The sequence below is a fragment of the Janthinobacterium pasteuri genome (genome assembly GCF_051380775.1).
Taxonomy (GTDB): Bacteria; Pseudomonadota; Gammaproteobacteria; order Burkholderiales; family Burkholderiaceae_D; genus Janthinobacterium.
In genome coordinates this window covers 336,446-394,116 of the sequence record NZ_JBNYXS010000002.1, presented here as the reverse complement: position 1 = coordinate 394,116, position 57,671 = coordinate 336,446, and the positions used below count along the sequence as shown (strand labels likewise).

The 57,671-nt window shown below is 63.8% G+C and carries 43 protein-coding genes, 1 tRNA gene and 1 pseudogene (2 of these 45 running past the window's edge); 25 read left to right on the top strand and 20 right to left on the bottom strand.

Annotated features, from left to right (window positions below):
* A protein-coding gene (locus ACQ4WN_RS04205; RefSeq protein WP_436550392.1) for a hypothetical protein crosses the window boundary here: on the bottom strand, positions 1-7,109 show its 5' portion. Its footprint begins 4,540 nt before the window's first position; 7,109 of the gene's 11,649 nt are visible here — the first part of the coding sequence; its start codon is at positions 7,107-7,109; the stop codon falls past the left edge of the window.
* 596 nt (positions 7,110-7,705) lie between these two features.
* On the opposite strand from ACQ4WN_RS04205, the gene ACQ4WN_RS04200 reads away from it, so the two are divergent.
* On the top strand, positions 7,706-8,443 hold the full coding sequence (locus ACQ4WN_RS04200; RefSeq protein ID WP_436550391.1) for a YceI family protein: 738 nt from the start codon (positions 7,706-7,708) through the stop codon (positions 8,441-8,443).
* Here the strand turns inward: ACQ4WN_RS04200 and ACQ4WN_RS04195 are convergent.
* The gene (locus ACQ4WN_RS04195; protein WP_436550390.1) at positions 8,406-9,035 is read right to left on the bottom strand and encodes a LysE family translocator; all 630 of its coding nucleotides are present in this window, start codon (positions 9,033-9,035) and stop codon (positions 8,406-8,408) included. The genes ACQ4WN_RS04200 and ACQ4WN_RS04195 overlap by 38 nt on opposite strands.
* Positions 9,036-9,189: 154 nt before the next feature.
* On the opposite strand from ACQ4WN_RS04195, the gene ACQ4WN_RS04190 reads away from it, so the two are divergent.
* Positions 9,190-12,093: a hybrid sensor histidine kinase/response regulator gene (locus ACQ4WN_RS04190; RefSeq protein WP_436550389.1), complete on the top strand. Its 2,904-nt coding sequence runs from the start codon at positions 9,190-9,192 to the stop codon at positions 12,091-12,093.
* Here the strand turns inward: ACQ4WN_RS04190 and ACQ4WN_RS04185 are convergent.
* A complete protein-coding gene (locus ACQ4WN_RS04185; protein WP_436550388.1) occupies positions 12,078-12,989 on the bottom strand; it encodes an alpha/beta hydrolase in 912 nt (303 codons plus the stop codon). The two genes, ACQ4WN_RS04190 and ACQ4WN_RS04185, sit on opposite strands and share 16 nt — an antisense overlap.
* 2 nt (positions 12,990-12,991) lie before the next feature.
* Complete coding sequence (locus tag ACQ4WN_RS04180) at positions 12,992-16,129, bottom strand: NAD(P)-binding protein (protein WP_436550387.1); 3,138 nt, start codon at positions 16,127-16,129, stop codon at positions 12,992-12,994.
* A gap of 172 nt (positions 16,130-16,301) precedes the next feature.
* Here ACQ4WN_RS04180 and ACQ4WN_RS04175 point away from each other — a divergent pair, with 172 nt between their 5' ends.
* Positions 16,302-16,865, top strand: coding sequence for a phosphohydrolase (locus ACQ4WN_RS04175; protein ID WP_436550386.1), 564 nt, complete (start codon positions 16,302-16,304; stop codon positions 16,863-16,865).
* A 363-nt stretch (positions 16,866-17,228) separates the two neighbouring features.
* Complete coding sequence (locus ACQ4WN_RS04170; RefSeq protein WP_436550385.1) at positions 17,229-17,828, top strand: response regulator; 600 nt, start codon at positions 17,229-17,231, stop codon at positions 17,826-17,828.
* A gap of 417 nt (positions 17,829-18,245) precedes the next feature.
* Here the strand turns inward: ACQ4WN_RS04170 and ACQ4WN_RS04165 are convergent, their stop codons facing one another.
* Positions 18,246-18,689, bottom strand: coding sequence for a hypothetical protein (locus ACQ4WN_RS04165; protein WP_436550384.1), 444 nt, complete (start codon positions 18,687-18,689; stop codon positions 18,246-18,248).
* Between ACQ4WN_RS04165 and ACQ4WN_RS04160 the strand changes: the two genes are divergently transcribed.
* A complete protein-coding gene (locus ACQ4WN_RS04160; RefSeq protein ID WP_436550383.1) occupies positions 18,688-19,281 on the top strand; it encodes a chromate transporter in 594 nt (197 codons plus the stop codon). The genes ACQ4WN_RS04165 and ACQ4WN_RS04160 overlap by 2 nt on opposite strands.
* Positions 19,278-19,862: a chromate transporter gene (locus ACQ4WN_RS04155; RefSeq protein WP_436550382.1), complete on the top strand. Its 585-nt coding sequence runs from the start codon at positions 19,278-19,280 to the stop codon at positions 19,860-19,862. Before ACQ4WN_RS04160 ends, ACQ4WN_RS04155 begins: the two co-directional genes overlap by 4 nt.
* Positions 19,863-19,867: 5 nt before the next feature.
* On the opposite strand, the pseudogene ACQ4WN_RS04150 reads toward ACQ4WN_RS04155, so the two are convergent.
* From ACQ4WN_RS04150 to ACQ4WN_RS04140, 3 genes and pseudogenes are all read right to left on the bottom strand, one after another.
* Positions 19,868-19,996 (bottom strand): annotated as a pseudogene (locus ACQ4WN_RS04150) (ABC transporter ATP-binding protein); the annotation flags it as partial.
* A complete protein-coding gene (locus tag ACQ4WN_RS04145; protein WP_436550381.1) occupies positions 19,997-20,779 on the bottom strand; it encodes a DUF4349 domain-containing protein in 783 nt (260 codons plus the stop codon).
* Positions 20,780-20,795: 16 nt separating this feature from the next.
* Positions 20,796-21,008, bottom strand: a complete 213-nt coding sequence (locus ACQ4WN_RS04140) for a hypothetical protein (RefSeq protein WP_436550380.1) — start codon at positions 21,006-21,008, stop codon at positions 20,796-20,798.
* Between the two features lie 270 nt (positions 21,009-21,278).
* On the opposite strand from ACQ4WN_RS04140, the gene ACQ4WN_RS04135 reads away from it, so the two are divergent.
* Genes ACQ4WN_RS04135 through ACQ4WN_RS04125 form a run of 3 tightly spaced genes read left to right on the top strand, consistent with a single transcriptional unit; the run spans position 21,279 to position 26,505 of the window.
* Positions 21,279-21,857 (top strand): DUF2760 domain-containing protein, encoded by a 579-nt coding sequence (locus ACQ4WN_RS04135; RefSeq protein WP_436550379.1) that lies wholly within the window; start codon positions 21,279-21,281, stop codon positions 21,855-21,857.
* Entirely contained in the window at positions 21,854-23,725 is a 1,872-nt protein-coding gene (locus ACQ4WN_RS04130) for an Hsp70 family protein (protein ID WP_436550378.1), read from the top strand. Before ACQ4WN_RS04135 ends, ACQ4WN_RS04130 begins: the two co-directional genes overlap by 4 nt.
* A gap of 2 nt (positions 23,726-23,727) precedes the next feature.
* Positions 23,728-26,505: an Hsp70 family protein gene (locus ACQ4WN_RS04125; RefSeq protein WP_436550377.1), complete on the top strand. Its 2,778-nt coding sequence runs from the start codon at positions 23,728-23,730 to the stop codon at positions 26,503-26,505.
* A gap of 30 nt (positions 26,506-26,535) precedes the next feature.
* On the opposite strand, the gene ACQ4WN_RS04120 is transcribed toward ACQ4WN_RS04125, so the two are convergent.
* A complete protein-coding gene (locus ACQ4WN_RS04120) occupies positions 26,536-28,077 on the bottom strand; it encodes a CHASE2 domain-containing protein (protein ID WP_436550376.1) in 1,542 nt (513 codons plus the stop codon).
* A 353-nt stretch (positions 28,078-28,430) separates the two neighbouring features.
* Positions 28,431-28,997: a YceI family protein gene (locus tag ACQ4WN_RS04115; RefSeq protein ID WP_436550375.1), complete on the bottom strand. Its 567-nt coding sequence runs from the start codon at positions 28,995-28,997 to the stop codon at positions 28,431-28,433.
* 351 nt (positions 28,998-29,348) lie between these two features.
* Here ACQ4WN_RS04115 and ACQ4WN_RS04110 point away from each other — a divergent pair, with 351 nt between their 5' ends.
* The 8 genes from ACQ4WN_RS04110 to ACQ4WN_RS04075 all read left to right on the top strand — a co-directional run bounded on the left by ACQ4WN_RS04110 (position 29,349) and on the right by ACQ4WN_RS04075 (position 38,251).
* Complete coding sequence (locus tag ACQ4WN_RS04110) at positions 29,349-29,882, top strand: RNA polymerase sigma factor (RefSeq protein ID WP_436550374.1); 534 nt, start codon at positions 29,349-29,351, stop codon at positions 29,880-29,882.
* 8 nt (positions 29,883-29,890) lie between these two features.
* Positions 29,891-30,895 carry a FecR family protein gene (locus ACQ4WN_RS04105; protein WP_436550373.1) on the top strand — a complete coding sequence of 335 codons (1,005 nt, stop codon included), beginning with the start codon at positions 29,891-29,893 and terminating at the stop codon, positions 30,893-30,895.
* 109 nt (positions 30,896-31,004) lie between these two features.
* Positions 31,005-33,923, top strand: a complete 2,919-nt coding sequence (locus ACQ4WN_RS04100) for a TonB-dependent receptor (protein ID WP_436550372.1) — start codon at positions 31,005-31,007, stop codon at positions 33,921-33,923.
* 35 nt (positions 33,924-33,958) lie between these two features.
* Entirely contained in the window at positions 33,959-34,579 is a 621-nt protein-coding gene (locus ACQ4WN_RS04095) for a biliverdin-producing heme oxygenase (RefSeq protein WP_436550371.1), read from the top strand.
* Entirely contained in the window at positions 34,579-35,736 is a 1,158-nt protein-coding gene (locus ACQ4WN_RS04090) for a TonB family protein (protein ID WP_436550370.1), read from the top strand. The genes ACQ4WN_RS04095 and ACQ4WN_RS04090 overlap by 1 nt, the downstream gene beginning before the upstream one ends.
* Before the next feature lie 185 nt (positions 35,737-35,921).
* Positions 35,922-36,731, top strand: coding sequence for a methionine ABC transporter ATP-binding protein (locus ACQ4WN_RS04085; RefSeq protein WP_436550369.1), 810 nt, complete (start codon positions 35,922-35,924; stop codon positions 36,729-36,731).
* A complete protein-coding gene (locus tag ACQ4WN_RS04080) occupies positions 36,724-37,398 on the top strand; it encodes a methionine ABC transporter permease (RefSeq protein WP_436550368.1) in 675 nt (224 codons plus the stop codon). Before ACQ4WN_RS04085 ends, ACQ4WN_RS04080 begins: the two co-directional genes overlap by 8 nt.
* Positions 37,399-37,423: 25 nt before the next feature.
* Positions 37,424-38,251 carry a MetQ/NlpA family ABC transporter substrate-binding protein gene (locus tag ACQ4WN_RS04075; protein ID WP_436550367.1) on the top strand — a complete coding sequence of 276 codons (828 nt, stop codon included), beginning with the start codon at positions 37,424-37,426 and terminating at the stop codon, positions 38,249-38,251.
* A 91-nt stretch (positions 38,252-38,342) separates the two neighbouring features.
* On the opposite strand, the gene ACQ4WN_RS04070 is transcribed toward ACQ4WN_RS04075, so the two are convergent.
* Positions 38,343-38,957 carry an OmpW/AlkL family protein gene (locus ACQ4WN_RS04070; RefSeq protein ID WP_436550366.1) on the bottom strand — a complete coding sequence of 205 codons (615 nt, stop codon included), beginning with the start codon at positions 38,955-38,957 and terminating at the stop codon, positions 38,343-38,345.
* Positions 38,958-39,327: 370 nt separating this feature from the next.
* Between ACQ4WN_RS04070 and fur the strand changes: the two genes are divergently transcribed.
* From fur to ACQ4WN_RS04035, 7 genes are all read left to right on the top strand, one after another.
* The gene (fur, locus tag ACQ4WN_RS04065; RefSeq protein ID WP_099763157.1) at positions 39,328-39,768 is read left to right on the top strand and encodes a ferric iron uptake transcriptional regulator; all 441 of its coding nucleotides are present in this window, start codon (positions 39,328-39,330) and stop codon (positions 39,766-39,768) included.
* 74 nt (positions 39,769-39,842) lie between these two features.
* Positions 39,843-40,208, top strand: coding sequence for a MerR family transcriptional regulator (locus ACQ4WN_RS04060; protein WP_436550365.1), 366 nt, complete (start codon positions 39,843-39,845; stop codon positions 40,206-40,208).
* A gap of 59 nt (positions 40,209-40,267) precedes the next feature.
* On the top strand, positions 40,268-40,858 hold the full coding sequence (locus ACQ4WN_RS04055; RefSeq protein ID WP_436550364.1) for an NAD(P)H-dependent oxidoreductase: 591 nt from the start codon (positions 40,268-40,270) through the stop codon (positions 40,856-40,858).
* 180 nt (positions 40,859-41,038) lie between these two features.
* Entirely contained in the window at positions 41,039-42,250 is a 1,212-nt protein-coding gene (locus tag ACQ4WN_RS04050) for a SpoIIE family protein phosphatase (protein ID WP_436550363.1), read from the top strand.
* Positions 42,251-42,314: 64 nt separating this feature from the next.
* Complete coding sequence (locus ACQ4WN_RS04045) at positions 42,315-42,872, top strand: SiaB family protein kinase (protein ID WP_436550362.1); 558 nt, start codon at positions 42,315-42,317, stop codon at positions 42,870-42,872.
* A 22-nt stretch (positions 42,873-42,894) separates the two neighbouring features.
* The gene (locus tag ACQ4WN_RS04040) at positions 42,895-43,293 is read left to right on the top strand and encodes a DUF1987 domain-containing protein (protein ID WP_436550361.1); all 399 of its coding nucleotides are present in this window, start codon (positions 42,895-42,897) and stop codon (positions 43,291-43,293) included.
* Positions 43,294-43,296: 3 nt separating this feature from the next.
* Entirely contained in the window at positions 43,297-44,037 is a 741-nt protein-coding gene (locus tag ACQ4WN_RS04035) for a GGDEF domain-containing protein (RefSeq protein WP_436550360.1), read from the top strand.
* Position 44,038: 1 nt separating this feature from the next.
* Here the strand turns inward: ACQ4WN_RS04035 and ACQ4WN_RS04030 are convergent, their stop codons facing one another.
* The 9 genes from ACQ4WN_RS04030 to ACQ4WN_RS03990 form a co-directional block, all read right to left on the bottom strand.
* Positions 44,039-44,752, bottom strand: coding sequence for a substrate-binding periplasmic protein (locus tag ACQ4WN_RS04030; RefSeq protein WP_436550359.1), 714 nt, complete (start codon positions 44,750-44,752; stop codon positions 44,039-44,041).
* A 173-nt stretch (positions 44,753-44,925) separates the two neighbouring features.
* Positions 44,926-45,021 (bottom strand) — tRNA-Sec (locus tag ACQ4WN_RS04025).
* A gap of 19 nt (positions 45,022-45,040) precedes the next feature.
* A complete protein-coding gene (gene selB, locus ACQ4WN_RS04020; protein WP_436550358.1) occupies positions 45,041-46,996 on the bottom strand; it encodes a selenocysteine-specific translation elongation factor in 1,956 nt (651 codons plus the stop codon).
* Positions 46,993-48,402, bottom strand: a complete 1,410-nt coding sequence (selA, locus tag ACQ4WN_RS04015) for an L-seryl-tRNA(Sec) selenium transferase (protein WP_436550357.1) — start codon at positions 48,400-48,402, stop codon at positions 46,993-46,995. The genes selB and selA overlap by 4 nt, the downstream gene beginning before the upstream one ends.
* Positions 48,399-49,454: a formate dehydrogenase accessory protein FdhE gene (fdhE, locus tag ACQ4WN_RS04010; RefSeq protein ID WP_436550356.1), complete on the bottom strand. Its 1,056-nt coding sequence runs from the start codon at positions 49,452-49,454 to the stop codon at positions 48,399-48,401. The genes selA and fdhE overlap by 4 nt, the downstream gene beginning before the upstream one ends.
* 150 nt (positions 49,455-49,604) lie before the next feature.
* A complete protein-coding gene (locus tag ACQ4WN_RS04005; protein WP_436550355.1) occupies positions 49,605-50,276 on the bottom strand; it encodes a formate dehydrogenase subunit gamma in 672 nt (223 codons plus the stop codon).
* Positions 50,263-51,186 carry a formate dehydrogenase subunit beta gene (gene fdxH, locus ACQ4WN_RS04000; protein ID WP_436550354.1) on the bottom strand — a complete coding sequence of 308 codons (924 nt, stop codon included), beginning with the start codon at positions 51,184-51,186 and terminating at the stop codon, positions 50,263-50,265. The genes ACQ4WN_RS04005 and fdxH overlap by 14 nt, the downstream gene beginning before the upstream one ends.
* 13 nt (positions 51,187-51,199) lie before the next feature.
* Positions 51,200-54,271: a formate dehydrogenase-N subunit alpha gene (gene fdnG / locus ACQ4WN_RS03995; RefSeq protein WP_436550353.1), complete on the bottom strand. Its 3,072-nt coding sequence runs from the start codon at positions 54,269-54,271 to the stop codon at positions 51,200-51,202.
* Between the two features lie 271 nt (positions 54,272-54,542).
* Positions 54,543-56,702, bottom strand: coding sequence for a TonB-dependent receptor (locus ACQ4WN_RS03990; RefSeq protein ID WP_436550352.1), 2,160 nt, complete (start codon positions 56,700-56,702; stop codon positions 54,543-54,545).
* A gap of 381 nt (positions 56,703-57,083) precedes the next feature.
* On the opposite strand from ACQ4WN_RS03990, the gene ACQ4WN_RS03985 reads away from it, so the two are divergent.
* On the top strand, positions 57,084-57,671 hold the 5' portion of the coding sequence (locus ACQ4WN_RS03985; protein ID WP_436550351.1) for a methyl-accepting chemotaxis protein. The gene runs 1,119 nt beyond the window's last position; the window shows 588 of its 1,707 coding nt (coding positions 1-588); it begins with the start codon at positions 57,084-57,086; its stop codon lies beyond the right edge, outside the window.

Genomic DNA, 57,671 nt, shown 5'->3' with positions numbered 1-57,671 from the left:
CGCGAGCTGTTGCTGGCAGGCTGCGTGTAGAACAGGTTGAAGCTGGCGCTCTGGCCGGCGATCAGGGTGGCCGGCAAACCGCTCAGCACATACAGGCCCGTGGCGCTGTTGTAGACGCCGCCGATGCCAGGTGCGCCGCTGACGGGGCTGACGGAAACGCCGCTCAGGCCCGGCTCCAGCTGCAGGCTGTAGCTCATCGCTTCCGCCACGCCCGGCCCCGCGTTGGCAAACGTCACCACGCCACGGATGGCGTCGCCCGCGTTGCTGCTGGCGGGGAAGCCGTTCAGGGTGGTCGTCACGTCGACCAGCAGTTTCGATACCACCGTGGTGGTCTGGCAATCGCCGGGGACAGCGCAAACGGGGTTGTCCCCTCCTCCCGGCAGCAGCGCATTGACGAGGCTGCCCGACACGGTGGCCGTGGCGCTCAGCTTGACGCTGGCGCTGGCGCCGGCGGCCAGGCCGGCCGGCACGCTGCAGCTCACGACATTGCCCGCCGGCGCGGCGCAGGTGACGGGCGCCGTCGGCGTCACCTGCACATTCGCCAGGCCCGCAGGCAGGGTATCGGCCAGGGTGGCGATGGCCGTGCTGGGACCGCTACCGCTATTGCGCAAGGTCAAGGTCCACGTCAGGGTATCGCCCACGTTGGCCGCCGTCTTGTCGACGCTCTTGCTGGCGTTCAGCAAGGGCGCGCTGACGGTGCTGGTGGTGCTGCAATCGCCCGCCTGCAGGCAGGCCGGGTTATCCGTGCCGCTGGCGCTGACGCCATTCACGAGACTGCCGGCCACGGCAGCGCGCGCCGTCACTTGCAGCGTGGCATTGCCGCCGGCTGCCAGGCCAGCCGGCACGCTGCACGTGAGCACATTGCCGGCCAGCGGCGCGCAGGTGACGGGCGCGGCGGGCGTGACGACGATATTTGCCAGGCCGGCCGGCAAGGTATCGGTGATGGTGGCGATAGCCGTGCTGGCCCCCGTGCCGCTGTTGGCCAGGGTGACCGTCCACGTCAGGCTGTCGCCGATATTCAGCGCCAGCTTGTCGACACTCTTGCTCAGCGCCAGGCTGGGGCTGGTAATCGTGGTCTGCGTCTGGCAGCTGCTGGCCTGGAAGCAGGCTGGATTGTCGGGGCCGCTCGGCATCAGCTGGTTGACCATGGTGCCGCCCGCGCTGGCCCTGCCAGTCAACACGATCTGGCGTTGGCCATTGCTGGCCGCCAGCTGGCCGATGGCCACGCTGCAGCTCTGGCTGCTGTTGGCCACCCAACTGGCCAGCGGCGGACAGGTGACGCCGCTGTCGGGCGCCACATTCGTCACGATGATATTGGCTGGCAGCAAGTCCGTCAGGATCACGGCGCCCTGGTTGGCCAGGCTACCCGTGTTGCTGGCCGTAATCGTCCAGATAATTTCCTCGCCGACATTCGCCACGGCCTTGTTGGCCGTCTTGCTGACGCGAATGATGGAGCCGGGCATGGTGACGGTTGCCACGTTCGGCTGGTCGTTCGGTACTTCGACCGACGTCGTGGCGATGCGGCTGATCACGCTCGACAGGTTGCTGGCCGGCTGGATGTAGCTGAGCTGGAAGCTGAAACCCTGCCCCTGCGCCAGGGTGGCCGGCACGCCGCTGAAGGTCACCAGGCCGGAACCCCCGTTGTAGCTGCCCGCCACGCCGTTCACGCTCACGCCGGCCAGGCCGGGCGCCAGTTGCAGGCTATAGGTCACGCCTTCGGCCGGGCCGGGGCCGATATTGCTGAAATTGACCGTGCCGGCTATGGTGTCGCCCGCGTGCGTGCTGCCGGGAAAGCCGTTCAGGGTGGTGGTCACGTCGACCAGCAGTTTCACGGCCGTGCTGGTGGTGCTGCAATCGCCGGGCTGCGGACAGACAGGGTTGTCGGGGCCGCTTGGCACGACGGTATTGACGTAGGCGCCGGCCGCATTGGCCACGCCCTTGACGACGATATTGAGCGTACTGCCCGCCGCCATGCCGGCTGGAATCGAGCATACCAGCTGGTTGCCGCTCGGCACCGCACAGGTGGCGGGCGACGCGGGCAGTAATTGCCACAGGGTCAGGTTGGCCGGCAAGGTGTCGGTCAGGGTGACCACACCCGTGGTCGCTCCCGTGCCCGTATTGGCCACGGCAAGCGTCCACGTCAGCGCGTCGCCCACGTTGATATTGCTCTTGTCGACGCTTTTACGCACGGCCACTTGCGGGCTGAGGATGGTGGTGCTGGTCTGGCAGGAAGCGGCCTGGGCACAGGCGGGATTGTCGGGTCCGCTCGGCAGCACTTTATTGCCCAGGCTGCCGCCAGCGGTGCCCCTGGCCGTGATGGTGATGCTGCGGCTGCCATTCATGGCGGCCAGCTGGCCGGCTGCGACGGTACACGCTTGCGCGCTATTGGCCAGCCAGCTGGCCAGCGGCGGACAGCTGACGCCGGCGCCCGGCGTGACGGACAGCACCGCCACGTTGGCGGGCAGGATATCGGTCAGGGTTACCAGGCCAAGGTTGGCCAGGCTGCCCGTATTCGTGGCCGTGATGGTCCAGGTAATCGTCTCGCCCACGTTGGCCGTCGTCTTGTCGGCCAGTTTCGTCACGCGGATGATGGGGCCGGGAACGGTTGCCATGGCCGTGTTCGGCAAATGGTTCGCCACCTCCACCGAAGTGGTGGCGATGCTCGACGTCACCATCGACAGATTATCGGCTGGCTGCGTGTAGCTGACGTTGAAACTGGTGCTCTGGCCATTCGCCAGGCCTGCGGGCAAGCCGCTGAGGGTCACGACGCCCGTGGCGGCATTGTAGCTGCCCACGGCGCCCGTCAGGGCGACGTTGCTCAGGCCCGGCGTCAGCTGCAGGGTGTACGTCACGCCTTCGGCCGGGCCCGGTCCCACGTTGGCGTAGGTGACGGTGCCGGAAATCATGTCGCCCGCCAGGGTATTCGGCGGGAAATTGTTCAGCGTGGTGGTGACGTCGACCAGCAGCTTGACCACCGTGGTGGTGGTGCCGCAATCGCCGGGCAGCACGCAGGCGGGGTTGTCGGGTCCCGATGGCAGCACGCTGTTGACGGCAGACCCGGCCAGGGTGGCCGTGGCGCTGACGATGACTTTGGCCGAGGCGCCTGGGGCCAGGCCGGCCGGCACGCTGCACGTCAGGTTCTGACCCGCCACGGGCGCGCAAGTGGCAGGGGCCTGCGGGCTGACGACGATGTTCGCCAGGCCGGCCGGCAAGGTGTCGGCCAGCGTGACGATGCCCGTGCTCGCACCCGTGCCGCTATTGCTCACCGTCAAAGTCCACGTGAGCGTGTCGCCCACGTTGATGCTGGCCTTGTCGACGCTCTTCTTTACCGCCAGGTTCGGGCTGGTGACGGTGGTGCTAGTCTGGCAAATGGCTGGCGTGGCGCAAGCGGGATTGTCGATGCCGCTCGGCACGAGGCTGTTGGCCACCGTGCCGGACGCATTCGCCACAGCTTTGATGAGCACCGTTGCCTGCATGCCACTGCCCAGCCCTGGCGGCACGGTGCACGTCAGCGTCGTGCCAACAGGCACGCCGCAACTGGCGGGCGCTGCGGGCAGGATCTGCAGTGCGCCCACGTTGGCGGGCAAGCTGTCGGTCAGGGTGATCGGACCATTCGTGGGGCCGCTGCCGCTGTTGATGGCTTTCAGGGTCCACGTGATGGTGTCGCCGAGATTGACGGTGGTCCTGTCGACGCCTTTCGTCACGGCCACGCTGGGACTGGTCACCGTGCTGGTGGTGGCGCAATCGGCAGGCGTGGCGCAGACCGGGTTGTCGGCGCCGGATGGCACGACGCTGTTGGCATACGTGCCCGCTGCGGCGGGCTGGGCCGTGACGCTGAAGCCGGCGATGCCGCCGTTCGCGGCCAGGCCGGCCGGCACCGTGCAAGTGAGGATATTACCTACCGGCACGGCGCAGGTGGCGCTGCCGACCAGCGCCACGTTCAGGCCTGCCAGGTTGGCAGGCAAGGTATCGGTCAGCGTGATGGGTGCGGTGCTCACGCCATCGCCGCTGTTCGTCGCCGTGACGCTCCAGGTCAGGCTGGCGCCGATATTGATGCTGGCATGGTCGACGGTTTTCGTCACCGCCACTTTCGGGCTGGTAATCGAGGTGACCGTGCGGCAGTTTTCCGCCGTGGCGCAGGAAGGATTATCGGGTCCGCTTGGCATGATGCGGTTTGCCAGGCTGCCGCCCACCGTGGCGTGCGCCGTGATGGTGATGCTGCGGCTGCCGGTGAGGGCCGCCAGCTGGCCGGCGGCGATGGTGCAGGTCTGGGTGCTTGACGCCGTCCAGCTTGCCAGCGGCGGGCACGTCACGCCCGGCGCCGCCACCACGCTCGTCACCACCAGGCTGGGCGGCAGCAAATCGGCCAGACTGACGATGCCCTGGTTGGCGATATTGCCTGTATTGCTGGCCGTGATCGTCCAGGTAATGCTCTCGCCCACGTTGGCCGTCAGCTTGTCGGCCACCTTGGTGACGCGCACGTTCGGCCCAGGCACCATCACGGTGGCCGTATTCGGCAAGTCATTCGCCACTTCGACCGAGGTGGTACCGACCACGCTGGTGACAAACGAACTGTTCGAGGCCGGCTGCGTGTAGCTGAGATTGAAGGTGATGCCCTGCCCTGCCGCCAGATTCGGCGGCAGGCCGGACAGGGTAACGAAGCCCGTGCCCGCGTTGTACACGCCCGTCACGCCGCCCACCGACACACCCGCCAAGCCTGTCGGCAATTGCAGCGTGTATGTCAGGTTCTCAGCCGTGCCCGGTCCCATGTTGCGGTAAGTGACCGTGCCGCTGATGGCGTCGCCCGCATTCGTCGAACCGGGAAAGCCGTTCAGGGTGGTGGTCACGTCCACCAGCGCCTTGCTGACGATGGTGGTGGTCTGGCAGGCAGCCAGCGTGGCGCAGCTGGCGCCATTGCCGCCGGACGGCGCCACGCTGTTGACGAAGCTGCCGGCCGCCGTCGGCACGCCAGTGATGCTGACCTGGGCACTGGCGCCCGGCGCCAGGCCGGCGGGCAGCGTGCAGGTGAGCGTATTGCCGGCCAGCGGCGCGCAGGTGGCGGGCGCCGTGGGGGTGACGACGATGCTGGCCAGGTTGGCCGGCAGGGTATCGGCGAGGGTCAGGGCCGCCGTGGTGGCGCCCGTGCCGGTATTGTTCGCCGTCAAGGTCCACTGCACGCTGTCGCCAACGAAGGCGCTGCTCTTGTCGACGCTTTTTTGCACGCGCACGAGCGGACTGACGATGGCCAGCGAGTCGCTGTCCACGTTATTCGCGGGGATGGGGTCCATCGTGGTCGAGCCGGCCGTGGTGGTGATCGTCAGGCTGCCGCTGGCGGGCAGGTTGAAAGTGGAGGTGCAATTAATGCGCGAGCCGGGAATGAAAGGCGACACGGCCGCGCTGCAGCTGGCCGTGGCGCCGGCTGGCAAGCCGCTCATCACGCAGGTGGGCGCGGCCGCATTGTCCGGGCCGTTGTTCGTGCACACGCCCGTCACCGTCACCGGGGCACCAGCATTGTAGGGGCCGGCCGGCAGCGTGGTGACAGCCTGCATGTCGGCCTGCAGGCGACGGTTGCTGATGGTACACGTGACAGGTGCCTCGGGCATCGTGAAGTTGCCCGAGGTGGCCGCGCCTGTGCCGATGACGGCGGCCGTATCCGTGCGCACGCAACTGTAGCTGCTCTGGTACTGCGCCAGGATGGTGGCCGTGCCCGCGTTTTCCGCGAACGTCGCGAGATTGCCCGCGCGCACCAAGGCGCTGGCCGTGGCGCCGTTGCCGCCCTGCACGCCAGCCGTGCCATTGGCATTCATGATGAACAGGCCGCTGTCGCTGGCGGGCGCCAGTACCTTGAGCACCGTCAGGGTATTCGTCCTGACCGTGGCCGTGGTGCTGCTGCTGTTGTTGCTGAGATCGCTATCCGTTTCATTGGGCGAGACGATCACATTGGCCGTATTGACGATGCTCGCGGCATCGCCCGGCGTGGCCGTGATCGTCACCGTCAGGTAGGGACCCGTGGTGGGGTCGCTGACGGCCGCGTTCACGGGCAGGTTGCCCATGGTAATGCTGACGCTGTTGCTGCCCGAGCCCGAGGTTTTCGTGCCGCAGGAAGCGCTGCCGCTGGCGGCGCAGGTCCAGCTGACATTGCTCAAGCTGGCCGGCAGCACATCGCTGAAGGTGGCACCCATGCTGAGGGCCGGGCCGCGGTTCCAGACTTTCACGGTATAGCTCAAGGGCTTGCCGATGGAAAACTGTGCCGGGCCCGCCTTGCTGACGGCCAGGTCGGTCTTGGCGTTGGTGCAACTGGCATAGGAACTGGCCAGGCTGGGGTCGCGCAATTGCGCCGCGGGAATGATTTCCGTCACATTATCGGGACGCGTCCAGCGCATGTGCAAATGGTTGATGCCGCCCACGTTATTCCACAGGACGCGGGCCAGATAACATCCACCGGGCGTGGCGCTATTGAAATTGCCGGCCAGGTTCTGGAAATCCGTTTCACTATTCGAATACTCAGCCACGCTGCCCACGGCCACGTTATACACGGCGCTGCGGTAATTGATCGAATACTGGGTGGAAAAATCCACTTTCACGTCATCATCATGCGCGACGCTGAATTTGTAATTGCCGGCCATCGGAAATACCACCAGCGTGTACATTGCGCGGCCCATCAGCCAGGCCCGGCAGGCAGGCGACGTTTGCTGCGTCTCGATGTAGCATAACTGCGCGGGATTGGCGGCCGTGCCAGTGGCCCAGTCCATCTGTGGCGAGGAGCCCGTGCGCGCCGCATTGACGGCAGGATTGGCGGCCAGCGCCATCAGGCTGGCGAGGCGGCCAGCACTGCCCGCGTTAAAACCATTGTTGTAATTGGGCGCCGGTGAATTCGCAGGCACCCGCTCAATGCCGCGGTAATCCTCCCACAGCACTTGTGCAGTGACAGGTGCAACGGCTCCCAGCAGCAAGGAAGCGAGCGCCAGCGGCGCAACATGACACTTGGAAAGATGGGGTAGGCGGATGCGGCCGACAAGGGCGGCCAGCATGCCCATGTAACGTCCGGCGGAAGAAAAAGCTGCATGGCGGCCAGATTGGCCTGCCGTTTCCTGGTGTGTTTTGATCATGTTGTTCGCTAAGAAATGTTCTGCTGCACGAAGCATTAACATATAAAAATGACATCTATTTGACACAATTATATGAACAAGTAACAGTTCAAGCGTACGACAACGGCCGGTTTTTTGTTTTCAACATGGAAATTAAATTATCTTGTTGATATTTAACAACACATTTCTCAAATTAATCATTCGTGCCGGAAATATTCAATTTTCTACCGCATAATAATTAGCTGCACCGCCCCATTAAGTTAATATTTAAATAACACACATAAACTATCAAATGCGTAGTTTGCTTTACGAAAGAAATTACCAATATTGATTATCGGAAATTATTTGAATATGTTTTTACCGGCCATAGACAGCATGCCCGGCATGCAATCGCGCACCGCAAACTATTCATTTTCGATCGTATTCCATTCAAATCCATTTCACTTCATGCACGCAGGCAGCCCCGCACGACCGGGCATCGCGCGGCACGCATAGGCCTTGCCAAAAGGGCGCGCACGCGAACCGGCTTTCGCGCCTGCGCCCGGATCGCTTACTATCGTTCCATTGCGCCCTGCGCCGCCGTTGCCCCCTTGTCATCACTTTGCCAGGAGTCCTCATTGTTGCCACATGCCCACCGCTGCACGCTGCTCGCCTGCGCCTGCGCCCTGCTCGCGGCCTGTTCCCCGTTCGCCCCGCCGCCCACCGCCTCGCCGCCGGCAGCGCCAGTCACGGCGCCAGCCATGCAGGTGCCGCAGTGGCAACAGCCGGGCGTGCGTGTCTTGCATATCAGTGCGCAGGAATCGCTGCTGACCATCACCGTGCGGCGCGGCGGCGCGCTGGCCCGGCTGGGACATGACCACGTGATCGCCAGCCGCACCCTGCAGGGCGTGGTGGCGCCTGCGACGGGACGCGCGCAATTCGAGTTCCGGCTCGACGAGATGAGTGTGGATGAAGAGGGCTTGCGCCAGGCGGCAGGGCTGACGACGACACCGTCGGCAGATGCCATCGCCGGCACGCGCCACAACATGCTGCTGCGCGTGCTCGACGCCGAGCGTTATCCTTGGGTGCGTATCGCGGCCCGCCGCACGGGCGAGAAGGAAGTGCTGGAGGCGGACATCACCCTGCATGGCGTGACGCGCACGGTGCAACTGCCCGTGCGCATCACGCAAACGGCCGATGGGAGCGGCCTGCAGGCCAGCGGCAGCCTGTTGCTGAAACAGAGCGACTTCGGCATCGTGCCGTTCGCCGTCCTGGGCGGCGCCATGGCCGTGCAGGACCAGATGGAACTGGCGTTCCGCATTACCGCCCGGCAGGAATTCAGCGCGCCAGGATCAGGCGCAAGCCCAGGCCGATGAAGATGGTACCAGCCACGCGGTCCAGCCACAGGCCGGCGCGCGGGCGGCGGTTGAGCCACAGGCCGACGGCGCCGGAAAAATAGCCGAGCAGGCCGAACAGCACGCAAGCCTGCGCCGTGAAGACCAGGCCCAGCTGCGCCGTCTGCCAGCTGGCATTGCCCTGGCCTGCGACGATGAACTGCGGTAAGAACGAGAGGAAAAACAGCACGACTTTCGGATTGATACTGTTGGCAAACAAACCCTTGCCGAACAGGCGCAGCAGCGATTCGTCAGGCAAGGCCGCCGCGCCATCGACTCTGGCGCCGCCACGGCTGCGCAAGGCGCCGATGCCCAGCCATACAAGGTACAGGCCACCGGCCACTTTCAGGGCGGCAAATGCAGTGGGCGAGGCAGCCAGCAGAGCCGACACGCCGATGGTCGCCAGCACCGTATGCGTGAGGCAGCCGAGGGCGCAGCCCAGGCCGAACGCCATGCCCTGGCGGCGCCCGCGCGACATGCCCACGCCCAGCACCATCAGGTTGTCGGGGCCGGGACTGGCGGTGATCAAAACGGCGGCGGCCAGGAAAGCCAGGAACTGGTCGGGACTGAGCATGAAGGTCTCGCGGGCAAAGGCGCCATGATACCGGAGAAGGCGCCATATCGGCAGGACATGAAATTGTCCGTATGTCACCGAGAGTCGATTAAAATGGGCATTCCACAGCAAACGGCGTTTCCGCCAGTCCGCACGACCATCACCACACTCATCGATGCCAGCCCACCCGCCCCCATCCCGCCACCGCGCTCCCAGCTCCCGCGTCAGCGTCTGGCTATGCGGCTGGCCGCTCCTGCTCGGCCTGCTGTTCGGTCTGCTGGGGCTGGCGGGCGCGGCGCAGGCCGCACCTTTATCGCTGGGCAAGCAAGGCATCCAGCACCTGGGCAGCGGCGGGCAACTGTTTTTCGCCGGACATGACGCCGCGCCTGCCGATGCCGCCAGCCTGCCCGCCTGGCTGGCGCAGCAGCGCCCGGCCGGACAAGTCGACCTCTTCGGCGGCGCCTACTGGCTGCATGCGCAGGTGCGCAACGACAGCAGCGTGGCGGCCTGGGTCATCGACCCGAACGACACCCTGATCGACCTGGTCGACCTGTACGTGTATGGCTCCGCGCCGCACGCGGCGCCGCAAATCTTGCTGACCGGCTACCAGCGCCCGCACGAGTATCTGCTGCACTACGGCAGGAACGTGCAGCTGGCGCCGGGCGCCACGTATGACATCCTGATCCGCTTTTCCAGTCCCTATTACGCGCGCGCGCCGCTGTTCGGCATGAAGACACAGCAGGACTACCGCAAGCTGGTGGGCAAGGAAAATTTTCTGATAGTGGCCTCCATCGGCGCCCTGCTGGCGCTGGGCCTGTTTAATTTCTTCATCTTTTCCATCACCCGTGACAAAGCCTCGGCGTATTACGCACTGTACGTGCTGACCTATGGCCTGGCCTGGGCCATCACCTTCCATGTCTTGGCCGACCTCTTCGACTGGCATCAGCTGCAGCTGCATTACGTGCCCTTTTTCCTGCTGCCCGTCTTCAGCACCCTGTTCTACATGCACTTTTTACAGCTACGCGACTACTCGCCTTTGCTGTACCGCATCAGCAAGGTCAACCTGGTGCTGCCCCTGCTGCTCTTGCCCAGCTGCTTTTTCGCCCTGTCATATGCGCACACCCTGGCCACCATCGTCATCAGCGTCTGGATGCTGCTGGCGCTGATCTGCGGCATCGTCGTCTGGCGTCGCCGCTACCAGCCGGCACGCTTCTTCGTGCTGGGCTTCGTCGCCCTGATGCTGCCCGGCTTCCTGATCCTGCCGGCCAACCTGGGCATGATGCCGGCCATGGTGGCGAACGCCCAGCTGGTGACACTGCTCGGTGGCACGCTCGACGGCTTGCTGCTGGCCTTTGCCCTGGCCGACCAGATCCGCCTGCTGCGCAACAACCTGGAACAGCGCGTGCAGGAGCGCACCCTGGCGCTCACCCTCAGCAACGACGCCCTGCTGAAGGCCAAGGAACACGCGGAAGTGGTCAGCCGCCACCGCATCGATTTTCTGTCCGCCATGAGCCACGACATCCGCACGCCGCTGGCCGGCGTGATCGGCATGCTGAAGTTCGCCCTGCGCGACCAGTCCGTCAAAGGCCGCACGCAGGAATACCTGCGCATCGGCCTGCACAATGGCGTCTCGCTCTTGACCATTCTCAATGACATCCTCGATTTCTCAAAGATCGACGCGGGCAAGCTGACCCTGGAAACCGTGGATTTCGACCTGCTGGCGCTGATCGGCGACGCGGCCGGCATCGTGCAGGGCCAGGCCGACGCCAAGAGCCTGCTGCTGCGCCGTGAACTGGCGCTGGACCTGCCGCGCTACGTGCGTGCCGATCCCACGCGATTGCGGCAAATCCTCATCAACCTGCTGGGCAACGCGCTGAAATTCACGGCGAATGGCGAAGTGCTGCTGGAAGTGCGGCGCGCCCGCACGCCGCCGCGCCCGGACGGCAGCAGCGAGATCACATTCATCATCAGCGATACCGGTCCCGGCATCGACGCGGACACCTTGCCGCGCCTGTTCCAGAAATTCGAGCAGGCCGACCACTCCACCACGCGCCGCTACGGCGGCACAGGCCTGGGCCTGGCCATCTGCAAGGAGCTGGTCGAACTGATGCAAGGCACGATAGGCGTGGAAAGCCAGGTCGGCATCGGCTCGCGCTTCCATTTCACCTTGCCGCTGCAAGACGGCAGCGCGCCGGCGGCCGACGCGCGCCGGCCGGCGCGCCACGCGCGCCACGCCTGCCGCCTGCGCATCCTGTGCGCTGAAGACGTGCGCACCAACCAGATCATCATCGGCACCCTGCTGGAAGGCATGGGACATGATGTGACCATCGTGGAAAACGGCGAGCAGGCGCTGCACGCGCTGGGCACCGGCGCCTACGACTGCGTGCTGATGGATGGCCGCATGCCGCTGATGGATGGCGAACAGGCCACGCGCCTGATCCGCGACGGCGGCAACGCGCAGTTTCCCATTCCCGATGCGCACATCCCCATCCTCGCGCTGACGGCCAACGCCAGCGAACATGACCGGCAACGCTACCTGGCTGCCGGCATGGACGACTTCCTCAGCAAGCCCGTCGACGAAGCGCTGCTATTTGAAAAAATCGACACCGTCATCGACCTGCTGCTGGCGCGCGGCCACGCACTGCCGCCGGCCATGCCCACTGCAGACGACACGCTGGCGCGCCAGTTCGGCCTGGACGACGCGAGCACCGCGGCGCAGGCGGAAACGCCGGCATCGGCCGATCCCATGACTGCACCCGTGCACATCCTGCCGCTGGCAGGCCTGTCGCCGCAGCACTTGCAACGCATCGCGCAGGCGTTCCTGATGGAAGCGCCACGGCGCCTGGACCTGGCATGCAACGCCGTGCGTGATGGCAACGCCAGCGCCGCCGCTGCCGCCTTCCACGCCTTGAAAGGCAGCGCCGGCTACCTGAGCCGCCCCACCCTGCACGGCCTGTGCCACAAGATGGAAGCCCTTGCCTCGAATGGCCAGCTCGATAGTGTGGGACAGTTCCTGCCACAACTGCAGGAAGCGCTGGATGTGGCACGGAGGGACCTGGAAGCTCAGCGCGCCGGCTGAGGCATCCAGCCATGCGATTGCAGCCACGCCAGCAACAGCTGCGGCCAGGCGGCCGGTTCGCTGCCCGGCTTGCCCATGCCCCAGCCATGACCGCCGTGCTGGAACTGGTGCAACTCGACGGGCACGCCCGCGCGGCGCAGGGCCGCTGCCATCAGCACGCTGTTCTCGGGCGGCGCAATCGGGTCGTCCAGCGCCTGCGCGATGAACGTGGGCGGCGTGCGCGCATCGACGAGCAATTCCACCGACAAAGCGTCGCGCGCCGCCTGCGTGGGGTGACTTCCCAGCAACTGCTTCTTCGCATGCGTCGTGTCGAATGGCCGCTGCATGGTCAGCACAGGGTACAGCAGCACGGCAAAGTCGGGCCGCGCGGATGCCCGATCCATCGCATCGACGGGCGCATACAGGGCAGCATCGGGCTGGACGGCCGTCATGCCGGCCAGGTGCGCGCCGGCGGAAAAACCGAGGATGCCAATGCGCGCCGTGTCGATCTGCCACTCGGTGGCGCGCGCGCGGATCATGCGCATGGCACGCTGGCCATCCTGGAAGGGCGCGGTCACGCCGCCGCCTTCCTGCGCCAGGCGGTACACGAGTTCAAACGCCGTGATGCCCTGCGCCTGCAGCCAGGCGGCGGCCGGGCTGCTTTCCTTGCCCGCCTCGATGTGCGCGTAGCCGCCGCCGCTGACCAGCAGGATGGCCGTGCCGTTCGGACGCGCAGGGCGGTGCACGAGCAGATAAGGCTGATCGACCTGCGTGATGGAGCCTTTGGCGCTGTCGCGCTGCGGGCCCGGCGCCGTCCCACCGGGCGGCGCGCCGGGCCACAGCAGGATGGCGCCGGACGGCGCGGCGCCCGCGTGCAGGTGGACAAGGACAAGACTCAGCAACATCAGGCGTTGCATGGCTAGAAGTCCTTTTCGCCCTGGATCACGGCCGGATAACCGGTCATGGCGCGCGACGTTTGCATGCCCGCCATCACGGCCGCTTCCACGCAGCCCGCGTTCAGGCCCGTCCTGATCCAGTCGCCCGTCAGGAACAGGTTGGAAAAGCCCGACTGGTCGGTGGCCAGCCGGTACTGCGTGCTGCCCACTACCGACATCACGTAGCGCTCGGACGGGTCGACGTTGGCGCGCCAGTACTGGCTGTCGAAGCGCGCCGGCCCCGTGCCAGCCTTGGCGTCGACCAGCCATTGCCACGGAAACGCGCCCGGCGCGCCCGCCTCGGGCCACAGCGCGCCGATCTCGCGCTCCAGCTGGTGCAGCGCGCCCTGTTTCGCCTTGGCCGCGCAGCGGGCGGGAAAGCCCGTGTCGGTGACGGGCGGGTAGCTATCGACGGGGAAGGCGCTGCAAAAATACGAGACGTTTTTCGGCTCCAGTCCCGCCGGCCAGTCTTCGTGCGCCAATAATTGATCCATCGGCGCCCAGGTGTCGTACGGCTCCGTGAAGGCCGACAGCACGGGCTGTTGCCCTTTCGGCTGCGTGGTCCAGCCGATCTGCGCCAGGTTTTTGTTGAGCCATACCTGGTAAGCCTGCGTGGCCACGGTTTTTACCTTCTCGGCCGCCAGTTGCAGGGCCGGGCTTTGCGCCAGCAATTGCGGACATAAAGCCTGCAGCGAGCCGATGGAAATGCCGAACACCACCTTGTCGAAATCGACGCCCTTCTGCAATACCGTGACGGGCAGCGCGCGGCCGAACGCCTGCTGATACTTCTGCGGCCAGTCGCTCCAGTACGACTCCAGATTGATTTCCTGCTCTTGCAGCAGCGCCGCCTGGGCCGGCTCGATCTGCGCGTAATCGGGCGCGCTGGGCCAGCATGCCAGGCCTTTGACATCCACCAGCGGCGCGTAGCCGGCGTCCGGGTCCTTCAATTGCACCTGCTGCGTGATGCGGATGCTGTCGATGTCGCCCGCGCCCGGCACCAGCTCTTCCACGCGCTGGAAGAATTTGAATTCCACGCCGCGCTTGCGCAGCACTTCGTACAGGGGCGTAAAGATGGTGTCGCCCATGCCGGCCTGCATCTTGAACATGATGCCGCCCTTGTAGGCCAGGCCGATGCGCGCCATGGCCCGCAGCAAGGTACCCGCCTCGATGTTCGGCTTGGCGAAATCACCGCACTCGTAGGCAAACACCAGGTCGTAAAAGCCCCGCACGGGCGCCGAATTGACGCTGAACTGCTCGTCGCCGCCATGTTTTTTCAGCCAGGCGCGGAAATCGATGTCGTTGATGACGTCAAAGCCATTCTTGAATACGCCATCCTCGAACATGCCTTTCATCACCGTAATGCCCAGGTCCAGGCAGGTGAACAGGCGGCGCAATTCATCGTCGCCATCGATCAGGGCGCGGTAGCGCAGGCGCAGCCAGGCCCGGATGCCGTTCAGGGTGCTGGCCAGCAGCTGGTGGCGCGCCTGGTCGTGGCGTGTGGAGTCCGGCGCCAGGTCGGCCACCAGCGCCGCCAGCGCGCTCACGGACAGGCCCACGTCCAGCCCCAGTTCATCGGCCTGTCCCACCACTTCGTCGGCCAGGCGGCGCAACCAGCCCGGCCACACGCCCTCGCCTTGCGATGTACTGGCGCGCACGATGCGCGCGTCGGCGTCCGCCACCTGGCGGATCTGGCGTATCCACTGCTCGATCCAGCCCACCATGGCAATGGCCATCTGCCACAGGGTGATGTCTTCGCCGCCCTCGCCCGGCTCGCCCGGCAAGGTGGGGAAGACGATGGACCAGTTGCGCCACTGGCCCTTGACGTCTTCCGACAGGGCCACGTAATCGTGCTGCTTGAAAGCGTCGCGCCAGGTGGCCAGCGGGGCGCCCGGTGGACGCTCCAGGCTGGCGTAGGCTTCCTTGATCATCCTGAAGGCGTTCGCATAAAAACCGAACCAGATGTGCAGGCCGTGTTCCTCGATGCGCTGGCCCACCTGTGCATTGCGCCCGCTGGCGCCCTTGCCGCCCAGGCGCCAGCCCAGCTGGTAGACGGTGATCGCGTGCTGGTTTTGCCAGCCCGGCTGACTCGTCAGATAATATGCCGCCGTCATGGCCGCCACGCCACCGCCCAGGATGGCGATCTTTTCCGGTGCGATCTGCGAGTTGTCGACCAATTCCTCGCCTGGCATGGCCGTGAAATCGAAGTTCACATTGAACGGCAATATCGCCGCCTGCGGCCCCAGCTGCAAGCCCAGGGTCTGGTCCAGCGGAAAGCTGTCGAAGGCGTGCAAGGTGCATTCATATTCGTAGCCCAGCAGGCGCGCGCTGTGCAGGCGGTTGATCTCGGCCGGCGCAGCCACCAGGGCCTGGTACACGGCTTTCACGCCCGCGCTGTCGGGGAATTGCTTGAGGAAAATCTGGTCGATGCGGGGCTTGCGCAGCAGCGACAAAATATCGGCCCAGCCGGCTTGATCCATGTCAAAGAAATCGGGGATGGACAGAAAAATCGTGAAGGCTTGCTCGATGAGTTCCAGGAAACTGTTGACGGGTTTGTGCTGCCCCGTCTGCACGGTGGCATTGACTTCCAGCAGCGGGTGCAGCGCCAGTTTGGTTTCCGGCGAAAAATGCTGGAAACCCTTGGCAGCGACGGCACAGCGCAGCGGCTCGCTGCCGGCGGCGGGAATGTCGTATTCGCACAGGTATTTCGGATAGCCGAACAGCTCGCGCCCGTTGATCAGGGCCATCGCGTCATCGACAAAAATATGGCATGGGTACCAATAGATATGCGCGAGCTTGCCCGCCGCATCCATCTCGCCGACCATGATCCAGGTGACGATGTCGACTTCCGTGATCCAGCCCTTGGCCTGGTCGACGGGGTTGCTTGAATCCGCATGGTTGACGCGCGTAAACGTCAGCATCACATACGGCGACAGCGCTTTCAGGGTCATCTTGCGGCCCGCCACCTGGTTCAAGGTGGTATTCACGGTGGCCTGCAGCCTGGCCAGGTCGCCCCTGACGAAATAGCCGTACATTTCCGACTGCTTCAATTGCAGCGGCGAGTGCATCATCACCGAACCGCCCTGATAGATATACGAAGGTCTTGCCGAAGGTATCGCCGTCATTGCCCTGCCCCTGTGAAGTTTCAGACAAACAAGATTGCTACAGTGTATTGAGAAAGTACAATGAATGATATGAAAAAAATGAAAGGATTTGCCAAAATGCATAGGCTCAGCAGGCCGCCACACGCGCGGCGGCCGGGGCAAGCTTGTGCCATCGGGTGTACGATGAAACATCTTGACTATCCGAGCACAGGCAATGATTACCACCGACTACGTTTCCACTTATTCCGGCAACCGTTTTTATCCCTTGCGCCCGCATATCGACAAGGTAGTCATTGAAGACATTGCACACGGCCTCGCGTATCAGTGCCGCTTCAATGGACAGACGCAAGTGTTTTACTCGGTCGCCCAGCACAGCCTGATCGTCGCCGGGCTGGTTCCGCCCCATCTGCGCCTGGCCGCCCTGCTGCACGACGCTGCAGAAGCCTACCTGGGCGATATGGTGAAACCCCTGAAAGTGCTGTTGCCGGAATTTGCCGTGCTGGAAGACAAAGTCAGCGCCATCATCGCCGCCACCTATGGCCTGGATTTTTCCGATTACGCTCCCATCAAGCGGGCCGACCTGATCGCACTGGCCACGGAAAAGCGCGACCTGATGCCGCACTCGGCCGAACGCTGGGCTTACCTTGACGACATCGCCCCCTTGCCCGGTATAATCGAAGCCATGGGTCCGGCCGAAGCCAAGCAGCGCTTCCTGCATGCTTTTGGCCAGCTGGGCGGACTTGGGCTTGCGGCGTGAAGGCGTCTTCGCCGGCCTCGCAAACGGCTGCTAAGCCACGGTTTTTGCACGGCTTTTTTAGATATCCACAGCAACTGTGGATAAAGTTGTTGATAAGCCCCTCTTGACAAGCCGCAACACCAGCATTGATGCGGGTTTCAACAATTTGCTGATTTCACAGGCATTTTTTTACCCCAATAAAATCAATGACTTAGAATCATGCGTTGGCGCTAATGCAAAGTTACTCGACCACCATGAAAATATATTTTTCTGTGCATAAACAATCCTGCTCCAGGCCGTCTTGCCTGAACAGCATTGTTTTGACAAACCCCGCAGACTGGCATAGTGTGGCGTGAGCGAGCACGATCAACGGTGGATAAATGCATGAATATGGATAGCGATAGCGCCGCCAAGGGGGCGGATGAACCCGACTGGCTGGTCGACGAGCCACTCGAGCGGGCAGACGCGGCGGCAGAGCCTGCCAACGCAGCGCCATGGCGCGTGCTGATTGTCGATGATGATGTCGATGTGCACGTGGTGACCAAGTTCGCCCTCAGCCAGGCCAGTTTCCAGGGCCGCAGGCTGAGCTTTCTGCACGCGTATTCGGGCGCCGAGGCGCTCGCCTTGCTGCGCAGCACACAAGATATCGCCGTGGTGCTACTCGATGTCATCATGGAAACCCAGGATGCAGGGCTGCAAGTGGCGCGCCAGGTCCGTGAAGAGTTGCACAACAGTGCCGTGCGCATCATCCTGCGCACTGGCCAGCCTGGCCAGGCGCTGGAACACCGCATCATCATCGACTACGACATCAACGATTTCTGGTGCAAGACCGACCTGACCACGCGCAAGTTGTTCACCACCGTGATCGCCTCGCTGCGCACCTACGCCACCTTGCGCGAAGCACAGCAACAAGTCGCCGAGCTTGCCGCCGCCCTGACCCACTGCGGCGACGCGCCAGCGGTACCGGCCAACGACACTCCCTGAACCAGCGCCGCTACTTTTAGTCATAAAAACAAGAGCACTGGATAGGCATACAGGCTTGTGCAAGGCCCCATTTTGGCCTGCCGCGACGCTGCATTTGCTGCACCGATCCGGCGTTATTATCTAAGTGGCGGATTGTTAAGCGCTTTTTCAGATATCCACACGGACTGTGGATATCTTTGTGGATAAGCGCCTATTGACAGCTCTCAAAGCCACAGCCCGTGCGGCTTTCAATAAACTGCTCAATCAAACAGCAAAAATAAAACCCATTAAAATCAACCACTTAAAAAGTCACACATAGTCACAAGAAAATTATTTCGTCAGTTTCGCTAACCCATCATTTGTGCATAACTGAGACTTAATGATCAATCCGACAACGCCGGAATGCGGCTGCCGGCAACACAGTTGCCGTCCGGACATTCAATGCACGGTCTGGCGGCGTTGCTCCGGGTGCAGCAGCACGCGCTCGATCAATTCGGGGGCAACATTGTATGACTTCAGGTATTCCAATGCGCACAAGGTACTGAAGGCAGCCTGCACGGCAACGCCCAGATTGACGATATCGGACATCTTCTGATCGAGCCGGACATGCAGCATCACGGTTTTGACGGGCATATGCAGCGTTTCTGTGGAATTAGGCATGATGAACAACTCCTGCGAAGGGGGAAGGAGGAACGGAGACGGCATACCGGTGCGAACTGCGCCAGCACGGACAGGAACAGCGGTCATGTTGACGATAAAGTATTGCTGATAAACTCTCGAAGTCAATGGCAGGGAAACATGAGCCACGGTTTTTTTCTTGCAGGCACAACTGGAGCCGAAAGCGATAGACAAGCGCAATCGGCCACGGCGATAATCAGCCATGCCCTCATCCCCCCTTTCGGCTCTCCCGCCCGACCTGCCCCGCCCGCAACCGGCCTCGCTGGCCGACCTGTTCTTCTCGTTTACCTGGCTGGCACTGCAGGGATTCGGCGGCGTGCTGGCCGTAATCCAGCGCGAAATGGTCGAGCGCAAGCGCTGGCTGACGCAAGAGCAATTCCTGGAAGACTGGGCCGTGGCGCAAATCATGCCCGGGCCGAATGTCGTCAACCTGTCGCTGATGGTGGGCGGACGCTATTTCGGCTTGCGCGGCGCGCTGACGGCGCTGGCTGGCATGCTGGCCGTGCCGCTCGTCATCGTGCTGCTGCTGGGCGTGCTGTACACGCACTTTGGCGACAACCCGCAGATGGCCGGTGCCCTGCGCGGCATGGCGGCCGTCTCGGCCGGCATGATCGCCGCCACGGGCGTGAAACTGGCGGCTGCGCTGGGCAAGCATCCGCTGCCCCTGTGGCTGACCTTGTCCATCACCGTGCTGGGCGTGCTGATGGTGGCGATCTTGCGCTGGCCCCTGCTCTACATCCTGCTGGGCCTGGGCGGCATCGGCTGCCTGCTGACCTACCGAAAACTGTCCTCATGACGCCGCCTTTGCACTTGGTGTTGAGCGCGGGCGACTGGCTGAACCTGTTCGGCCACTACCTGATGCTGTCGCTGATGTCGATTGGCGGCGCCATTTCCACCACCTCCGAAATGCACCGCTTCCTGGTCGAGCAGCACGGCTGGCTGACGCAGGCGCAATTCAATGAGTCGATTGCCATCGCCCAGGCCGCGCCCGGCCCCAACGTGCTGTTCGTCGCCCTGATGGGCTGGAACGTGGGCATGAATGCGGGCAGCTACACGGCCGCGTATCTGGGCGTGCTGGTGACCATGGTGGGCATCATGCTGCCCAGCACCACCCTCACCTACGTGGCAGCCCAGTGGGGCTACCGCAACCGCGACCTGCGCCCCGTGCGCGCCTTCAAGCAAGGCATGGCGCCCGTCGTCGTCGCCCTCTTGATTTCCACCGGCATGATACTGGGCGGCGCCAACCACGACATCCGCACGGACTGGCCCCTGTGGAGCCTGTCCATCGTGGCCGGCCTGATCATCTGGCGCACGAAGATCCATTTATTGTGGCTGCTGGCGGCCGGCGCCGTGCTGGGCTGGCTGCAGCTGGTGTAAGCCTGCACGGCAAAATGGCGCGTCACCTCCTCGCCATCCATCTGCGCAGCCAGTCCGCTGGCGACGGCACTGCCGCGCGACAGGACGATGAATTCGTCGGCCAGTTCACGGGCAAAATCGACATACTGTTCGCACTAGCGTGGCAGGCCTCTCAAGCGGCGCCAGCCCTTGCGTCCCAGCGGGAACAGCAGCACGAAAGCGATCAGCCACGGCAGGATATACGCCATGGCCGTGATGGCGTTGGCCACGCCTTCCGACAGGTTTTCCGTGAAATTGCCCAGCGCGCGCTTGACAGGCCGCCAGAACGATTGCTTGCCTTCGGCGCTGATGGCCACGTTCAGCAAGTCCGTGTCTATACGCTGCATTAACAACGCATTGGCCGCCGTCGCCTGCTCCAGTTCCACTTGCACGGTGGCCAACTCCTTGGTCACCTTGATCAGGGCATCGACGTTCGCGCCCGAGCGTTTTTCCAGGTCCTGCAATTGCACCTGGTATTGCTTGAGCATTTCCAGGCGTTTCTTGCTGTCGAGCACAGGCCGACCGAGGTCTTCCACCTTGGTGCCCTGGCTGGTGACGTCGCCTCCGGCCGCGACCAGCGCGACGAGCTTCTTGATGCCGGCCGGCTTGGCGCGCATGCTGATGCGCGCATGCACGTAACGACCGCCGTCCATGCTCGAGTCGAGCAGCAGACAGCCATTGTCCGTATCAGCCTTGCAGGCGGCGACCACTTTTTCATACAGGGGCCGCACTTGCGCCTCGTTCGTATCGACGCTGACATTGTGTTCATAGGCAAGAAACTCGCTGCCTTTTTCCTTGCCATCGAGACGCGCGGCACTCGACTGGCCCGCGCTCTCACCCTTGCCACCGCAGCCGGCCAGCAGCATCAGGCCCATCAGACCAATATAGATTCTTTTCATGGTTTCTTTCTATGAATTATTTGCTCAACGGAAGCATCTCGACATCGGGCAGATGCGCTGCCACGTCCTGTACGGTCGCATGGCAGGTCAGGGACGCGACCACCTGCGGCAACGGTTCCGGCCAGATTTCCGGCAAGTCACGCTCCTCGGGCGCCCTGGCGCGCACGGCCGGATGGTCGCTGTCGATATACAGGCTGCCGGCCAGATAGGGGGAAAAGTCGGTAGACATAACATAAAGGCAATGCGAAAAGATAATGCGCGATTTTAGTCGAAGCGGCACGAAATCGAGCGTTTCCTTGCGCAGGAAGAAAGAAAATCCACGCTTCAGGCTCGCTGCGCGGGGGCCGGCGACTTTGGCGACAGCCCGGTAGCTGGTATCATGCGGGCAAACGCCAGCCGGCCGAGTGCCCTACAAGCCACTGGGCCGGCGCATGCAACACCTTGCGAAGCGGTTCCGCGCCGCCGACGCCTCCCCTACAGATCAGAGAAACGAGTTCCTATGAGCACACCATCGTCCCACCCATCGTTCTGGCGCCGCATCCCGCTGGCTTTCGGCGCCTTCTTCAGTACCCTGTCGGACGCCGCCTATGCGGCCCGCGTGGAAAAACTGTCCTTGCCCGAGGCTGCCCCGGTGGCTCCTGCTTCGGCACCGGCTCCTGTGCCGCCGCCAGCCGCCGCCCCAATCATTTTGAAAGAAGCCACGCCTGACGCGGCCCTGCAATTGCTGGCCCTGCTGCAACGCGAAGCGCGATTGATCGACTTCACCCAGGAAAACCTGGGCAGCCATGCCGACGCCGACATCGGCGCGGCCGCCCGCGTGGTGCATGAAGGCTGCGCCAAGGTCATGCGCGAATACTTCACCATCGAGGCCGTGCGCCAGGAAGCCGAAGGCAGCCGCATCGTCCTGCAGGAAGGTTTTGATTCCGCGCAAGTGCGCCTGACGGGCAACGTCGTCGGTTCGGCGCCGTTCACGGGCACCCTCAGTCACCGCGGCTGGCGCGCCTCCAGCGTGCGCCTGCCGAAACTGAGCGAGCAGCACGACGCCGCCATCCTGGCCCCGGCCGAGGTGGAACTGTGAACGACGCGATCAACCCAAGCCCGCGCTACGCCATCGGCATCGACCTGGGCACCACCCACAGCGCCCTGTCGTATGTGAACCTGGTCGAGAGCGACGGCGAAACGTCCAGCCACGGCGTGCTGAAAGTGCCGCAGCTGTCGGCGCCGGGCAGCGTCGAAGAACTGCCGCTGCTGCCATCGTTCGTCTACCTGCCGCACGCTGACGAAGTGGCGGCGGGCGACCTGGCCCTGCCCTGGGTGACCGAAGAAGCGGAGGCGCCGTTCGTCGTCGGCGAAATGGCCCGCAGCCGCGGCGCCACCACGCCCATCCGCCTGGTCTCGAGCGCGAAAAGCTGGCTGTGCCACCCGGGCGTGGACCGCCGCGCGGCGATCCTGCCGAACGACGCGCCAGCCGAAGTGGCGCGCATTTCACCGATCACGGCGGCCACGCGCTACCTGACGCATTTGCGCCAGGCCTGGGATAACGCCCACCCAGAAGCGCCGTTCGCGCAGCAGGAAATCACGGTGACGATTCCCGCGTCGTTCGATCCGGCCGCGCGCGAGCTGACGATGGAAGCGGCGCAGGCAGCCGGCTACACCGCATTGACCCTGCTGGAAGAGCCGCAAGCGGCCCTGTACAGCTGGATCCAGACCAGCGAGGGACGCTGGCGCAAGGAAGTCAAGCCGGGCGACATCATTTTAGTGGTCGACGTGGGCGGCGGCACCAGCGACTTTTCGCTGATCGCCGTGCTGGAACGCGACGGCGTGCTGGAACCGCACCGCGTCGCTGTCGGTGAACACATCCTGCTCGGTGGCGATAATATGGACCTGGCGCTGGCCCACCTGGTGGCCCGCAAGCTGGCCGCCAACGGCACCCAGCTGGACGCCTGGCAAATGCGCGCGCTCACGTATGGCTGCCGCAGCGCCAAGGAAAGCCTGCTGGCTGACAGCGGCCTCGATGTGGCACCGATCGTCGTGCCGAGCCGCGGCTCGAAACTGATCGGCGGCTCCATCCGCACGGAACTGACGCGCGCGGAAGTGTCCACCTTTATTCTCGACGGCTTCTTCCCGCAAGTGGAAGCATCGAGCCGCCCTGCCGTGCGCACGCGCGCCGGCCTGACGCAACTGGGCTTGCCGTATGCGCAGGACGCGGCCATCACGCGCCACCTGGCGGCGTTTTTGGGCCGGCAAGTGGCGGCGACCAGCGAGCTGGATGGCTTTGCGGGCCGCCAGGCGGAAGGCGCCAGCTTCTTGCACCCGACGGCCGTGCTGTTCAACGGCGGCGTCTTCAAGTCGGACTTGCTGGTGCAGCGCATCATGGCCACCGTCAACGACTGGCTGTACCTGGAAGGCGCGGAACCGGCGCGCATGCTGGCCGGGGCCGACCTGGACCTGGCCGTCGCGCGCGGTGCCGCGTACTACAGCTACGTGCGGCGCGGCCATGGCGTGCGCATCCGCGGCGGCACGGCCAGCGCCTTCTACGTGGCCATCGAGTCGGCCATGCCCGCCATTCCCGGCATGGAACCACCGATCCAGGCACTGTGCGTGGCGCCATTCGGCATGGAAGAAGGCAGCGAACTGGAATTGCCAGGCCAGCAATTCGGCCTGGTGGTGGGCGAACCGGTGCACTTCCGCTTCTTCGCCTCGTCCACGCGCCGCAACGACCAGATCGGCGACTTGCTCGACTTCTGGGGCCCCGATGAATTGCAGGAACTGAGCGAAATCCAGGCGACGCTGTCCGCCGAAGGCCGCTCGGCTGGCGAAGTGGTGCAAGTCAAGCTGCACGCGCGCGTCACGGAAGCGGGCACCCTGGAGCTGCTGGCCGTCTCCCCTGACGGCGCCGAGCGCTGGAAAGTGGAATTCGACGTGCGCGGCACGCCGCAGCAATAAGCATGCGCAGCGCGACGGTGCAGCCGGCCTGGCTGGTCGGCATCGACCTGGGCACCACCAACACGGTGGTGGCGTATGCCAATGCGGCCGATGCACAGGCGGGCATACAGCTGTTCCCCATCGAGCAGCTGCTCGCTCTCGGCGAAGTGGGCGCGCGCCCCCTGCTACCCTCGCTGCGCTACCACCGCGCTGCCGGCGAACTGGCGGCGGGCGATTTGCAGCTGCCGTGGCCACAAGTCGAAGCGGCGGGCGAGGAACAGCCAGTGCTGGGCGCCCTGGCGCGCCAGCTCGGCGCGCAAGTGCCGGGCCGCCTCGTTTCCAGCGCGAAGAGCTGGCTGTCGCATGCAAACGTGGACCGCCAGGCACCCATCCTGCCCTGGGGCGCGGACGCCGACGTGGCCAAGGTGTCGCCCGTGGCGGCCAGCGCCAGCTACCTCGCGTATGTGCGCGCCGCGTGGAATCACCGCTTTCCGGATTCTCCTCTCGAAAACCAGGAACTTGTGCTGACCATTCCCGCCTCGTTCGACGAGGGTGCGCGCGCACTGACGCTGGAAGCGGCGCGCATGGCGGGCTTGCCCACGCTACGATTGGTGGAAGAGCCGCAGGCCGCCTTTTATGACTTCCTGCAGCGTCGGCGCGCCACCCTGCGCGAGGACCTGGCCAATACGTGCCGCATTTTAGTGTGCGACGTGGGCGGCGGCACCACCGATTTCAGCCTGATCGACGTCGCCATCGATGAGGATGGCGCACCGCAGCTCACGCGCAGCAGTGTGGGCAATCATTTGATCCTCGGTGGCGACAATATGGACCTGGCACTGGCCCACCTGGTGGAAACGCGCATGGCGGCCGGAGTGGAAGGCGGCATGAAGCTCTCCGCCGCGCGGCTGTCGCAGCTGATGGAGCGCTGCCGCGCCGCCAAGGAATTGCTGCTTTCCAGCGACGCACCCGACAAGGCCAGCGTGACCCTGCTGGGCGCCGGCTCTCGCCTGATAGGCGCCAGCCGTTCCGCCGATATCACGCGCGAGGAAGTGGCGGCCATGGTGGTCGACGGCTTCTTCCCAAAGGTGGAACTGCGCGAGACGGCGAAAAAAGGCCGCGCCGGCATCGTCGAATTCGGCCTGCCGTATGCGCAGGACGCGGCCATCACGCGCCACCTTGCCAGTTTCCTGCAGCAGCATCAAGGCGCACTGCCGGATACGCTACTGCTGAATGGCGGCGTGTTCCGCGCCGACGCGCTGGCGCGCCGCCTGGCCGAGACGCTCGCCCACTGGCGCGGTGCCCCGCTCACCATCCTGCACAACGATAATCCCGACGTGGCCGTGGCGCGTGGCGCCGTCGCCTACGCGCTGGCGCGGCGCGGCCAGGCGCCGCGCATCGGCGGCGGCTCGCCACGCAGCTATTTCCTCGTGCTGGGAGAAGCCGGCAAGGAGCACCGCGCCGTGTGTATCCTGCCCCGTGGCAGCGCCTCCGGCGAAGAAATTCGCTTGACGCAGCGCCTGTTCGCCCTGCGCCTGGGCCGGCCCGTGCGCTTTCACCTGGCGTCCTCGATTGCGGAAACGGGCACGCCGCCCAAGCTGGGCGACATCGTCGATCTGGACGCCGGCGAGTATCTGCGCCTGCCGCCGCTGGCCAGCGTGCTGCACGCTAAACAGGATGCCAGCGACAAGCGCGACATCACCGTGCAACTGGCCACCGTGATGACGGAAGTGGGCACCCTGGAAGTGCATTGCGTGGCTGAAGCCGATGCCGGCCAGCGCTGGCTGCTGGAGTTCCAGCTGCGTGGCGAAGAGGAAACGCATGCGGAAACGTCCACCGTGTCGCCGCGCGTGAAGGAAGCGATCGAGAAGATCGAGCGCATCTTCGGCGGCAAGGCGCAAAAGGTCGACACCAAGGAAGTGCGCCAGCTGCGCCATCACCTGGAACGTGGGCTGGGCGGGCGCGAGAACTGGGAGACGCCGCTGCTGCGCCAGTTGTTCGACGCCTTGCTACATCGCGCGCGTGGCCGGCGCCGCTCCGCCGAACATGAGCGTGTCTGGCTGAACCTGGCCGGCTACTGTTTGCGTCCCGGCTACGGCGATGCGCTCGACCCGTGGCGCATCGAACAGCTGTGGGCCCTGTTCGACACGGGCGTCCAGCATCACAAGGATAACCAGGTGTGCGCCGAATGGTGGACCTTGTGGCGCAGAGTCGCCGGCGGCTTGAGCACGCAGCAGCAACTGCGCCTGCTCGACGACTTCGCCTTCAACCTGCAAGCCGATGCGGCCCAGCGCGGCAGCCGCCCCGTCACCCTGGTCAACGGCAGCGACGACGACATGCTGCGCCTGGGCGCGTCGCTGGAGCGCATCCCCGGCGCCTACAAGGCCGAAGTGGGCGCCTGGCTGATCAAGCGACTGCAGAAGGCTGATAAAAAGGGCGAAGCGGCGGACACGAACACCCTGTGGGCACTGGCCAGGGTCGGCGCGCGCCAGCCCTTCCACGGCAGCGCGCACGAAGTGGTCGACAGCGCTACCGTGTCCGGGTGGCTGCAAGTGCTGCTGGCGCTGGACTGGAAAAAGACCGAGCCGGCCGCCTTTGCCGCCGCCCACCTGGCGCGCATGACGGGCGACCGCTCGCGCGACATCGGCGATGAGCTACGGGCCGCCATCCTGACCCGCCTGAAAGGCGTCGGCGCCCCGCCCCTGTGGCAGGCGATGGTCAGCGAAGTGACGCAGCTCGATGAAGCGATTACCAAGCGCATGCTGGGCGAAGCGCTGCCGCCCGGGTTGAAGCTGATCGGCTGATCGGCTCCCAGCGCAACCCGTCCTCCAGCCCTACACCAGCGCCACCACCAGCAGCAGCACCGCCAGCGGCGCCTGCACCAGCACGATGCCCGGATGCGTGCGGCGCAGCTGGGCCCATACGGACAGGCCCGGCACTTCTTCGTGCGGGTGGTGGGCTTCATCGCGCAGCGACATCGCGTGCAGGAACATGCCGGCGATCAGGGGGCCGGGATTGACCCACCAGCCCTGCTCGAGCAAACCGCGCGACAGGTAGATGGCCAGCACGCCAATGGCAAACGGCGAAGCCCACACCAGCACCAGCATCAGGCGGATGCCATAGAATTCAGCCAGGGTACCCATGCGGTGCAGGCGGCTGAAATCGTGGTCTTCCATGCGCTTGTCGATGGCCAGTTCGGCGCGGCCGTACAGGGTCCACAAGCCGCCGAACAGGCAGCCCAGCAGCACGCCGATGACGATATCAGCCGCGAACACCGCATATTTATTGACGTCGGCCGTACCGATGCCCAGCGAGGTGTGGGCCGCCGCATGCAGGTGCAGGCTGGCCTGCTCGCCTTCGGCCGTCGTATAGCGGTCGCGCACGTCATAGGTGCTGCCGATATACACGACGTTCTTGCGCAGTGCATTCGCCGCCACGCCGGCCTGGCCATCGATCAGTTGTACGCGCGTGCGCGTGGGGTTCAGGAATTGCGGCGCCACGGCGGCCGGGTGAAACGGCGCGGTGACGGCGTTCTGTTCGGCCGCCGCCTTGGCGTCGCCGCGGATGACGGGTTCGAACGCCCAGCGCGCCAATTCCTTTTCACTGCCCGTGCGCCGGGCCAGCTGGCACACGCGGCCGGCCAGCGCCAACACTTCCTTTTGCTCGGACAAGACGGCCGGCATGGGTTGCTTCTGCTCTTGCTCGTCGGCGCCATGCGCCAGTTCGAAGGCCACGGCCGCCAGCACGGGACTTTTCAACTCGATGCGCGTGACGGCGCCCATGCGTTCGCGGATTTGCGGGCTGGCGAAGTGGATGCCGGCCGCGCAGCGCGCACGTATCCACGGCAGATTCGCATTCTGGTCCGATTGTTCGGGCAGGATCAGCACCAGTTGCCGGCCATCGGCGGCCAGCTGGTCGAGCAGGCGGTCCAGCGGGCGCTCGCCCGCCTTGTGCTGCTCATACACGGCCGGCGCCAGGTCCAGGTCGATGGCCAGCACCTTGCCGCCGCGCGCGGCGGCGCTGGCGATCAATTGCTCCAGGCGTGAACGCTCCAGCGGTTCACGCTCGTCGAAGACCTGTTCGAACGCGGGCTGGTCGATTTCGATGATGCCGGGCCGGTAAGCTGCGCCCGGATCCTTGCCCCGGTTCAACAGCTGCCCCTGTGCCGCGCTGGCGCGCAGCATGGCCGCATCGAGCCATTCGAGCACGTGAAAACCTTCCAGCGCCAGCATCAGCGCGGCGATCAGGCTGGCGCCGATCACGTGGTGCAGCAGGTGCGTGCCCGTCAATTTGAAGGCCGAGCCCAGCTGGGTAACTGGCCATAGCAGGCGCCGCCAGAGCGGCCGGCGCGGTTGGTCTGGCTGGCTGGTTTCCACGGTGCGCTCCCCTTGCGTGCGGCGCTTGACTTATCAATCAAGCAATATTAGATGACGAAACAATAGTGTATTGCAGTTGTGCCCGTTCCGCCACACGTCTGGCACGGACCAGCCTGGTCCGCCCTGCTTCGGCTTGGCCAGCAGCAGCTTGCCCGGCGCTTCAAAAATCTGATCTCGCCCGAGGTGGGCTACAAGACGGGCAAAGTGTGGTGATTGGAAAATAGAAATGGGGAATGGGGAAATGGGAAATGGGCAGCAGCAGGTGCGTCACTTGTCGTGATCGCCGTGACTACCAGGACAAAGAAATGGCGGCGGACCGAAGTGCGCCGCCACTGTCATCCTGCCGCCAAGAATTACTGCTTGATCGCTTCGATCGCGAACGTCAGGGTCACGTCATCGCTGACGGCCGGCGCATATTTGCCGGCGTTGAATTCAGAGCGCTTGATCTTGGCCGTGGCGTTGGCGCCGCAAGCATCTTTTTTCAACATCGGATGCGGCGCGCAAGCAAACGAGGTGACGATCAGGGTAACAGGCTTGGTCACGCCTTTCAGGGTCAGGTTGCCGTCGACGGAGGCCAGCTTGTCGCCGTCGAAATTGAACTTGGTCGATTTGTAGGTGGCGACCGGGAATTTGTCGGTTTCAAGAAAACCATCGCCCTGGATGTGCGTGTTGAACAGGGTCGAACCGGTATCGACGGATTTGGTGTCGATCAGCACTTCGACGGCGCCCGTCCTGGCGGCGCGGTCCAGCGTGACCTTGCCGGTGGTGTTGTTGAAACGGCTTTGCTGCGTCGAGAAGCCCATGTGGGTGTACTCGAAACGGGGGAAAGTGTGGCTGCCATCGATGACATAGACTTCAGGCGCGGCAACGGCGGACAGCGAGAAGCCGGCGGCGGCGATAAAAGCGAGCAGTTTTTTCATTGTAGATTCCTGATAGAAAGTGGAGGATGTCAAAACCGCAAGCAGCTGCAGGCGAACGACGCATGCGGCTGATTGTCTGGCTTCAGTTACAACAGATTATGCATGGCATGAAGATCGATGTAAAACGTAAAATATACCTAGTTAGCATCGATAAAATCGATAATAACAATAGTAGTAACAACAATAAGATCCGCGGCAGCGCCCTCTGCTGCCGATTATTGTCTGCATTCGCAAAAATATCCAGCGTTATCGGGCGCATCCGATGGCACGACAGTTGGCGCAATAGATGGAGCAACAAATGAGAATGATTCTTGTTATTATCTGACGAGCTTGCTATCATGGCGCGCTTTGATGACGGGGACATGCGCGGTGCTTGAACGCTATTACCAGCAATTGCTGCGCCTGATTTCGCGCTCCACGGGATGCCGCGACAAGGCGCAGGACGTAGTGCAGGAAGCCTATGCCCGCATCCTGGCGCGCCAGCCGCAGGGCAGCGCGCACGCCCTGCGTGGTGATACGCCACCGGACAGCGGCCAGCGCGCCCTGCTGTACGTCACGGCGAAAAACATCGCCATCGACGAACAGCGCTTGCGCCAGAGGCGGCCCCATGACGCGCTCGACGAACAGCACATGCTGTTGCGCGCGCCGCGCGCCGATGAACCGGAACAGCGCATGCACGACCGGCAAATCATGGAGCGCCTGCTGGCCATCATCGACGCCTTGCCGCCGCGCTGCCGCCAAGCCTTCGCGCTGTACAAGTTCGATGGCCTGAGCCAGATCGAGATTGCCGCGCGCATGGGCATCTCCGTCAACATGGTGGAAAAACACATCATCAACGGCATGCTGGCCTGTAAAAAAGGCTTGCCCGAACGGGACCTGGCATGAAACAGCGCATGACATCACAAGACACGACGCTCGACGACGTCGACTTCCTGGCGGCGCAATGGCGACTGCGCCACGACGCGGGCCTGGCCGCGCCTGAACTGGCGACATTGCGGCAATGGCTGGCAGCCGATACGCGCCACCAGCTGGCCTGGGATGCGCTGGGCCGCACAGATGTGCTGCTGGCCAGCCTGCCGGCGCAGCGCGTGGCGGCCTTCAGCCAGCCCGCCCGTGCGGCGGGTGCGCCGTCATCGCTGCGGCAACGGCTGCGCCAGCTGCGTCTCGCAGCCACCTTCCCGCCGCGCGGCACGCTGGCCGGCGGCTGCCTGCTGCTGTGCGCCCTGCTGGCCTGGCCGCTGGCCAGCCATCTGCAGCAAGCGGGCTTCCAGCACGATTACAGCACGGTGCGCGGCCAGTTCGCCACGCAAGTCCTGCCCGACGGCAGCCGCATCGAACTCGATAGTGGCAGCGCCATCGACGTGGCCCTGTACCGCGACCGTCGCAGCGTGCGACTGCTGCGCGGCCAGGCCATGTTCCATGTGCATGCCGATCCTGAGCGCCCCTTCCAGGTCATGGCGGGCGCGGCTACGGCGACGGTACTGGGCACGCATTTTTCAGTGCGCCACGTGGGCGCCACGACACAGGTGAGCGTGGCGCAAGGTACGGTGCGCGTCGACAGCGAAAACGGCGCGCATGCCGCAGTGCTGCAGGCGGGCGACACGGTCAGCGTCACTGCGCAGGGCGTGCAAGCGCTGGCCAGGGTCAGCGCCCAGGCGGTTGGCAACTGGCGTGCCGGGCGCCTCGATTTCGAGGACGCCACCCTGGCCGAGGCGCTGGCCGAATTCCAGCGCTATGGCGATACAAACCTCGTGCTCGACGATCCGGCCCTGGCCGGCCTGCGCCTGAACGGCAGCTTCGACGCAAAGTTGCCGGCGCAATTTGCTGCGGCCCTGCCGCTGGCCTTGCCCGTGCGCCTGCTACACCAGGACGGCAAGCTGCATATCGTCGCCCGCTGATCTGCTCCAGCGTCCACCTGCAGCGAAAATAAAATGCATGTGCACGTCAGGGTAAATGATACTCATTCGTTTTTACTATGAATGACCACCACATCACCATAGGAAAAACATGCACACGACCTCACCGCGCCATTCCTTGCACGCCCGCCTGTCTCCCCTCTTCCTGGCCGTCGGCCTGGCCTTCGCCACGCATGCCGTGCATGCCGCCGCGCCGGTGGCGCCAGTGGAATGGCAGATCCCGGCGCAGCCTTTGAGCCGCGCGCTGAACGAACTGGCGCGCCAGGCCGGCATGGTGCTGCTGGCCGACGCGCGCCTGACGCAAGGGCGGCAAAGCGCGCCGTTGCAAGGCCGGCATTCGCTGCCCGATGCGCTGCGCCAGCTGCTGGCCGGCAGTGGCCTGCAGGCACAGCTGCAAGGCGGCACGACCATCATCATCAGCGCACCTGCTCCCCTCGCTGCCGGCGCCGTACAGATCGGCACCCTGCGCGTGAATGGCCAGGGCGGCAGCGGCACGTTCGAGGCGGACGACACGGACCCGGCCGACCGGCCCTATCTGACGCCTGCCGCCTCTGTGTACATCGGGCGCGAGCAGATCGAGCGCTTCCGCGGCACCTCCCCGGCAGACATCTTCAAGGGCGTGGCCGGCGTGCAGGTGGGCGACAGCCGCAATAGCGGCGCCGTCGACGTCAACGTGCGCGGCATGCAGGGCCAGGGCCGCGTGCCCGTGCTGATCGACGGCAGCCTGCAATCGTCGACCGTGTACCGTGGCTACGCGGGCATCGCCGATCGCAGCTACATCGATCCGGACCTGATCAGCGCCATCCGCATCGACAAAGGCCCGAACCTGTCGGCGCAAGGTGCGGGCGCCATCGGCGGCATGGTCAGCATGCAGACCTTGCGCCCTGAGGACATCATCGTGCCAGGCCAGCGCACGGGTGTGCGCCTGCGTGGCGGCGCCCAGGACAACAGCGTCACGGCGCCCAGCGATTTCGGCAGCGCACCGCGCACCCACCGCAACAAGCTGGGTGACCCGCGCAGCGGCTTTGGCAGCATCGCCGTGGCCACGCGCCAGGACGACTATGACCTGGTGGCTGCCATCAGCCACCGCAGCATCGGCAATTATTTTTCCGGCACGCGCGGCTTCGAACGTTATCAGTTGCTCAACGAATGGGGCGACGACAATGGCGTGACGCAGTTCTTCAAGCGCGGCGATGAAGTGCTCAATACGGCCAACCGCACCACCTCTGCCCTGCTGAAGGCCAACCTGCGCCTGCCGCACGAACAGAAACTGGAACTGGGCTACCGCTATTTCGACAGCAGCTATGGCGAAATCATGCCGTCGCAAATCTACCGCAACAGTACTGGCAGCATTCCCCAGTGGGACCCCAGCCAGGTGCGCACCAATGCGCTGACGGCGCGCTACGAATGGAAGCCGGAAGGCCAGAACCTCATCGACCTGAAGGCCAATCTGTGGCTGACGGACATGCAGAGCAAATCGCGCAACGGCGACATCTTCAGCAATCCGCTGGAAGGCAAGCCCAATCCGGGCGACCATGAATGCAAGCAATGCGTGGAAGTGCTGTACCTGGCGAAGAACCAGGCGCGCAGGGTGGGTGCGGATCTGGCGAATACCTCGCGCTTCGCCACCGGCATGGGCGCGCTCAAGCTCGATTACGGCCTGTCTCTGCAAAACGAGGATATCGGCCCGGCCGACAGCGTGCGCATCGTCGACGCTGACCTGAACGCCAATCACACCCTGCGCAACGGCAAGCGCCACGAGCAAAGCGTGTTCGCCTCGCTGCAGTGGCAGGCGCGCGACTGGCTGAGCATCGACGCGGGAGGACGCTTCCAGCGCTTCGAGACGCGCGACCGCAACCGCCGCGCAGAACAGCAATACCATCCGCAAGGCTGGCAATGGGTCACCATGTGGGACAAGGACGGCGAGCAGCTTGGCGCCTCGAAGTGGTACCAGGATGCGCAGGGCCGCTTCACTGCCGCCAACAATCCGGCGCTGGTGGGCGGCATGCTGGAACGCTATGGCGAGGAAGCGGCGCCGTTGGACCTGTCGAAGGTCGACCAGTGGAGCGGCAACGACTATGTCTACCGCGATGCCATCCCCGGTCTGTTCAAGTACAGCACGCCGATCCGCCGCAAGGACCACGGTTTTGCGCCCACGTTCGCACTGACGGCGCGCCTGTCCGACAGCGTCAGCCTGTTCCTGCGCGACGCGCGCGGCCTGCGCATGCCCAGCCTGTACGAATCGACGATAGGCTTTTCGGCCACCTATTCGTCGCCCTTGAACGCCGAGCGCAGCCACAACCGCGAGATCGGCGTGAGCGTGATCAAGGATGGCGTATGGAGCGCCGCCGACAAGCTGCGCCTGCGCGTGGCCTACTTCGACAGCGTCACCCACGGCTACATCACGCGCCGCCCCATTCCCGATTTGCCAGCCACCGCGCAGAATTTTTCGATGGCCAATACGGACAAGTACAGCGTCTCGGGCATCGAACTGCAGTCCTCGTATGACCGGGGCAGCGTGTTTGCCGATTTTTCCGGAACCTGGAACCGCAAGACCCTGCTCTGCGACGCCGCCACGGCGGCCTATTTGCGCAAGGCCAGCAAGTGGCAATCGGATATCTGGAACACGCCCGACTGCTCGCCCATCGGCTTTAGCAGTTCCTACGTGAGCAACCATATCCAGCCCAAGCTGAGCGCCAACCTGACCCTGGGCACGCGCTGGCTACAGGAGAAACTCACCCTCGGCACGCGCCTGACGCACGTCGGCCAGCCGCTGGCGCGCCAGGACGACAAGGCCGTGTGGCAGTCGTGGACAGGCACCTCGCCGCAGGTGCTGACGCAGGCCTACACCCTCGCCGACCTGTTCGCCAGCTACAAGATCTCGCCCAATGCCACCGTCGACGTGGCAGTGGACAACCTGACGGACCGTTACTACCTCGATCCGCTGACCCTGAGCCTGATGCCGGGACCGGGCCGCACGGCGCGCGTCACGCTCAGCGTTCGTTTCTGATTTGATTCATCCTTATAATAGAGAGCAGATATTCCATGCATGCAGCAAGCGACACCACCAGCACCTTGAACGACCTTCCGATCAACGCAAGCCCAACTCGCAGCCAGCGCCTGAAAGCCGACACCATGGCCACCCACGAATTGCTGGACCAGCGCATCATGGCTAGCGCGCCGTTTTCCAGCCGCGACAATTACGCGCGCTTCCTGCAGGCGCAGTACGCCTTCCTGCGCGATGTCGACGCGCTGTACGACAACGCGCAACTGGCCGCCCTGCTGCCAGACCTGGAACAGCGCCGCCGCTACGCCAGCATCGCCGCAGACCTGCGCGACCTCGATACCGCGCTGCCAGCCGATGCTGCCACGGCGCCGTTCGACGCGCAGCTGGACCTGGCCACGGCGCTGGGCTGGCTGTACGTGAGCGAAGGCTCGAAGCTGGGCGCGGCCATTCTGTATAAACTGGCTGGCAAGATCGGCCTCGATGAACACCACGGCGCGCGCCACCTGGCCGGCCATCCGGACGGGCGCGCGCGCCACTGGCGCGATTTTACGTCGGTGCTCGATACGGCCGTCCTTGACGATGCGGGCGAAGCGCGCGTGATCGACGGCGCGCGCGCCGCCTTCCTGCGCATGCTAGGCCACGTGGAGGCCTGCGCCTGATGCAAGAGCCAGTCATCCAGACCGGCGCGCAAGCGCATACGGCACGGCTGCGCCGCTGGGCCTGGACGGCCGCCGGCATGCTGATGGTCGCGCTGGGCGTGATCGGCGCCATGCTGCCCGTCATGCCGACGACGATCTTCCTGATCCTGGCGCTGGCCTGTTTCAGCCGCGCCTCGCCACGCCTGGAGCACTGGCTGCTGCACCACCCGCGCTTCGGCGCGCCGCTGCGCCAGTGGCGCGAACACCGCGCCGTGTCGCGCCGCGGCAAAGTGCTCGCCTGCCTGGGCATGGCCATCGGCTTTATCGCCATGTGCCTCGGCCATCCGCCATGGTGGGTGATTGTCCTTGTAGCAACGATGGAAATCGCCGTGATCATCTATCTGCTGCGCCGACCAGATGGGCCGGCGCCGGCGCCGGCGCCAGCAGCAGAAAAGACGCCGCCGGCGCAATGGCACAAGCCGCTGACCATCGCCACCGTCTTCGCCATGCATGGCGCGCTGCTGGCATGGGCGCTGTACCAGCACGCTCCCGCAACGCCCGTGCTGGCCATCGCGCCCGACGCGACGCAGCCGTCCATGCTGCTGTATCTGCCAGCCGCGGCCCCGCCGCGCCCTCTGGAGCAGAATCTTGCTGAACAGGCCAGCGCCGCGGCCGCGCCGTCGCGCGCCCTTGCCAAAAAAGCAGTACCAGCCATGCCGCAATTCGTGCCGCCGCAGCCGGATGCGGCGCCCATGCCGCCACAGGCCGAGGCCGTCGCGGCTCTCGCCGAGGTGCGCCATGCCCCCGTCTCGCCGGTGCCGGCGGCCACGGCGTCGGTCGCGGCGGCGCCGCCCTCGCCTGCCCTGCCACCTGCGCCGCAGGAGCTGCGCAGCGGCGTATCGAGCTGGGAAGGCAAGGTGCTGGCGCGCATGGAGCGTTTCCGCCGCTATCCGACGGCGTCGCGCGCGAAGCAGGAACAGGGCGTGGTGTATCTGCGCTGCCGCATCGACCGCGACGGCCAGGTACTGGCGGCCAGCATCGAGCGCAGTTCCGGTTCCGCAGCCCTGGATCAGGCTGCGCTAGACACCTTGCAACGGGCAGCGCCACTGCCGCGCATCCCCAAGGAACGGCCGGAGCCGCTGGAATTATCGATTCCCGTCGAATTTTCCATCGGCTGATCGCACAAAAACCGCTTTTACTCTCGCCAAAAACCTATATAGACATTATTTGCATATTCAAAGCAAGATTCTGTCGTAGGAGTAATAACACGATCGGAGGTATACTACGCAACCGACGTAACAGGCCGGGCGATGTGGCCCCTGCAAGCAAGCCTGTCACGGTCCAATAAAAAAGGAAACACTGCATGACCACACCACACCGTACGCCGGTGATTCGCATCGACGGCGCGAACAAGACCTTCGCGCTGCCCAAGGGCGAACAATTCCACGCGGTCAAATCGGTCACGCTGGAAGTCTATCCCGGTGATATTTTCGGCCTGATCGGCAAGAGCGGCGCCGGCAAATCGACATTGCTGCGCCTGATTAACCTGCTCGAGCGTCCCGACAGCGGCACCATTACCGTGGCCGGGCGTGAACTGACCCGCCTGGGCAAGAGCGCATTGCGCGACGCGCGCCAGAACATCGGCATGATTTTCCAGCAATTCAATTTGCTGCAAAACGCCAGCGTCTTCGACAACGTCGCCTTCCCCTTGAAAATCCATGGCACGACCAAGGGCGAGCAGATCGCCGCCCGCGTCGAGGAATGCCTGGCGCTCGTAGGCCTGTCCGACAAGCTGCACAGCTATCCGGCGCAATTGTCGGGCGGGCAGAAACAGCGCGTGGCGATTGCGCGCGCCCTGGCCAGCCACCCGGACGTGCTGCTGTGCGACGAGCCGACGTCCGCCCTGGACGCGGAAACCACGCGCGCCCTGCTCGACACTTTGCGTGACATCAATGCGCGCTTGAAAGTGACCATCGTCATCGTCAGCCATGAACTGTCGGTGCTGGGCGCCATCTGCAACCGCGTGGCCGTCGTGGAAAACGGTGCCATCGCCGAACAATTCGATTTGAGCGACACGGCCACCCCGCGCAAGACGGCGTTGGGACGCGAGCTGGCGTATTACGGCACCGAGGCGTTTGAAGCCACCGCATGGAAGGATGCAACACATGTTTGAAGAATCGATCAATAACGTCATCAAGCTGCTGCCGGAAATCTGCGTGGCGCTGGGCCAGACCATGACCATGCTGGGCATCGGATTGAGCGCCGCCATCCTGATCGGCGGCCCGCTGGGCATTGTGCTGTTCCTCGTCTCGGAAGGCCAGTCGCTGGAAAACCGTCCGCTGTCGACGATTTTGGGCTGGCTGGTAAATACCGTGCGCAGCTTCCCCTTCATCATTTTGCTGGTCGCCCTGACGCCGTTTACGCGCATCATCGCGGGCACCTCGATTGGCCCGCTGGCAGCTGCCGTGCCGCTGTCGTTTGCCGCCATTCCCTACCTGGCGCGCCTGGTGGAACAGAACCTGCGCGAAGTGCCGCGCGGCGTGATCGAGGCGGCGCACGCCATGGGCGCCTCGGAAATGCAGATCATTTTCCGCGTGCTGCTGGTGGAAGCGCGCTCCGGCCTGGTGCTGGCGCTGACCGTGCTGTCGATCAGCTTCCTGTCGTATTCGGCCGTGGCCGGCGTGGTGGGCGGCGGCGGCATCGGTGACCTGGCCATCCGCTACGGCTACTACCGCTTCGAGACGGACATCATGGTCGCCACCGTGGCCATCCTGATCGTGCTGGTGCAAACCATCCAGTTCGCCGGCACGCGCATCGCCAGGCGCCTCGACAAACGTTAATTCATATTCAGAAACAAGGACCTACATGAACCACCTTCGCCGCACCCTGCTCCTGGCCGCCACCAGCCTGGCCTTTGCCACCGCCGCCCACGCCAAGGACCCGAAAGAACTCGTCATCGGCACCAGCTCCGGCCCGTATTCCGACCAGCTGAAGCTGGGCATCAAGCCTATCCTGGAAAAACAGGGTTACAAGGTCAGGATCGTCGAATTCAACGACTACGTGCAGCCGAACTACGCGCTGGCCGAAGGCTCGCTGGACGCCAACGTGTTCCAGCACATCGTCTACCTGACCAAGTTCGCCACCGATAACAAGCTGCCATTGAGCGCATTGATCACCGTGCCGACCATGCCCATCGGCCTGTACGGCGGCAAGCAAAAAACCCTGGCCGAAGTGAAGAACGGCGCCACCATCACCATGCCGAACGACCCGACCAACCAGGCGCGCGCGCTGGTCATGCTGGCCAAGATGGGCTGGATCAAGCTGAAACCGAACGTCGACCCGCTGCGCGCTTCCGAGCGCGACGTGCTGGAAAACACGAAGAAACTGAAACTGGTGCCGCTGGAAGCGGCGCAGCTGCCACGTTCGCTGGCGGACGCGGACTACGCCTTCGTCAATGGCAACTTCGCCCAAGCCGCCGGCATGAAGCTGACCTCGGCCCTCGCCGTGGAAAAAATCTCGGACAGCTACATCAACCTGGTGGCCATCCGCACGGCCGACAAGGCCAAACCATGGGTCAAGGACCTGGAAGCGGCTTACCGCTCGCGCGCCTTCCTCGACGCGACGAATAAATACCTGCCTGGCTACGAAAAGACGGATTACCAGCTGACGCTGGAAAAGACGCTGAAAAAATAATCCGGCGCATGTCATGCAAAAAGGACGGCCAGGTGCAAACCCGGCCGTCCTTTTTTATTCTGCGCGCCACACGGGCGCCGTCATGCCATGCTTAGAAGCGGTAGCCTACGCCTACGCCGATCAGGATAGGATCAACTTTGACTTCGCTGATCTTGGCGCCAGCAGCGGTCATGACATCGCTGCGGATCTGCACTTTCTTGATGTCGAAGTTCAAGGACCAGTTTTTGTCCAGTTTGTAGTCGACACCGGCTTGCAGCGAGTAACCCCAGCTGTCGTGTTCCAGGCGCAGGCCGCCCAGTTTGACATCCGACATGGTCGTGTAGTTGATACCGGCACCCAGGTAAGGGCTGAACTGTTTTTCAGGCATGAAGTGGTATTGCAGCGACAGGGTCGGCGGCAGATGCTTGAAGGTGCCGACCTGGCCGCCATCGAGCTTGACGTCATGCTTTTGCGGGTAGGTCAGGATCAGCTCGGCAGCGATGTTCGGTGTGAAGAAATACGAAATATCGATTTCAGGAATCGTCTTGCTGCTGACCGTCAAACGGTCGGATGCACCGACACCACCAACAGGAGCAGATTTATCGGCCGGATCGATGTGCACGGCACGGGCGCGCACCAGCCATGGGCTTTCCTGCGCCATAGCATTGCCGGCGAATGCGCCGATGGCGGCCAGGACGATTGCTGCTGCAGTTGCGGACGTTTTCATTATGTTTTCCTCTGTCGTTAAGTAACGCTGCGAAGTCTAAGAGTGCAGTGCAACAAAAACTTTGATCCACATCAAATAGTGCTAGATGGCATCACTAGTGGGATTTTTTTCTTTGCCCAGGTCAAGAAAATGCGGCATTGCAAAAACTAAACAGCGCAATGAACAGGCTGGCGCCCGAGTCGCCAAAAACGCGCCCGCGCAGCAAATATTGTCCGCCACCAATCGTCATGTGCGCCGTTGTCAATCGATGAGTCCCTGCCTGCGCAACATGCTATTTCGCGTTCGCACGCCATAAATGAGAATAGTAATGATTATCATTTGCGATATAATGGCATATCTCGCTCAGCGATCACAAAAAGGAATGGGAGACATGGATATATTGAGGGAACTGCGTGAATCGGGCTTGAAAGTGACCATCCCCCGCTTGCGCATTCTGCAGCTGTTTCAAGAAGGGGGCATCAAGCACCTGAGTGCGGACGATGTCTACAAACTCTTGCTGGCTGAAAAAATCGACGTGGGCCTGGCCACCATCTACCGCGTGCTGATGCAGTTTGCCGAAGCGGGCATCTTGTTTCGCCGGCACTTCGAATCGGGCCATGCCGTGTTCGAACTCAATGAAGGCCAGCACCACGATCACCTGGTTTGCACGGGTTGCGGCAAGGTCGATGAATTCGTCGATGAAGGCATCGAACTGCGCCAGAATGAAATTGCCACCGAGCGGGGCTTCGTGCTGCACGAGCACGCGCTGTCGCTATACGGCACCTGCGCCGAGTGCACGGCGAAGAAAGTTCCGCCGCGCAAGGCCTCCTGAGACAGCGCGCAAGGTAGCGCCTGGCAAGCCAGCTGCGCTACACTGCGTGCGCCGCAGCTCAACTAGGGACAAGCATGTACATCGGAGAAATCGCCCGCCTGGCGGGCACCTCGCCCAAGGCCTTGCGCCACTATGAAACGCTGGGCTTGCTGGGGGACGTGCGCCGCTCCGGCGCCTACCGCGTCTACACGCAGCAAGACCTGGCGCAAGTCAGACTCATACGCCAGGCGCAGGCCCTGGGTTTCCGCCTGGCCGAACTGCTGCCCATCCTGGCCGGCGACGAGACCGACTGGGCTGCCCTGTCGCACCACATCGCCGCCAAGCGCGCGCAAGTGCAGCAAGATATCGCCCGCCTGCGTCAGCTCGACGCGCAATTGGCCGACATCGACACGGAAATCCGCGATTGCCTGGCGCGCCAGCGCCGTCCAGCGGCCGCTTGACTCTGCCACTAGGGGCAGGCTTTAGCATGCAAGCTGTTCTTTTATAGAAAGCCTGCAGCATGAGCAACATTACACACAAGCGCATTCTCATTCTTATCGGCCACCCGTCCAGCGACAGCTTCTGCGCCGCCCTGGCCGAGGCCTACGCCGCCACGGCCCGCAGCGCAGGGCACAGCGTGCGCGAACTGCGCCTGGGCCAGCTGGACTTCGACCCCATCCTGCACGAAGGCTACCGCCAGGTACAGCCGCTGGAAGCGGACTTGCTGGCCGCGCAGGAAGCCATCAGCTGGGCCGAACACCTGGTGTTCGCCTACCCGATCTGGTGGGGCGGCGCGCCGGCCCTGCTGAAAGGTTTCATCGACCGCGTCTTCCTGCCCGGCTTTGCCTTCAAGTACCGCCCCGGCAAGGCTTTCCCCGCGCAGCTGCTGAAGGGCCGCACGGCGCAGCTGCTGGTGACGATGGATACGCCGCCCTGGTATTTCCGCTGGGTCTACCACATGCCCGGCATTCACCAGCTGCGCAAGACGACCCTGGAATTTTGCGGCGTCAAACCCGTCAAGGTGACCAGTTTCGGCCCCATCCTCGATGCCAGCGAGCCGCAGCGCGCGCGCTGGCTGGCACAGGCACAGGCGCTGGCCCGCCGCCTGTAGGCCCGGCACCGGCTTGCCATGCAGCCATCTTGCATACGGTTTTGACAAGCTGGTAATGAAGCCGTCACATTCAAAGGCTACCATGATGATATTGCCTGTTTGTCAGTCGCCATGCCTTCGCGACAACAAGGGTCCGCTCGTCATGTAAAGGTAGCCGCTGTGGAGTTCAACGCTTCTCGATTGCATCTTCCCCGTTATCGCACCTCCGTGGCGTTTGATCTGTGCATACCCACGGAATCGGTGCAGGCCGACGCCAGCAATTTCGCCGTGCTGGAACTGTTCACGGAACGGCGCGACATGATGAGCCTGCCAGTCACGGAGCAGCAGAAGCCCATCGGCTTGATCAGCCGCAACATCTTCATGTCGCAGATGTCCAAGCCTTTTTATCACGAGGTGTACGGCAAGAAGAGCTGCATCGCCTTCATGGACAAGGAACCGCTGATCGTCGATGGCGCCATGAGCATCGAGGACCTCACCTTCCGTGCCGTGGAAGCGGGCGAAAAAGCGCTGGCCGATGGCTTCATCATCACCGAGGATGGTGCGCTGGCCGGCGTGGGCTTCGGCTTGCAGCTGATGAACGTGGTGGCCACCATGCAGGCCGAAAAGAACCGGCAAATCATGCACAGCATCGATTACGCCAGCGTGATCCAGCGCGCCCTGCTGCGCACCTCCGACGCGCAATTGCGCGCCACCCTGCCCGACGCCCACCTGGAATGGCAGCCGCGCGACGTCGTCGGAGGCGATTTTTACTTCTTCGAACGCCACGCAGGCGGCTGGTTCGCCGCCATCGCCGACTGCACGGGCCACGGCGTGCCGGGTGCCTTCATGACCCTGATCGCCTCGTCCGCCCTGAGCCAGGCCTTGCGCGAACTGGGGCCGAACGACCCGGCAGCCCTGATCGGCGCCGTCAGCCGCGCCATCAAGACTTTGCTGGGCCAGGACGGCGCCGGCAGTGGCAACGGCCATGCCGGCTCGAACGACGGCATGGATTGCGCCTTTCTGTGCTACGACGAGGCCAGCGCCAGCCTGCGTTTCGCGGGGGCGAAACTGGCGCTGCACGTGGCGGCGCCTGGCGAAGAGGCCGTGCGCGCCATCGATGGCGCGCGCATGGGCGTGGGCTATGTCGATACGCCGGCCGACTACTGCTGGCATAACGAAACGCTAGCCATACCCGCCGGCAGCCTGCTGTTCATCACCACCGACGGCTTGCTCGACCAGATCGGCGGTGCGCGCGACATCGCCTATGGCAAGCGGCGCATGCGCGAGCAGCTGCTGGCGCAGCGCGGCGCGCCCGCCGGTGACGTGGCGGCGGCGCTGCTGCAGGACAGCGCTGCCTGGCAGGGAGCGCAGCCGCGCCGCGACGACCTGACCTTTTTCTGTTTCCGCCTGTAGTTGGGCCCCATCGAACCACCTTATCAACAAGAAACCGGGTCACCGGCTAGCCAGGAGCACGAACGTGCTGTACGAAGAATTCAACGAGTTTTGGGATGTGGCGCGCAAGCGCAACATCATCTTTTTTTACGTGGGCTATTTCTCGCAGCACGTGGTGAGCGCCATTTCCGAAACCATCAAGGCGCGCCTCGACACGGCCGGCGCAGCCGGGCCCACGCGGCGACGCATCTTTTCCTCGTTCATCGAGATGTCGCAAAACATCATGCATTATTCCGCCGACAGCCTGACGCCCGATGCGCAGCTGGACCAGCAGATGCGGCGCGGCTCGTTTTGCATCGGCACGCGCGGCGACAGCTTTTTTCTGCTGTGCGCCAACCCGGTCTCGACCGACAACGTGGCGCAGATCCGCGCCCGCCTGGAGCCGCTGCACAGCATGTCGATGGAAGAAATCCGCCTCGCCTACAAGAAGGCCCTGCGCGAGGAAACGCCGGCCGACAGCAAAGGCGCGGGCCTGGGTTTCCTCACCATGGCGCGCGACGCCAGCGAGCCGCTGGAATTCGAATTCGTCCAGGATCCCCAGGAGCCGGGGCACACCATCTTCTGCATCAAAGCCATCATTTGAAAGAGCCGACTCAGGAAAGCATATGCAATTACCGTCACCACTGTTCATCGCCGCGACCCCGAGTTCGCCCGAAATCGACTTCCGTTTCGCGCAGCACACCCTGTCGATCAAGGGCGAGTCGTATCCGGAAAACGCGGCCGCCTTCTATGGCCCGCTGATCGCCGCCGTGCGCGCCTACCTGGACGGCTGCCGCGAGAGCAGCATCACTGTCAACGTCTCGCTGGCCTACTTCAACAGCTCCAGCACGAAGATGCTGTTTACCCTGTTCGACATCCTGAACCAGGCAGCCGTGGAGGGCAACCAGGTACGCCTGAACTGGTATCACGATGAAGACGATGACACGATCCTGGAATTTGGCCAGGAGCTGCAGCAGGACTTTACGGCCCTCGACTTCCACGACCATTCCGTGCAAGGCAGCTAGAGCATGCACGCCGCCATCTCCGAGTCCGCCCTGGAACCCGACCTGTTCACCGTGGAAGCGGCGGCGCTGGCTGCCGCGCGGCGCATGCACGCCGACGTCCATGCCAGCGGCGAAGCGCAGCGCCGCGTGCTCGGTGAACTGATCAATCACTACGAACGGCTGATGCGCGAGACGCGACGCCTGATCGGCCGCAGCGACCGCGCCGAGCGCGACATGCATTTGCTGAACCGGCAACTGCAAACCCTGGCCGGCCAGCTCGAATACCGCGCCACGCACGATCCGCTGACGGGTGCCCTGAACCGCGGCGCCGTGATCGAGCATGCTTCGCGCTGCCTGGCGCAGGGCGACATGGCCCTGATCGTGCTCGACATCGACCTGTTCAAGCAGGTCAACGACGATTTCGGCCACCCGGCCGGCGACGGCGTGATCCAGGCCGTGGTCGACTGCCTGAAGCAGTTATTAGGACAGGAAACGGCCATCGGCCGGGTCGGCGGTGAAGAGTTTTCCGTGGTCTGGCCCACCTCTTCGCGCGACGACGCGGCGACAGTGGCGCAGCGCATCTGCGAGAGCGTCGGCCGCCAGCGCCATGCGGCGCCCATCACGCGTCCCATCACCGTCAGCGTGGGTCTGAGCTGGAACCGCGCCGGCACCGCCTTCGAGACGGCCTACAGCCATGCCGACCAGGCCCTGTACCAGGCCAAGCGCGAAGGACGCAACTGCGTGCGCCAGTGGCTGACAAGCTGAATCAGCGGCTATGATTGCGCGCCATGCTGCCTTCGCGGCGCATGGCGGCTGCCGCGCGCTGCATGGCCGCCACCTGCGCCTCGGGCACCTTGAGGTTACAGGCCAGGTAAGTCTGCACGCGATTAAAGGTCAGCAGCGGCTCCACCTTGCCCTCCCACTCCTTGCTGGCAAACGGCTTGCTGCCCACCGCCATGCCCACGGCCCACAGATCGATGCGCCCGAGCAGCAGTTTTTGCGGATTGAGCCACTCCTGCGTCACGGGCGCCACGCTCAGACCACGCTGGCGCAGGTAGTCGTCGCGCGCGTCGCCCAGCACCGTGCCGATCACCAGTCCGCGCGCATCGGCCAGCGTGCGCAGCGTCAGATGCCGCTCGACCAGGCCATACAGCACCCACTCCGCTTCGTTGAGGGGGCCGATCCAGTGAAATTGCGCTTCGCGCTCTTGCGTGCGGGTGGTGGAAAAGATGCAGGTATCAAGCTCGCGCAGCGCCTGCGCATACGCGCGCTTCCACGGCAGCAATTCGATACTGTAGGCAATACCGGCGCGCGCCATGATGTCGCGCACCTTCGTGGTTTCACGCCCAACGACAACATTACCTTCCATCATGCTCGATGGCGGCAAGTGCTCGCCAACGATGCGCAGGCCAGCCGCCGCGGCCAGCGCCGGCATCAGCAGCGCCACTGCCAGCAGCCGTGCCATGCTTGCTTGTTTCATACTTGCCTTCTTCCACTGCAGGGCATACGCGTCCCTGCCACCAGCAGGATGGTACCATCGGCCCCCGCCAAGCATAGTCAAAGTATTGTCAATTAAACCATTTTTTTTCCACAACGTGGCTCCGGGCCAACGCTGGGATCATCATGCAAGGGAAAGGTGGCGAGAAAAATAACTGGCGGAAAACAGTAGGAGTCGAACCTACGGGAGAACGTCTGACGCCCTCCACCGGGTTTGAAGCCCGGCCACATCACCGGATGAGTGTGCTTTCCGCGGTGCCTGAGCTAGCTGCTAGCTGTTGGGCAAGGCTGCACTATAGGACCACAGCGCTTGCGGGCGCAATAGATGCCCATTGCCAACACGGCGAGTATAACCGACGCGGTCAAAGAATTCCAGGACCTGGATCGCCCGCTTGCGGCCCAGGCCGCTGGCGTCGCGGAAGGTGGCCGCACCCACGGCCCCATTGCCGGCCGGCAAGCCGCCAACCTCTTCCGCCACTAGTGCCAATTCCCGCACCAGTTGCGCCAGCTCGGCCAGCGCCGCCTGATGATAGAACAGGTCATGCACAACCTGGCTGATCAGCCCTGCTTTGGCAAGTTTGCGCAACAGCCGGCGGGTGTCGTCCTCGGCCAGGCCGGAGTCGCGCGCCAGGTCGCGCGTCCAGGGCGGCTCGAAGCGCCCCTGCAGCAAAGCCGCCAGCAAGGGTTCGGCCAGCGTTTGCTCCTGCGGCGTCAGTTCCACGCTGTGCGTCGGCAGATGCAGGCTGGCGCCGCGCGCCTGGAGTTCGCCGCGCGCCAGCAAGCCTTCGACCAGATGACTCCACAAGGCGTCTTCCATCTCCGCGTCGACGATGCGCTTCAGGCGCCACAGTTCCGGCCCCGCCTCATCGGGCGCGCGCGCGTGGAAGGCTTCCAATGCGGCCAGCATCCTCTCTTCCAGTGCTGCCTGCGCCGCCGGCGCCAGCAGCAGGGCGTCGCCACCGCGCAGGGCGATGCGCCGCGTATCGGCCGGCAGCGCGATGACGTTCGCCGGCAGCAGCGACAGGCGCACCAGCAGCGACTCGCGCAAGCCCAGCGGGCTTTGCGCCAGCAGCGCCGCATAATCGCCCTGCGCGACAAACGCGGCCAGCGCGTCCAGCCAGGCAAGCCTGGCCGGGCTGCGGCGCTTGCGCGCAGGGCCGAACGGGTCAAGCACCATGCCGCCGCCCACCGTCTGCGTCGCTTGCGCATTGCGCACGACGAAACGGTCGCCCGGCACGCCGTGCATGGGAGACTCGAACACCAGTTGTACCCTGCCCGTCTGTCCCGGCGACAGGGTCTCGCCATCGAGCATGACGGCGCGCGCCAGCTGGTGCGCCGCGCCCAGATGCACGTGCAGCGGCGACCAGGCTTTCAATTGCACGCCGGCGTCGGGCAGCAAAGTCAGCTCCACGTCGATGCGCTCCGAGCATTGCGCCAGTTCCGGCGCGACGATCCAGTTGCCCCGTTCGATGCGTTCGCGGTCGATGCCGGCCAGGTTCAGCGCCAGGCGCTGGCCCGCCATGCCCGTCTCGGCCGCGCGGTTTTGCGCATGGATACTGCGCACGCGCGCACTTGCGCCGCCGGGTGCCAGCTGCAGGGTGTCCCCCACCCTGGCCATGCCGGCCAGCGCCGTGCCGGTGACGATGGTGCCCTGTCCCGACAAGGTAAACACGCGGTCCACGCCCAGGCGGAACAAGCGCCGTTCATCGCGCTGCGGCAGGCTGCGCGACACTTGCGTCAAGTGCGCCAGCAAGGCGGCCACGCCGGCATCGTTATCACGGCTGGCGGCCGTGGGAAAGATGGGGCTGCCCGCAAGTGGCGAGCCGTCGAGTAACGCCTCGATGTCGGCCGCCACCTGCGCCACGCGGGGCCCGTCGGCGCGGTCGATCTTGGTCAGCGCCACGGCGCCCCGCGTCACGCCCAGCAGCTGCAAAATGGCCAGGTGCTCGTGCGTCTGCGGCATGATGCCATCGTCGGCCGCCACCACCAGCAGGGCAAAGTCGATGCCCGTCACGCCGGAAGCCATGGTGCGGATGAATTTTTCGTGGCCGGGCACGTCGATCACGCCCAGCACCGTGCCGTCGGCCAGCGGCAGATAGGCATAACCGAGTTCAATCGAGATGCCGCGCGCCTGCTCTTCCTTCAGGCGGTCCGTGTGCACGCCCGTCAGCGCGCGCGTGAGCGTCGTCTTGCCATGGTCGATATGGCCTGCGGTGCCGACGATCATGCGGCCAACTCGTCGAGCTGCGCGATGAAGATCGTCTGGTGCGCCGCTTCCAGGCAGCGCAAGTCCAGCCACAAGGCATCTTGCCCGATGCGCCCGATCACGGGGCACGGCAAGGCGCGCAGGCGCTGTTCCAGCGTTCCCAATGGATTGCTCAGGCGCGAGCCGGAAGCGCTGCGGATGGCCAGGCCAAAGCTGGGCAACTGGTCGACGGGCAAGGCGCCGCTGCCGATCTGGCTTTTCATGGCTTCGGCGGTGACAACGTAGGCTTTTCCCAGCACCTGCTGCAACGGCGGCAGCAGGGCTTGCGCCTGCTCGCGCATGGCGGCCGCGGGGCGCGTCAACAGACGCAAGGTGGTCAGACGTTCGGCCAGCAAGTCCGGCGCACGGTACAACTGCAGCACGGGGGCCAATGCGGCCAGGGTCAGCTTGCCGACCCGCAGCGCGCGTTTCAGGGGGTTGCGCTTGATCTTCGCGATCAGGTCGGCGCGCCCGACGATGACGCCGCATTGGGGGCCGCCCAGCAACTTATCGCCGCTGAAGGTCACCAGGTCGGCGCCCGCTGCGATGGTTTCGCGCACCGTCGTTTCATGCGGCAAGCCATACTGGGCCAGGTCGACCAGGGTGCCGCTGCCCAGGTCCACGGCCGTCGGCACGCCGTGTCTTGCCGCCAGCGGCACCAGTTCATCGAGTTCCACGCTTTTCGTGAAACCGGTGATCGCGTAATTGCTGCAATGAACCTTCATCAGGAGGCTGGTGTGCTCATTGATACCGTTCGCGTAGTCGTCCAGGTGCGTGCGGTTGGTGCTGCCCACTTCGCGCAGCACGGCGCCGGCACGCGTCATGACGTCGGGAATGCGGAAGGCGCCGCCGATTTCCACCAGTTCCCCGCGCGAGACGATGACTTCCCTGTTCTGCGCCAGGGTGTTCAACATCAGCAGCACGGCGGCCGCATTGTTGTTGACGACGGTGGCCGCTTCGGCCCCCGTCAGTTCGCGCAGCAATTCCTCGACCAGGTCGTCGCGGTCGCCCCGTTTGCCCGTTTCCAGGTCGAATTCCAGGTTCATCGGCGATTGCATCGCTTGCACCACGGCTTGCACGGCGGCGTCGGGCAGCAGCGCGCGGCCCAAATTCGTATGCAGCACAGTGCCCGTCAGGTTGAACACGGCGCGCAGCTGCAAGCGCGATCGTGCCAGCAGCCGTTCGTCCATGTGCGCGACGATGGCAGCAAGCGATGCGCCCTCTTCGCAGACTGCACCGGCCAGCATGGCCGCGCGCAATTCCGCCAGCACGGCGCGCGCGCAGGCCAATGTTTGCACGCGGCCGTAGTGCGCAATCAGGGCCAGGCAAGCCGCGTCGCCCAGGATGCGGTCGACCGACGGCAGGCGCACGGTTTGCCCCGTCGTCATGGTAGCGCGTCCTCGCTACTGTCGTTCTTCCCTAGCCACAGCAGCGGATTGCCGCTGGCGCGCTGGTAGCCCGCTTCGCCCACCAGCAGGTCGAGCATCAGGCTGGCCAGGTCGTCGGCCAGCGGCTCGACGTTGTAATCGTGTTCCTGGTTGAAGACCTTGCGATAAGTATGGCAGTCGTCGCAGGTTTCCGCGCGCGCCACTTTTTTAGGATCATTCGCCTTGTTGGGCAATTTGTCGTCCTTCGTCGTCACGGGGTCGAACGGCTTTGCGTCGGCCGCGTCCAGGCCCTGGTAGGCGATCTTGCCATTCTGTTCGCAGGTGGAGCACTTCACGCGCACCATATGCCATTCGCTTTCGCAGATGCCGCAGTGCAGGTAGCGGTAGCCCTGAGACTGGCCGCCGATGCGGATCACGCTGGCGACGGGATGCGAACCGCAGACGGGGCACAGGGTGCCCGTTTCCAGGTCCGGCACGCGCGCGGCGCGCAGTTCGCTGGCCGACACCGACCACAAAATTTGCAGTGCGGCGGCAACGAACGGCGCGTGCATGGGGTTCAGGTTGTCGCCGTTTTCATCGAGCACGGCATCGGCGCAGGCGTCCAGCGCTGGCGCGTCGAGCGCGCGCAGCTGGGCCAGCACCTGGGTCAGGCCGCCGGATAATGCCGGCTGGCTGGCCGCCGTGGCGGCCAGTTCATCGAGCACGCTGGCAAAGATGTCGCGCCACACTGGCGGACGGGCGCCGCTGACGGGCAGCACGGGCATGCGGTGCTGCATCGCGCGGCGCAGTGCGTCGGGGTCGGCGGCAGGCACGGCGCCGGGCGCCAGTTTCCCCACCACGGCGGCCTGCGCATCGGCCAGCGCGGCCATCAGCACCAGGTAGCCCTGCATGCCCGCATCGACGGGAATGCCCTTGATCTTGCCTTGCGCCAACTCGCGCAAGCGCAAGGCGCGCGCCTTGAACAGGCTGTCAGGCTGCGGCAGCAGCAGGCGCGGAATCGCGTTGTGGTCCAGGCCTTCGATTTCGCCTGGCTGAAGAATGCGTTGTACCAATGGAGTTTTCCCATCAAAAAAGGCCGAGCGTAGCCGGCCAGCCCATCCGGCGGATGCGGCTGTGTTTCGAAAGTATTTTAATCGATAAAAAGAAAGGGGTCAGTCCTGGGACTGACCCCGGGTAATGCCGGTGGCATCAATATCAAGAACTTAGTCTTTTGTATTGCGCATCACCGCTTCAAACCACTTCGGATGGTGCTTGCGCGCCCAGCCGTAGGTGACGGTGCCGCGCACCATGGCGCCGATCGAGCCCTTGACCCACAGCGCAGCATAGATATGCACGATGATGGCGCAGATGATGACAAAAGCACAACCGGCATGCAGCAAGGCGGCAAAACGCACCACGTCGATCGGGAAGTAGAACGCGAAATACACGCGCCAGATCACGATGCCAGACAGCAGCAATCCCAGCATGCAAGCGAGCAGCACGAAGAACAGGATCTTCTGGCCGGCATTGTATTTGCCGATCTTCGGAAGCTTTTCCTCGCGGTTGTTGAGCACGTCGTCCATCTGTTTCAGCCACTGCTTGTCGCCGTCCTCGAACTTGTTGTGGTGCCAGAAACGCACCACCAGGATCGCGAACGAAACAAACATCACCAGGCCGGCAAACGGATGCAAAATGCGCGTCCATTGGCCGCCGCCGAACAGGTTCGCCAGCCACGCCATCGATGGATGGAACATGGCCAGACCGGACAGGGCCAGCATGACGAAGGTGATGGCGGTGACCCAGTGATTCGTGCGCTCGTTCGGGTCGTAACGCTGGATCAGCGGGTTGCCATGCTTGTCGTACCGTTTTCCATCATGCAGATCATTGTGGCTCATGATGTTCCTCCCGGATGCGCGCGGCCTCTTCCAGCGCTTCGCGCTCTTCATCCTTGCTCACTTCGTTCGGACCGACACGCGTGTAATGGAAGAAGCCTGCCAGCGCCGTGGCAGCCATGCCGGCCACTGCCAGCGGCTTGGACCAGCCCTTCCAGAAGCCCACCATCGGGCTGATGCGCGGGCGTTCCGGCAAGTTCGAATACAGCTTCGGCTTGTCGGCATGGTGCAGCACGTACATCACGTGCGTGCCGCCCACGCCCAGCGGATCGTACAGGCCCGCATTCTCGAAACCGCGCGACTTCAGGTCGACGATGCGCTCTTCCGCATGCACCTTCATGTCTTCCTTGGTGCCGAAGACGATGGCGCCCGTCGGACAGGTTTTCACGCAGGCCGGTTCCTGGCCCACGGCTACGCGGTCCGAGCAGAGCGTGCACTTGTAGGCGCGGTCGTCCTTTTTCGAAATGCGCGGCACGTCGAAAGGACAGCCAGCCACGCAGTAGCCGCAACCGATGCAGTTTTCCTGGTGGAAATCGACGATGCCGTTCGTGTATTGCACGATGGCGCCCGGCGCCGGACATGCCTTCAGGCAGCCCGGGTCCTCGCAGTGCATGCAGCCATCCTTGCGGACCAGCCACTCGAGGTTGCCGTCGTTGTTTTCGTGTTCGGCAAAACGCATCACCGTCCACGATTGCGGCGTCAAGTCCGTCGGATTGTCATAGGTGCCATGGTTTTCGCCGACTTCGTCGCGCAAGTCGTTCCATTCCATGCACGCCGTCTGGCAAGCCTTGCAGCCGATGCATTTCGACACATCGATCAGCTTGGCCACGGTGCCCGTCACCGGGCTGCGCGCTTGCGGCGGCGTTACCGTGGTCGCCGACAGGCGCCGGATATCTAAGGATTGCAGTGCCATTATTGAGCTCCCATCATGCTTTTTCCACCTTCACCAGGAAGGACTTGAATTCCGGCGTTTGCGAATTCGCATCCCCCACGCCCGGCGTCAGGGTATTGATCAGATACCCAGGCTTGGCCACGCCCGTAAAGCCCCAGTGCAGCGGCAGGCCCACGGTATGCACCTGCTTGCCCTCGATCATCAAAGCCTTGATGCGCTTGGTGACCACGGCCTTGGCGATGATGTGCCCCCGTTTGGAACTGACGCGCACTTCGCCACCGGCAACGACGCCAATGCTCTTGGCCAGCTCTTCGCCGATTTCAACGAATTGCTGCGGCTGGATGATGGCGTTCAGGCGCGCATGCTTGGTCCAGTAATGGAAATGCTCGGTCAAGCGGTAGCTGGTGGCCACATGCGGATATTCCTCATGCGTGCCGAACATTTTCCGGTCATCGGCGAACACGCGCGCGGCCGGATTGCTGGTCGCCTGCGGGTTTTTCGGATGCATGGGGTTGTAGCCCAGCGGATTTTCGAACGGCTCGTAATGCTCGGGGAACGGTCCTTCGGCCATGGCGCCACGCGCAAAGAAGCGCGCCACGCCCTCGCCCAGCATGATGAACGGACCCATGCCGTTTTCCGGCGGTTCGTCGACCTTGAAGTCGGGAATATCGGCCCCGCTCCAGTTCGTGCCATTCCACTCGATCAACTTGCGCGTCGGATCGAAAGGCTTGCCCTTCAAGTCGCACGAGGCGCGGTTGTACAGCACGCGGCGGTTGGCCGGCCACGCCCAGGCCCAGCCCAGCGTCTGGCCAATGCCGGTCGGGTCGCTATTGTCGCGCCGTCCCATCTGGTTGCCCGCCTGCGTCCAGCTGCCGGCGAAGATCCAGCAACCGCTGGTGGTCGTGCCATCGTCGCGCAATTGCGCAAACGAGGCCAGCTGCTCGCCCTTCTTCACCAGCAGCTTGGTCGGATCCTTGAGATCGTACAAGTCGGCCAGTGCCTTGCCGTTGAATTCGCGGGCGATTTCTTCCGGCTGCGGGTTATGCGGCTGCGCATAATTCCACGTCAGGTTAAGAATCGGATCGGGGAACTTGCCGCCCTCTTTCTTGTACATGCTACGCATGCGCAAGAACAGGCCCGACATGATCTCCAGGTCGCTGCGCGCCTGGCCCGGCGGTTCGGCCGCCTGCCAGTGCCACTGCAGCACGCGCGAGGAACTCACCAGCGAACCGCGCTCTTCGGCGAAGCAGCTGGTCGGCAAGCGGAACACTTCCGTCATGATCTTGGTGGGATCGACTTCATGGTATTGCCCATGCGGCTTCCAGAATTCGCCCGTTTCCACGGCCAGCGGGTCCATGATGACGAGGAACTTCAGTTTCGACAGCGCTTCCGTGACCTTCTGCTTGTTCGGCGCGGAAGCCAGCACGTTGAAGCCCTGGCAGATATAGCCCGTCATCTTGCCTTGGTGCATGTTCTCGATGGCTTGCATCAAGTCATACGGCTTGTCGAGTTTTGGCAGGTAGTCGAACGCATAATTGTTCTCGGCCGTGGCGAAATCACCCCACCACGTCTTCATGAAGCTGACGTGGAATTTGCGGTAATTGCTCCAGTAGCTGAGCTGGTTCGGCCGCAGCGGCTTGGTGGCGCGCGCGGCGATATAGCCATCGAAGTCCTGTTCGGCTTCGTTGGGCAGGGTCATGTAACCTGGCAACAGGTTCGACATCAGGCCCAGGTCGGTCAGACCCTGGATGTTCGAGTGGCCGCGCAAGGCGTTCATGCCGCCGCCGGCGATACCCATATTGCCCAGCAACAACTGCACCATGGCGCCCGTGCGGATGGTTTGCGCGCCCGTCGAGTGGTGCGTCCAGCCCAGTGCGTACAGGATGGTGCCGGCGCGTCCCGGCACGGCGGTCGAAGCCAAGGCTTCCGCCACCTTGTGGAACTTGTCGGCCGAGACGCCGCACGTGCGCTCGACCATCTCGGTCGTGTAGCGCGCGTAGTGCTTCTTCATCATCTGGTAGACGCAGCGCGGGTGTTCCAGGGTCGGGTCGACCTTGGCATAACCATCGTCGCCGATCTCGTAATCCCAGGTGGCCTTGTTGGTGTACTTGCCTTTTTCTTTGTCGAAACCCGAGAACAGGCCATCTTCAAACGCATAGTCTTCGCGCACGATGAAAGGCATGTCCGTGTAGTTACGCACGTACTCATGCTGGATCTTGTCGTTCGTCAGCAGATAATTAATGATCGCGCCGAGGAAGACGATGTCCGTGCCGGTACGCGTGGCGCAGTAGTAATCTGCCACGGATGCGGTACGGGTAAAACGCGGATCGACAACGATCAGCTTGGCCTTGTTATGCGCCTTCGCTTCCGTTACCCATTTGAATCCGCAAGGATGTGCTTCTGCTGCATTGCCGCCCATGACCAAAATCACATCGGCATTCTTGATATCGACCCAATGATTCGTCATCGCGCCACGGCCAAACGTCGGGGCAAGACCTGCCACCGTCGGTCCGTGTCATACACGCGCCTGATTATCAAAGGTCAGCATCCCCATGCTGCGCACTGTCTTGTGGGTCAGGTAACCGACCTCGTTACTGCCAGCGGACGCGGCCAGCATGCCGGTGGAGAGCCAGCGGTTGACGGTCTTGCCGTCGGCATTCTTTTCGATCAGGTTGGCATCGCGGTCATCCTTCATCAGGCGCGCGATCTTGTCGAGCGCCACATCCCAGGAGATCGGTTGCCATTCCGTGCCACCCGGTGCGCGGTATTCGGGCACTTTCAGGCGGTTCGGGCTGTGGATGAAGTCGACCAGACTGGCGCCCTTCGGGCACAAGGTGCCGCGGTTCACCGGGTGATCGGCATCGCCTTCCACGTGGATGATGCTGGAGACGGCATTTTTCGCGCCGTCGCCCAGACCATACAGCAGGACGCCACATCCTACCGAACAGTAAGGACAGGTATTACGCGTCTCGGTGGTGCGAGACAGCTTGTATTGCCGCACTTCCGCCATCGCCTGGCCCGGTGCGAAACCGAGCAGGGCGAGGCTGGAACCAGCAATGGTCGCGCCAGTTACCCGAAGGAACTGGCGCCTGGACATCTGAACCATATTCAGGCCTCTATGATGTGAGTAAATAAAAAGTCATACAACGTCGTGATGGTGTCATATCACTAAGATATAAGCACCATGCCTGTGCCGTATGACAGTATTTTACCCCTCAAACCCCATCAAGGCTCAGAGCGCCGGAATAAATTGCATATAGTCAACATTATTTTATCGGTACCGAGCAGTTCCTCTAAACAATGCGAGCCTGCCTGACGCAGCTCCCCCCGCATGAAAAAACCCGCTCGCGAGCGGGTTTGTATGGAAGCGGGAAAAATTACAGGCTGTAGCGCAAGGTCAGCGCCACAGTGCGCGGCGCGCCCGGCAAGCTCAGGTTCGGGCTGGAACCGTGGCCCGAGACGATGTAGCGCGTGTCGCCGATATTGTTGACGTTCAGCTGCACTTCATAGCGGCCCGTGCGGTACGCGGCCATGGCGTCGGCCGTGACGTAGCCCGGCAAGACCACCGTATTACCCGGATTGGCGAAACGGCTGCCGACGGCATTTGCGCCGCCGCCCACCGTGAAGCCGTGACCAAGGTCTTTCGTCAGCCACAGGTTGGCCGTATTGCGTGCCGTCAAGGTGGCACGCTTGCCCTTGATGGCGACGGAACTGGCCGTCGTCGTGCCCGGCACATTGACGCTCTTGTCGACGGCGATGGAATCGGTGATGCTGGCGTCCAGGTAAGCGTAGCCGGCCATCATTTTCCAGCCATCGTGCAAATCCGCATTAAAGGTCAGTTCCAGGCCGTCCGTGCGCTGCGTGCCGACGGGTACGATGCGGTTCGTGATGGGGTCGCTGCTCTTGATATTGTCGCGTTCCAGGCGGAACAGCGACACGCTGGCGTTGGCGCGGCCACCCCACAGCTCGTACTTGGCGCCCACTTCTGTGTTGCGCGTGGTTTCCGGCGCCAGGTCGGCATTGTTGGCGGCCAAAGCGAAGTTCTCGCCACTGGGCTGGAACGAGCGGCTCCACGAGGCGTAGTACGACTGCGCTGCGCTCGGTTGCCAGACGAGGCCGGCGCGAGGGCTAAACGCCGCATCCGTGCGCGACAGGTCTGCCGTCGTCACACCAAGCGCATTGGCCAGGCGCGACTGCTGCTGGTAGCGGTCGTAGCGCAGGCCGGCCAGCGCCTTCCACTCGTCGCTGAAAGCAATGGCATCCTGCACGTAAGCGGCGGCCGTATCGTAGGTACCGAAAGTATCGCTGCGCAAGCCCAGCTTGCTGCGGTCGACGACGGGGAGGACGGGATTGAAGATCGACACGGGCTTCGCAGGTGTCGAAACAACGATGGCGGCCCAGCTGTTGGCATCCTTGTTTTGCTTGCCAAACTCGGCGCCGTACAGCACTTCATGGCGCAGGCTGCCCGTGACCATTTTCTGCGTCAGTTCCGTCTGGTTGAACCAGCCGCTTTCATCGCGGTTCAGCTTGGCGTGACCCAGTTTCATCGTCCCGGTGACCTCGTCGACGTTGCCGGAAATATTCGTATTGTTGCGGTCCAGATGGTAATCGTAATAGCGGAAGGCATTGCGCAGCGACAAGGACTCGCTGAACTTGTGCGTCAGGGTGGCGGCCGTGGAAACCACGCGCGACTGGCTGAAATCGCTATCGCGGGCGTTGGCGGCGCCGTAGTAAGTGCTTGCATCGACAGCCACCGGGCGACCATGCCAGGACGGGATGCCGAAGTCCGTCAGGCGACGGTCTTCCAGGTAGTCACCCTGCAGCAGCAGCCTGGTCGCGCCAGAGAGGCGGATGGCCACGGATGGCGCCAGCGCCGTGCGGTTGATGAATTGCTGGTCGCGGTAGCTGTCCGACAATTCACGCGCGCCCGTGAAACGCCAATCCACTGTTTCTCCGACGCGGCCCACGTCGACTTCGCCGCGGCGCCCTTTTGTATTCGTCAGGCTCAGGGCCAGGTCCGTGATATCCACGCCCGGTTTTTTGGTGATGCGGTTGACCAGGCCGCCCGAGGAGCCGCGGCCGTACAGCACGGCGGCCGGCCCCTTGATCACTTCCAGGCGCTCCACGTTCGACAGGTCGCGGAAATACAAGGCGTCATCGCGAAAGCCGTCGACGAACTGGTCGCCGATAGCCGTGAAGCCGCGAATAAACACCTGGTCACGCTGGCCGTCACCCGTGGACAAGCCCACGCCGGGGATATTCTTCATGATGTCCTGGATCGACATGGCGTTCTGGTCGCGGATGACGGCGGCCGGCACCACGTTGATCGTCTGCGGCACGTCGCGCAGGGCCATTTCCGTCTTGGTGCCGCTGGCGGAGGTGCCGGCGACATAGGCATCCTTGTGCTTCGATGCCGTCACGGTGACGGCGGGCAAGCTTTCCTGCGCCCAGGCCGGCAGTGGCGCGGCGCCCAAAGTCAAGGCGCCCAATACGGCGATGGTGATCGGTTTACATCCTGGCTTGCGCTGTTGCTGCATACAATTCCCTGGTCGATGTTTTAATACGAATGATTATCATTAGTATTTTATCAGCCAACGCCGCGGAAAGTAAGGCGGAATGTAAGTGATAGTACTTATGGAACAGGTACTTGACGTAAAAAAGCAACATGAAACCAATGTCGAAAAATAATTAAAATTGCCTTGGAAAACTATTTCTCTGCGTCAATGCTATACTTGTGGCTTGCTGGGCAGCGCTCAGCCTGACCGATACACCGCTTGTTTCACCTCCAACGACGCGCACTGCGCGGCGCGCCGCACAGCCATCACGCGGCAACCGAAGACCCCGATCCCCTGCGCCTTGCGGCGCCTGTCCGCCCCTGCTGGCGGCGGCGATCATGACTATTAATTGTTAGGAGTTACATGAAAAACCTGAACATCGGCAGCCGCCTTGGCGTCGGCTTTGCTGTCGTATTGCTGCTGCTTGCCGCCCTGACCGTCACCGCCCTGGTGCGCATGCAAACGGCCAGCGACCTGACTTACCGTCTCATCCATACCAGCATCAAGAACCAGCGCATGGTGGCCGAATGGTCGAAAATCATCGAAGTCAACAGCGTGCGCGGCGTGGCCTCGTTTGAAATCACCGACCCGGTCGTGCGCGCCAAGATCGAGGAAGACTTGAAGGTCGATGCGGCACGCTCCAGCAAGCTGCAAGATGATATCGCCGCCGCTTTGCGCAACCCAGCCGTGATCGAGCAATTCAAGGTCGTGCGCAAGGTGCGCACCGATTATGTAACGACGCGCGCACGCGCCTTCAAGATGAAGGCCGACGGCGACGTGGCGGGCGCCAAGGTCGTGTTCGACAAGGAAGTCACGCCGATCACCACAGCCTACCTGGCCGAAGTGAAGCGCTTTGCCAACATGCAGATCACGGCCTCCGACGGCGTCGGCGCCAGCATCATCGAGTCCTATAGCGACACCCGCGTCTTCCTCATCAGCATGGGCGTGCTG

What these genes read in the sequence shown, in the direction of transcription:
- ACQ4WN_RS04060 (WP_436550365.1), top strand. Translation starts at nt 39,843, where the DNA reads ATGTACATCGGAGAAATCGCCCGCCTGGCGGGCACCTCGCCCAAGGCC.
- ACQ4WN_RS04160 (WP_436550383.1), top strand. Translation starts at nt 18,688, where the DNA reads ATGCCCTCATCCCCCCTTTCGGCTCTCCCGCCCGACCTGCCCCGCCCG.
- ACQ4WN_RS04195 (WP_436550390.1), bottom strand. Translation starts at nt 9,035, where the DNA reads ATGCTCAGTCCCGACCAGTTCCTGGCTTTCCTGGCCGCCGCCGTTTTG.
- ACQ4WN_RS04145 (WP_436550381.1), bottom strand. Translation starts at nt 20,779, where the DNA reads ATGAAAAGAATCTATATTGGTCTGATGGGCCTGATGCTGCTGGCCGGC.
- selA (WP_436550357.1), bottom strand. Translation starts at nt 48,402, where the DNA reads ATGACGACGGGGCAAACCGTGCGCCTGCCGTCGGTCGACCGCATCCTG.
- ACQ4WN_RS04070 (WP_436550366.1), bottom strand. Translation starts at nt 38,957, where the DNA reads ATGAAAACGTCCGCAACTGCAGCAGCAATCGTCCTGGCCGCCATCGGC.
- ACQ4WN_RS04100 (WP_436550372.1), top strand. Translation starts at nt 31,005, where the DNA reads ATGCACACGACCTCACCGCGCCATTCCTTGCACGCCCGCCTGTCTCCC.
- ACQ4WN_RS04140 (WP_436550380.1), bottom strand. Translation starts at nt 21,008, where the DNA reads ATGTCTACCGACTTTTCCCCCTATCTGGCCGGCAGCCTGTATATCGAC.
- ACQ4WN_RS04005 (WP_436550355.1), bottom strand. Translation starts at nt 50,276, where the DNA reads ATGAGCCACAATGATCTGCATGATGGAAAACGGTACGACAAGCATGGC.
- ACQ4WN_RS04095 (WP_436550371.1), top strand. Translation starts at nt 33,959, where the DNA reads ATGCATGCAGCAAGCGACACCACCAGCACCTTGAACGACCTTCCGATC.
- ACQ4WN_RS04170 (WP_436550385.1), top strand. Translation starts at nt 17,229, where the DNA reads ATGAATATGGATAGCGATAGCGCCGCCAAGGGGGCGGATGAACCCGAC.
- ACQ4WN_RS04055 (WP_436550364.1), top strand. Translation starts at nt 40,268, where the DNA reads ATGAGCAACATTACACACAAGCGCATTCTCATTCTTATCGGCCACCCG.
- ACQ4WN_RS03990 (WP_436550352.1), bottom strand. Translation starts at nt 56,702, where the DNA reads ATGCAGCAACAGCGCAAGCCAGGATGTAAACCGATCACCATCGCCGTA.
- ACQ4WN_RS04075 (WP_436550367.1), top strand. Translation starts at nt 37,424, where the DNA reads ATGAACCACCTTCGCCGCACCCTGCTCCTGGCCGCCACCAGCCTGGCC.
- ACQ4WN_RS04125 (WP_436550377.1), top strand. Translation starts at nt 23,728, where the DNA reads ATGCGCAGCGCGACGGTGCAGCCGGCCTGGCTGGTCGGCATCGACCTG.
- fur (WP_099763157.1), top strand. Translation starts at nt 39,328, where the DNA reads ATGGATATATTGAGGGAACTGCGTGAATCGGGCTTGAAAGTGACCATC.
- ACQ4WN_RS04090 (WP_436550370.1), top strand. Translation starts at nt 34,579, where the DNA reads ATGCAAGAGCCAGTCATCCAGACCGGCGCGCAAGCGCATACGGCACGG.
- ACQ4WN_RS04155 (WP_436550382.1), top strand. Translation starts at nt 19,278, where the DNA reads ATGACGCCGCCTTTGCACTTGGTGTTGAGCGCGGGCGACTGGCTGAAC.
- ACQ4WN_RS04115 (WP_436550375.1), bottom strand. Translation starts at nt 28,997, where the DNA reads ATGAAAAAACTGCTCGCTTTTATCGCCGCCGCCGGCTTCTCGCTGTCC.
- ACQ4WN_RS04180 (WP_436550387.1), bottom strand. Translation starts at nt 16,129, where the DNA reads ATGACGGCGATACCTTCGGCAAGACCTTCGTATATCTATCAGGGCGGT.
- ACQ4WN_RS04110 (WP_436550374.1), top strand. Translation starts at nt 29,349, where the DNA reads ATGACGGGGACATGCGCGGTGCTTGAACGCTATTACCAGCAATTGCTG.
- ACQ4WN_RS04190 (WP_436550389.1), top strand. Translation starts at nt 9,190, where the DNA reads ATGCCAGCCCACCCGCCCCCATCCCGCCACCGCGCTCCCAGCTCCCGC.
- ACQ4WN_RS04085 (WP_436550369.1), top strand. Translation starts at nt 35,922, where the DNA reads ATGACCACACCACACCGTACGCCGGTGATTCGCATCGACGGCGCGAAC.
- selB (WP_436550358.1), bottom strand. Translation starts at nt 46,996, where the DNA reads ATGATCGTCGGCACCGCAGGCCATATCGACCATGGCAAGACGACGCTC.
- ACQ4WN_RS04105 (WP_436550373.1), top strand. Translation starts at nt 29,891, where the DNA reads ATGACATCACAAGACACGACGCTCGACGACGTCGACTTCCTGGCGGCG.
- ACQ4WN_RS04040 (WP_436550361.1), top strand. Translation starts at nt 42,895, where the DNA reads ATGCAATTACCGTCACCACTGTTCATCGCCGCGACCCCGAGTTCGCCC.
- ACQ4WN_RS04165 (WP_436550384.1), bottom strand. Translation starts at nt 18,689, where the DNA reads ATGGCTGATTATCGCCGTGGCCGATTGCGCTTGTCTATCGCTTTCGGC.
- ACQ4WN_RS04135 (WP_436550379.1), top strand. Translation starts at nt 21,279, where the DNA reads ATGAGCACACCATCGTCCCACCCATCGTTCTGGCGCCGCATCCCGCTG.
- ACQ4WN_RS04030 (WP_436550359.1), bottom strand. Translation starts at nt 44,752, where the DNA reads ATGAAACAAGCAAGCATGGCACGGCTGCTGGCAGTGGCGCTGCTGATG.
- ACQ4WN_RS04035 (WP_436550360.1), top strand. Translation starts at nt 43,297, where the DNA reads ATGCACGCCGCCATCTCCGAGTCCGCCCTGGAACCCGACCTGTTCACC.
- ACQ4WN_RS04080 (WP_436550368.1), top strand. Translation starts at nt 36,724, where the DNA reads ATGTTTGAAGAATCGATCAATAACGTCATCAAGCTGCTGCCGGAAATC.
- ACQ4WN_RS04185 (WP_436550388.1), bottom strand. Translation starts at nt 12,989, where the DNA reads ATGCAACGCCTGATGTTGCTGAGTCTTGTCCTTGTCCACCTGCACGCG.
- fdxH (WP_436550354.1), bottom strand. Translation starts at nt 51,186, where the DNA reads ATGGCACTGCAATCCTTAGATATCCGGCGCCTGTCGGCGACCACGGTA.